We start from the raw sequence: 44,764 nt of genomic DNA on the forward strand, positions 1-44,764 counted from the left end.
TAAAAGAATCGATAGCGATATACAACGAAATGAGACCGCACCTAAGTTTAAGTATGGCAACCCCCAATCAGGTGCATAATAAAAAAGGCCAGCTACTGGAGCTGGCCTAAAAACTGTCAACCTATATTAGGACGGGACATTAGAATCGATAAGCGCTGATCAAGTCACAATCCGCCACATTCCCTCCCTCCAATCCTTATCTGCCAATGTATGATCACCCTCTGGGGAAAAATAGGGAGTAGCAGCGTGCAAGTGCGTTACCAAGACATTGCAAGCTGGATAGAGGCACAAATCCAGCAGCGCGTTTGGCAAGTCGGCGATCGGATCCCATCAGTGAGAGAAATGAGCCGGCTCCAGCATGTGAGCCCAATGACGGTGATGCGTGCTTATGAACAACTCGAAGCGGATGGCTGGGTCGAAGCGCGCCCTCGCTCTGGCTTTTTTGTTCGCCCTCATTATAACCAGGTCATGGTTGATTCGTTGGCGAGGCCACAAGCTGATTCTCAATGGCTGAATACGCATCAGGATGTCTTTGATGTGATCAGTGCGAGCCATAAAGGGGCACGTTATCCATTTGGATCTGCTTTTCCCGATCCGCAATTGTTTCCGATGCAAGCGCTTGGTCGCGCGATGGCCCGAGTGTTACGACAATCGTCACACCCGGATCACTTTACAATACTGCCACCAGGCGATATGGGGTTACGTCGTCTAATCGCTCAGCGCTACCTTCGCCAAGGCATTAGAGTCAGTATTGATGAAATTATTATAACCAATGGTGCGATAGAGGCATTAAGCCTCTCGTTAGCGGCACTGACTCAGCCAGGGGACAAGGTGATCATTGAAGCGCCTGCATTCTATGGCGTGCTACAAACACTTGAAAGGTTGCAACTTGAGCCGATCACTGTTTCTGTTGACTCAGAGACGGGTGTTGATATCAATGAGCTTGAAAGCGCTCTTGCCTCACACCATGTTACGGCTTGTTGGCTCATGAGTAATTTTCATAATCCAACCGGGGCGTCTATTCCTGATGCAGATAGACCGCGAGTGGTCAGCTTATTGGCTGCTTACCAGGTTCCTTTGATTGAAGATGATGTGTATGGCGAGCTCTTTTTCTCGTCCTCACGTCCAATGCCTTTAAAGGCGTACGACACGCAAGGTGGGGTTCTACATTGTGGATCTTTTTCTAAACAACTGGCGCCAGGGTTCCGTGTCGGGTGGATTGCAGCGGGATGTTATGCGATGCAAATTGAAAAACGTCAGTATGTCTCAAGCCTTGCGGTTGGAGCCCCGAACCAACTTGCTATTGCCGATTATCTCAAGCAAGGCGGTTACGATGCGCATTTACGCCGATTACGCAAAACGCTCTTTGTGCGCTTGAGGGCGATTCGTGCTGAATTAAAATCGATCCTACCGTCATCAACGATGATCAGTGAGCCCAAAGGCGGATATTTTCTGTGGGTGACCTTAGATAGCCAAATTGATACACGAAAGCTTTTTCAGGCGTTACAACCCTTTGGAGTGACGATAGCACCGGGAGCATTATTTGCGACCGATGACCGTTTCAATCACTGCTTTCGTCTCAATGTTTCGATTGATGGAAGAGAGAGAATAGAGACGGCCAGTCATAATGAGGCCCTTGACGGCCTAACGCAGATTGCGACTTCGCTCTCAGCTTTATCTACGCACCCAACTGTCACAGCTGAATATTGAGCGTTCTGTACTAATCCTCTAGACCTCTCAGTGGATAAACTCAATAAGCACACATATTGAGGGGGAAAGGATGAAATCAGAACTGAGTATGATGGTTGTCGCGATAATCTGCGCGGCTTTATTGATCCTTGGCCATGTCATCATCATAGAGACACTTGCCTACTATACATGGGCACAATGGACAGCTGGTGCGATCCCTTTTGTTCTATTGCTGATGGCGTGGGGCTCTGTGCGTTATTGCCGAGCGAAAGAGCGTGAGGAAGAAAGACGACAATCGCACTAATTGTTTGAGCATAAGGGAGCGTGAGGGTTAGCCAGCTTACGTGCCCGCCGACTAGAAAAAGCGCCTTTTGTCTACTTTTGTTTGTTTTGTGAACAAACGAGTAGCAAGGCGCATTTTTTTTATATTTAGGGGTTGCGGTAAAAACTGAGATCTCTATACTGCGCTTCCTGTCGACGGGGCAAGTGAGACGCAAGTCACGAAATGCCGACCACGAAATCGACACGCTCTTTAACAATTTGACCTATGCAATCTGTGTGGGCACTCGTTGAGAATAGACAAAAAGATTTATTCGATGAACTGAGTGACCAATTCATGTTGGTGCAGCCTTGAGCTGTTTTGATTTCACTTTTTTAAAAGTGGATGCCAACAGGAGCACAGTCAATTCGTTTGTCTCTTAGGAGACGAACAAAACAGTATTTATCGAGCCGTTTGTCTTTCCTTATGGGAAAGCGAACAAAAGAACTTAAATTGAAGAGTTTGATCATGGCTCAGATTGAACGCTGGCGGCAGGCCTAACACATGCAAGTCGAGCGGAAACGGCAGTATTGAAGCTTCGGTGGATTTACTGGACGTCGAGCGGCGGACGGGTGAGTAACGGCTGGGAACCTGCCCTGACGAGGGGGATAACCGTTGGAAACGACGGCTAATACCGCATAATGTCTACGGACCAAAGGTGGCCACTACATGTAAGCTATCGCGTTGGGATGGGCCCAGTTAGGATTAGCTAGTTGGTAAGGTAAAGGCTTACCAAGGCGACGATCCTTAGCTGGTTTGAGAGGATGATCAGCCACACTGGGACTGAGACACGGCCCAGACTCCTACGGGAGGCAGCAGTGGGGAATATTGCACAATGGGGGAGACCCTGATGCAGCCATGCCGCGTGTGTGAAGAAGGCCTTCGGGTTGTAAAGCACTTTCAGCAGTGAGGAAGGTAATGTACTTAATACGTGCATTGCTTGACGTTAGCTGCAGAAGAAGCACCGGCTAACTCCGTGCCAGCAGCCGCGGTAATACGGAGGGTGCAAGCGTTAATCGGAATTACTGGGCGTAAAGCGCATGCAGGCGGTTTGTTAAGTCAGATGTGAAAGCCCGGGGCTCAACCTCGGAACCGCATTTGAAACTGGCAGGCTAGAGTCTTGTAGAGGGGGGTAGAATTTCAGGTGTAGCGGTGAAATGCGTAGAGATCTGAAGGAATACCAGTGGCGAAGGCGGCCCCCTGGACAAAGACTGACGCTCAGATGCGAAAGCGTGGGTAGCAAACAGGATTAGATACCCTGGTAGTCCACGCTGTAAACGATGTCTACTTGGAGGTTGAGGTTTTAGACTTTGGCTTTCGGCGCTAACGCATTAAGTAGACCGCCTGGGGAGTACGGCCGCAAGGTTAAAACTCAAATGAATTGACGGGGGCCCGCACAAGCGGTGGAGCATGTGGTTTAATTCGATGCAACGCGAAGAACCTTACCTACTCTTGACATCCAGTGAACTTTCCAGAGATGGATTGGTGCCTTCGGGAACACTGAGACAGGTGCTGCATGGCTGTCGTCAGCTCGTGTTGTGAAATGTTGGGTTAAGTCCCGCAACGAGCGCAACCCTTATCCTTGTTTGCCAGCACGTAATGGTGGGAACTCCAGGGAGACTGCCGGTGATAAACCGGAGGAAGGTGGGGACGACGTCAAGTCATCATGGCCCTTACGAGTAGGGCTACACACGTGCTACAATGGCAGATACAGAGGGCAGCGAGACAGCGATGTTAAGCGAATCCCTTAAAGTTTGTCGTAGTCCGGATTGGAGTCTGCAACTCGACTCCATGAAGTCGGAATCGCTAGTAATCGTGGATCAGAATGCCACGGTGAATACGTTCCCGGGCCTTGTACACACCGCCCGTCACACCATGGGAGTGGGCTGCACCAGAAGTAGATAGCTTAACCTTCGGGAGGGCGTTTACCACGGTGTGGTTCATGACTGGGGTGAAGTCGTAACAAGGTAGCCCTAGGGGAACCTGGGGCTGGATCACCTCCTTACTGACGCTATTCTTGCGAGTGTTCACACAGATTGTATAGGTTGAAGTTATAAGAGGATATGTTCCCAAACATATCAGCGTGTCCCATTCGTCTAGAGGCCTAGGACACCGCCCTTTCACGGCGGTAACAGGGGTTCGACTCCCCTATGGGACGCCAATGGGTTGTTAGCTCAGTTGGTAGAGCAGTTGACTTTTAATCAATTGGTCACAGGTTCGAATCCTGTACAACCCACCATTTTCTCAGGCACGGGGCTATAGCTCAGCTGGGAGAGCGCTTGCATGGCATGCAAGAGGTCGGCGGTTCGATCCCGCCTAGCTCCACCAAGTCTGAAAGATGGGCGATTAGCTCAGTTGGGAGAGCACCTCCCTTACAAGGAGGGGGTCACTGGTTCGAGCCCGGTATCGCCCACCACGCTTTAAAGGTTTTTGTTTGAGAATCTTTAGAACGTGGTTTATTTAGCAATAAACGACATGCTCTTTAACAATCTGGAAAGCTGACAAAGTCATTCTTTAAGAATGACAGTAAAGTTCTCAATCAGTGACATGTAATGTCACTCACACAATCAAGTGTGCTTGGGCTTTGTCTTATTTGATAAGCAAAGTCTCTATTTTGAGTCCGGCAAAAACAAAACCTTAGTTGTTTAAACCGTTTGTTTTCACTTTTTAAAAGTGAAAGTAAATAAGCAAGACCTTTTGGGGTTGTATGGTTAAGTGACTAAGCGTAGACGGTGGATGCCTTGGCAGTCAGAGGCGATGAAGGACGTATTAACTTGCGAAAAGCCCAGATAAGGCAGTAAAAGCCATTTGAATCTGGGATGTCCGAATGGGGAAACCCACCTGCATAAGCAGGTATCTTAGCGTGAATACATAGCGCTAAGAGGCGAACTCGGGGAACTGAAACATCTAAGTACCCGAAGGAAAAGAAATCAATTGAGATTCCGGCAGTAGCGGCGAGCGACCCCGGAGCAGCCCTTAAGCAGACTTGGCGTTAGGTGAACAGGTTGGAAAACCTGGCAACAAAGGGTGATAGCCCCGTAACCGACGGCGCCATATCTGTGAAAACGAGTAGGACGGGACACGTGATATCTTGTCTGAACATGGGGGGACCATCCTCCAAGGCTAAATACTCCTGACTGACCGATAGTGAACCAGTACCGTGAGGGAAAGGCGAAAAGAACCCCTGTGAGGGGAGTGAAATAGAACCTGAAACCGTCTACGTACAAGCAGTGGGAGCCTCCTTCGTGGGGTGACCGCGTACCTTTTGTATAATGGGTCAGCGACTTAATGTAAGTAGCAAGGTTAACCGCATAGGGGAGCCGTAGGGAAACCGAGTCTTAACTGGGCGCACAGTTGCTTGCATTAGACCCGAAACCGAGTGATCTAGCCATGGGCAGGTTGAAGGTTGAGTAACATCAACTGGAGGACCGAACTCACTAACGTTGAAAAGTTAGGAGATGACCTGTGGCTAGGGGTGAAAGGCCAATCAAACTCGGAGATAGCTGGTTCTCCCCGAAAGCTATTTAGGTAGCGCCTCGGACGAACACTACTGGGGGTAGAGCACTGTTAAGGCTAGGGGGTCATCCCGACTTACCAACCCTTTGCAAACTCCGAATACCAGTAAGTGCTATCCGGGAGACACACGGCGGGTGCTAACGTCCGTCGTGGAGAGGGAAACAACCCAGACCGCCAGCTAAGGTCCCAAAGTTATCGCTAAGTGGGAAACGATGTGGGAAGGCTCAGACAGCCAGGATGTTGGCTTAGAAGCAGCCATCATTTAAAGAAAGCGTAATAGCTCACTGGTCGAGTCGGCCTGCGCGGAAGATGTAACGGGGCTAAGCGATACACCGAAGCTGCGGCAATGCGATTTATCGTATTGGGTAGGGGAGCGTTGTGTAAGCCGTTGAAGGTGTGCTGAGAGGCATGCTGGAGGTATCACAAGTGCGAATGCTGACATGAGTAACGATAATGGGGGTGAAAAACCTCCACGCCGGAAGACCAAGGGTTCCTGTCCAACGTTAATCGGGGCAGGGTAAGTCGGCCCCTAAGGCGAGGCCGAAAGGCGTAGTCGATGGGAAACGGGTTAATATTCCCGTACTGCTACTTACTGCGATGGGGGGACGGAGAAGGCTAGGTGGGCCTGGCGATGGTAGTCCAGGTTCAAGGGTGTAGGCTGTAATCTTAGGCAAATCCGGGATTACACACGGTCGAGACCCGATGTCGAGCCACCAAGGTGGTGAAGTCATTGATGCCATGCTTCCGGGAAAAGCCTCTAAGCTTCAGGTAAGTAGGAACCGTACTCCAAACCGACACAGGTGGTCGGGTAGAGAATACCAAGGCGCTTGAGAGAACTCGGGTGAAGGAACTAGGCAAAATGGTACCGTAACTTCGGGAGAAGGTACGCTGCCCACGGTGAAGTCCCTTGCGGATGGAGCTATGGGCAGTCGCAGATACCAGGTGGCTGCAACTGTTTATTAAAAACACAGCACTGTGCAAAATCGAAAGATGACGTATACGGTGTGACGCCTGCCCGGTGCCGGAAGGTTAATTGATGTGGTTATCGCAAGAGAAGCCATTGATCGAAGCCCCGGTAAACGGCGGCCGTAACTATAACGGTCCTAAGGTAGCGAAATTCCTTGTCGGGTAAGTTCCGACCTGCACGAATGGCGTAATGATGGCCACGCTGTCTCCACCCGAGACTCAGTGAAATTGAAATCGCAGTGAAGATGCTGTGTACCCGCGGCTAGACGGAAAGACCCCGTGAACCTTTACTACAGCTTGGCACTGAACATTGAGCCTACATGTGTAGGATAGGTGGGAGGCTTTGAAACGGCGACGCCAGTTGTCGCGGAGCCAACCTTGAAATACCACCCTTGTATGTTTGATGTTCTAACTTAGCCCCCTTATCGGGGGTGAGGACAGTGCCTGGTGGGTAGTTTGACTGGGGCGGTCTCCTCCCAAAGAGTAACGGAGGAGCACGAAGGTGGGCTAATCACGGTCGGACATCGTGAGGTTAGTGCAATGGCATAAGCCCGCTTAACTGCGAGAGTGACGGCTCGAGCAGGTACGAAAGTAGGTCATAGTGATCCGGTGGTTCTGAATGGAAGGGCCATCGCTCAACGGATAAAAGGTACTCCGGGGATAACAGGCTGATACCGCCCAAGAGTTCATATCGACGGCGGTGTTTGGCACCTCGATGTCGGCTCATCACATCCTGGGGCTGAAGTCGGTCCCAAGGGTATGGCTGTTCGCCATTTAAAGTGGTACGCGAGCTGGGTTTAGAACGTCGTGAGACAGTTCGGTCCCTATCTGCCGTGGGCGTTGGATGATTGAGGGGAGCTGCTCCTAGTACGAGAGGACCGGAGTGGACGAACCGCTGGTGTTCGGGTTGTGTCGCCAGACGCATTGCCCGGTAGCTAAGTTCGGCACAGATAAGCGCTGAAAGCATCTAAGCGCGAAGCTGGCCCCGAGATGAGTCATCCCTAGAGCTTCGAGCTCTCTAAAGGGTTGTCGTAGACTACGACGTTGATAGGCAGGGTGTGTAAGCGCTGTGAGGCGTTGAGCTAACCTGTACTAATTGCCCGTGCGGCTTAACCATACAACACCCAAGAGGTTTTGGGTTGGACTCGAAATAAAGCCAGTTGATTGTGGCGAGAACGAACAGCTTTCTAGATTACCGAATTTGCTTGGCGACCATAGCGCTTTGGACCCACCTGACTCCATGCCGAACTCAGTAGTGAAACGAAGCAGCGCCGATGGTAGTGTGGGGTCTCCCCATGTGAGAGTAGGACATCGCCAGGCTTGCTTTCTTGTTTTCAGATTTTTGGAAAAATCTGAAGGCAAAAACGGCTCATCTTATTGATAGCTTGATAGTGTTGATATCTGCGATGCTCATGTATTGGCATACACTGCGCGTCTCGACTCAACATCCTCATCGCATCAAATAAGATAACCTAGTTAAAGCAGCTAAGTGTAAGACTTTAATTAGCAGAAACACCAAGCCCTGACCTCACGGTCGGGGCTTTTTTGTGTCTGTCTTTTTGTGATTTCTGGTTAAGAAGAGTGGGGTTGGGGTTGCCATTGTAGGCAGAAATCCCAGAAGCGGGTGAGTAAACCTGACTGGTATTTATCTTTGTGGCGCACGAGCCAATAGCGCCGAGATAATAGCAAGGGGAGTTCGAGGGCAACGACTCGACCGTCTGCAATGGCGTGCTGAGCGGAGAGTTTAGATAGATATGCTAAGCCTAATCCTGCACTCACAGCATTTAAAATCGCTTCCGTGGTGTTGAGCTCGAAAGAAAGATGCCATCGCTCGAAGCGAGGTGCAAGGCGTGAGAGAAAGTGCTCACGTGTGCCGGAGCCAGATTCGCGGATCAGCCAGGTTTGATTGTCGAGATCCCCCACACTTAACGGAGCTTGACCAACAAGGGGGTGATTAGGGTGACAAACCACCGCCATCTGATCGCTTAACCACGGTGTTTGGAGTAAATCTGGGTGTAATATCTCACCTTCGATAAGACCAATATCCAGCTCGAAATGTTGAAGACGAGTGATGATTTCTTGGCTGTTTGCAATCACCAATGTTTGCTGTTGATGCGAGGTCGCATGACGAAAATCGCTGATCAGTGCCGGCAAAAGCTGGTTTCCCACCGTATCGCTTCCCCCCAACCGTAGGCAACCAATCAGTTGACTGTCGTCTTTTAATGCGACGCTAATCTCATCGCTACGAGTCAGTAGTTCATCCGCTTTAGGGATAAGGGCGACTCCTTGGTCATTAAGGTGAAGTCGGTTGCCTCGTCGGTCGAATAACGGATAGCCTAACTGACTTTCTAACTCGGCGAGCGCCATACTGACCGCCGGTTTACTCAGAAAAAGTTTCTTTGCAGCGGCGGTGATCGTACCTTCTTGCACAATGCTTAAAAATACCCGCAGTTGGGGGAGAGAAAGTGCCATCAAGACCTAGCGATTGAGGGTTTTAGCCACTATAAGTCTGCCTGTTTACAATGACAACGTTAACGCTGCCCTTTGTCCTGTGTGATCCAATATTGGATCTCCTGCTGTGCCTGTTTTAATGGCTGATAGTATGGCGATAGCTTCTCGGTATGCTGGATAACAAAGTCGAGACTGCGCACCACATTTCGCCAGCGGGGGGTTTTAGGGACGGTTTCTAGGTGTAGGTATTTATCCAAGGTTCTTGTTTGCAGGCTACCTTTGTCGGAATAGACTCGCCATAAACCGCTTTGCTCCGCTAAACCGACTTTATCTCCGTCCCACGCATCTAACGCGAGGTTCATCGCGATCACTAAGCTGTGATGTAAGCTGTCTGAGTGCATCACAGGCGTGTGCTCACTGGGTGAAGGAGATGATGTTGAAAAGCACGTCGCTTTTAAGCGTTGCTGTAAGTGCGAGAGGGCAGTGGCAAGCCGTCCGATTTCATCTTGGCGTTGCCGATGCGTCACTGGGTAGTCGAGCTCACCTGCTGCAAATTGTTCGGCGCACCAAGTTAGCTGCAAAATAGGGAGAGCAAGACGCTGGGAGAGCCAGTGCCCAACCAATAGACATAGAATAAAGAGTGCGATAACCAATGTCACACTGGTCGTGTATAGACGGTAAAGCGGTTGGTAAGCGGTTTTTTGGGGCTGACAGGTAATAAGCGCCCAAGGTGTTTTGGCGATGTTAACGGCACGATAGGCGGTCAGCTGCGGAATCAGTGCATGCTGACCGGGGGATAACACCCCTTTTTTACCGTTCAAGGCGTGATGAATCGCATCTTTTGGTGGAGATACCGAGAGTGTTGCCTGATTTGTGTGGGGCACCCAGCTGCTAAGCAAGGATTGGTGTGATCGATTAACGAGCCACAGGCCGGTGTCAGGCCGCTGACGCTGCCTTAGCGTCGCAGACAAACTCGAGGTGGTGGTGCTAATTGCCAGTATACTTTGAATTTGGCCGCTTTTTATCACGGGAGCAAGATACCAGGCTTGCATTGTTTGAGAGCCTCGAGCTGAAAATGGCGTGCGTATCCATGGCGGACGCTGCGAGTCGGGTAAAGCGAGTAAGTGGCTAACAGCATTTTTGAGCGCTGGACTGTTGTCGGTGAGCGCGTCAAATTTGGCCGCGTAAACAAGGTTCTCGCTTAAATCGAACATCGCTACATTACGGAAGGTATGCCTTGCTAACCAGGATTGGTATTGGTGATTAAATCGGCGGTAGAGGCGTTGATATTTTTTCGAATTTGCATCGGTTGTCTGATGTAAAGCCTGTTGGCGTAACTGTGTTAGTTGACGCTGTGCCTGGATATTATCGTCGCCTAATTGCTGAAAGGCGTTGGGAAAGCCATAAAAACGCCCACCACTGCTTATCGCCAAATCGGAGGCGGCGAGATCACTCACGGCACGGACTTGGTCATCAAAATATGATGTGATGGTGACATAGTAACGATCGCGCTCATTTTTTAGCTGTTGATGAGCGTGATTGATCAACAGTTGCGACTGACTCCAGGTAAAATACCCTGTCAGAAGCACCACTGGAATAATGCTAAGGCTGAAAAACCACCACATAAAGCGTCGCTGAAGACGTTTTGAGTAACCCGTGTCCATTTGCACGCTGTGAGTACCTCTCCCTAGATCACGCGGGCTTGAATCGCAAACGGCTGCCCAAAGGCAGCCGCGAGTGGATAGACGCTAACACGTCCGATGAGCCAAAACTGTGACCTGCTGTCAGGTATCAAGCCTTAAATCTGTGTTAGTGCATTGATTGATGGTGTTGTCAGCAACTAGCGTGATTTTTGCGCTTGATAAACCGCGAATCGACGGGTTTTCGCGAGGGTATCGCACTGACCGAACCCTTTTTCAATAATCGGTGGATAACGTAAGAAGCTATTAGCGACGATCACTATTTGGCCGTGGCGACGTAGGTAGCGAGGGGCGCTTTCCAGTAACGACTCGGTGGCGCGGTAATAGGTGTCTAACCCTTCATGAAAAGGCGGGTTGCTGATAATGGTGTCAAACTGCTGTCCACTCACGGCACTTAGCATGTCCGATATAAACACGGAGCCGGTGAGTCCATTGGCCTCGAGGGTCGCTTGTGTAGAGGCAACAGCTAAGTGGTTAACGTCGATAAAGGTGAGAGCGAGCTTGGTGTTGCTCGCCAGCAGTGCGGTGCCAATCACTCCTGCGCCACAACCGATATCCATCACATCGCCTTGTATGTCGGGCAGGTTCTTCAGTAACAAGGCCGTGCCATCATCAAGAGTTTTGTGGCTAAATACACCGGGGAGCGCTCGGATAGTAAGGGCCACCTCACCGACTTGCAAGGGATAATCATTAAACCATGCCGCTAACTCAAAGTGAGGCGCTGGGGAGGTGCACTCGCCGTAATACAGACTACACCGGCGAGCTGAGTCTTGCTTGGTGACTTGGCCATACGGGGCAAAACGTTTTTCGATGCTTTTGACACCGCTGCGGTTTTCACCCACCACGATCCAATCGACGTTGGCACCGAGACGATGAGTGAGCATCGCGAGAAGAAAATCGGCTTCCGCTTTCGATTTAGGCCAGTAGAAAAGCACCAAATCGACTGGGGTCTCACCGCCATATTCTGCCCCTTCATGTACCTCAACACCGGTATTTTTCATCCGTGAGGCATAGCCGTGATGAGTGGAAAATACCGACACCCGCGCGGCATGTGAAAGCAATTGCTGCGCAAAGTCATCTTCTAGCTCACCGGCTAATAGAATATGTTTGTTTTCAAACAGCGTGAGGTGACGCTGAGCAATCTCGCTGGGAGCCGTGAGGGTCATGATGGTTCTCTTTCCAATTATAAGTGCTTATAGGCCGCGTTTAGAAGGCATGGCGCGCCAAGGCAGGGATTTTCCCACAAAGTGCGCACCAGGCCAATATCAAACCGCCTAAGCGTTATCTTGTCGATCAAGAAAATGTTCGAATTCTAATTCGTACATCCGAAATAATACCAACGTAATGGAAAAGATGATCGGGCCATAAATGAGCCCCATTAAACCAAAGAGATGCAGCCCCCCGAGTAGCGAGAAAAAGATAAGCAAAGTGTTCATCCCCGAGTTCCCTTGCATGAGGAAGGGGCGAAGTAAATTATCAATGGAGCCGACGACGACGACACTCCACGCCAGGAGGCCAAGCGCCCACTGCCATTCGCCGGTGACGGCCAGGTAAAGCACTGTTGGTAACCAGATTAAAGCGGTGCCCACAACTGGAATGAAGGACGCAAAGGCCATCATGGTTCCCCAGAACAGAGCAGGTAGACCTACCGCCCACATGGCTAAGCCACCAGCGGCTCCTTGTGCTAACGCGGTAAGGAATGACCCGAGTACTGCTGACTTGGCTACTTTTTCGACTTCATCTAACAGTTGATCTTCTTGGCTACGTGACAAGGGGATCACATGACGAAGCGTTTGAATAATGTTGTCGTGATCGCGCAGTAAGAAAAATAGCACAAACAACATCAGCATAAAGGTGATAAAGAAATCAGTGACATCACCTAACACCTTGGAACTGAATTCAAGCATTTGCCCACTGAAAGAAGACATCCAGGATGCGAGCTTTTTGATTGTCTCTTGCGGATCAATCAAATCAAATGGCAGCCACTGGTTAAGAAAGTGCAATGCTGATTGTATCTGTGGATTATTGAGTAGCTGTTTGGCTCCACCATTATTAAGCCACTCGTAGCTTTGAGTGAAAAAGCTCACACCTTGCTCAATGATCGCACCCGCGACCACAGTCAGCGGGATAATGATGATAAAGGTAATCAACACACAGGACAGTACCGAGGCGGTATTGGGGCGTTGGCCAATTTTTTCTTCAATGCGTTTATGCACTGGGAAAAAGAGCAGAGACACGATAAAGGCGAGAACAATGGCGCCAATGTAGGGCTCTATAAGTAGATAACAGGCATAGGCGGCAATGATAAGGGCCGCGATTAAGGTCCAATGTTTGGGCTCGACGCGAAATGACGGAGTCACAGGGGTATCCTTTTAGCTTGTTGAGTGTTTGTCTCGTCCTACAGGCCACGTGGGTAGACAGAACGGCTAGGCAGGCAAAGGCGCCTAAATAATAGGCACCTTAACACACAGTTTGTTGCACTAGTCAGCTAAAAAAATGGCCAACAGGTCGTTGAGAAATAGTTTCCCTTTTGGCGTGATTTGCCAATGGCTCTCTGTCTCGGTGATTAAACCTTGCTGACGTGCTTGCGCGATAGGGGTAACGAGATGCGTAAGCGGCAGGCCGGTGTGGTGAACAAAGTCGGCTTTAGGGCATGGCTCCAGTAAACGAAAACGGTTCATAAAGAACTCGAAGGCCAGATCCGTATGTTTTACCCACTGACTGTCCGTGAGATATGCTTTTTCTGGATCTAGATAGCCTCGAGGATGCTTAACCTTGACGGTTCGCAATTGTCGAAAATAATCGCCATCGGGCAACGTCAACTTGCCGTGAGCCCCACAGCCAATGCCCAAATAGTCGCCGAAACGCCAGTAGTTGAGGTTATGAGCACACTGGTGACCCGGTAAGCTGTAGGCTGATGTCTCGTATTGCACGTAGCCGGCGTCAGTCAGTTTCTGGTGGCCTTGATCAAATATATCCCACAAGGTGTCTTCTTCTGGCAGGGTTGGTGGTTTGGAATAGAACTGCGTATTGGGCTCTATGGTGAGCTGATACCAAGAAATATGTGGTGGCTTCAGTGCAATGGCTTTTTCCAAGTCATCCAGTGCCTCTTGCTCTGATTGCTCAGGTAAACCATGCATTAAATCGAGGTTAAAACTGTTTAATCCAGCGTGATGAGCAAGGTGGGCCGCACGCTCTGCCTCGCCAGGGCCATGAATACGCCCTAGGCGTTCGAGCTTATCAGCAGAAAAGCTCTGCACCCCGATAGAAATCCGGTTAACGCCTGCTTGTCGGTAACCGATAAATTTATCGGCTTCCACGGTGCCAGGGTTGGCTTCCATGGTCACTTCCATGCTCTCACTGACGGGAAGGCGTGCTTTGATGCCATCCAATAGGCGAGCTATCTGTGAAGGCGACATCAAGCTTGGTGTACCGCCTCCAATAAAGATCGAGTGCAGTGTGCGCGTGATGACTGAAGGATAGGCGGCAAGATCGGTATCAAGATCGTCAAGCAGCGCATCGATATAATCCTCTTCTGGGATCGCGCCCTTTTGGGTATGCGAATTAAAATCGCAATAGGGACATTTTTGTACACACCAAGGGATGTGCACATATAAACTCAATGGGATCATGGCTTATTGCGACGCTTTTAAGGCTTGGAACAGGGCGTTGAGTGCTTGTCCGCGGTGAGAGCGTTGTTTTTTCTCGGAAGCGGGCATTTCTGCTGCGGTACACTGCTGATCGGCAGGTAAAAAGACCGGATCGTAACCAAAGCCGTTTTCCCCTTGCGGTGCGTGAGCGATTTGTCCTTCCCATACTCCGTGACAGACCAGCGGTGTTGGATCATTAGTATGACGCAAATAGACCAATACGCAATGGAAGCGAGCTTGGCGCTCATCACTGTCTGTGTCGCGCATCGCCTCTAGCAGCTTGGCGATATTATCGGCATCATTGGCTTTTTCACCGGCGTAACGCGCGGAATAAACACCTGGTGCGCCATTTAATACGTCCACTTCGAGGCCAGAATCATCCGCAATGGCTGGAAGCCCGGTAATTTTTGCAGCATGGCGTGCTTTAATAATGGCATTTTCAATAAAGGTGGTGCCTGTTTCGTCAGCGTCTTTGACGGCAAAGTCACTTTGCGGCAACACTTCGAAGCCAAACTCGCCGAGCAGGCCGGCCATTTCTTTTACTTTGCCTGCGTTGCCGGTTGCCAGCACAACTTTATTCATGACGGTTACCTATTTGTTTGTTGCCCTTGTTAAGGGGTGTCGACGTAAAATGTATAATTGTAGTCAAAGGAGGCACTGCGATTACCCTCTGCATTGAGATCAATATGGAACCGATAGGTTTCTTCATCATCCGCAGCAAAAGTCGCAATGTAATAGATAGCCTCTCCTTCACGGATTTCTGTGAACTCGAGATCACGACTGTTGCCCACTAAGTTTTTCACTTGGCCTTGAATGTCGGCACTAACGGCGGGCTTTCCGAGTTGCATTGTATCGAGCACCGCGATATTGACCAACCCGCGATAGCCGCTACGGCTAATGTCGTATTGCTTGGCAATCTCTGGGGTTAAAAATGCCGTTGATAAGGTGTTGTAGTGCACCTCGAGTTCACCAACTTCTTTAAACTGGCCGGCCCAAGCCGGGGTCATGATCAAGCTCATTAGGCCGATCATTAACGTCATCGTATGACGTAAAGCTGTGGTATTACGCATCGTCTTTCCTTGTCCTCGTCGCGAGATTTGCTCGCTATCAGTACCGACGGGGGCTCCGTACGATCCTCGTACACAGTGAGGCACCCGCGATCAACGGCATTTATTTAAGCCATTACAATAAACCAAAAAAGCGAGGCCGCTTACCGAAGTGACCCCGAAGGCTCCTGGCTTTATAGTGCATACCAAATGGGACCGACAAAATCGCCAATCAGCATATTGATAAATTGCAGTGCGATAAAGATCACCAGAATGCTCAGGTCGAGCCCACCTATAGGTGGCAGTATGCGGCGTACTGGGGCACAAACCGGCTCCGTCAGTTGATGGAAAACATATTCAACGGGGTTGTTCCCTTGGCTGACCCAGCTGAGGATCGCGCGCAGGATAAGCACCCAAAATAAGAGCTTACCGGCAGCTTTAAGCAGTGCGATAGCGGAGAAGATAAACATCCCTGAGCTCATCGCAAACGGGTTACCGGCGACTAAATCAAGCACCACAAATTTGGCCACCATGAGAAGGTAAGCAAATAACACGGTGGCGAGATCCAAGCCCCCAAGCGCAGGGATCATCCGGCGTAGTGGACCGACAACCGGTTGCGTCGCTTTCACCACGAACTGAGAGAACGGGTTATAAAAATCGGCTCGAGACCACTGTAGCCATACTCGGAGTAACACCACCATGATGTAGAGATCAAACGCGGTGTTGATCAGAAAGGTCATTGCATTCATATCGTCGCCTTAGTGATTAAAATTCTTTTTCCATTTGCTCTGCACGGCTCACAGCCGCTTGCATGGCGTGTGCCACTATATCGCTGATCTTATGTTGATCGAATACCCGCAAGGCTTCCGCAGTGGTTCCTCCTTTGGAGGTGACCTGCTCGCGCAGTTCGCCAAGAGGGGTGTCTGAATTCGCTGCCACCATCTCTGCCGCTCCCAGTGCCGCTTGCTGTACCAGCTGCCTTGCTTGCTGGTCGGTAAAGCCTTGACGGATGGCTTCTTGCTGCATCGCTTCCATAAAGCGGAAAAAATAGGCAGGGGCACTGCCTGCAGCCGCAATCACGCCATTAATACTCGCCTCGTTATCGACCCAGCAGACCTCACCCACCGCTTTCATTAACGACGAGGCATAGTCTTGATCACGTTGTGTCACGCCCTGTGATGCGTAAAGACCGCTCATGCCTTTCCCCACCAGCGAAGGTGTATTCGGCATCACGCGCACCAAGTTGAGAGATGTGCCAGCCATTTGGTTGAGGCGCTCAACATTGATACCGGCTGCTATCGATATCACCATTTTCGATGACCAGTCGACGTCTGACAAGTCGCTTAAGACCTGTGCCATTAATTGGGGTTTGACGGCTAAAACGATCACATCCGCCTGTTGGCAAGCGCGAAGGTTGTCCGTCGTGGTCTGGATCCCATATTGCGTTGCCAGCGCATCTTGTGGATGTGCACTGGGTGACGATGCTGTAATCGCAGAGGCGGGATAACCGGCGTCAACCAAACCTGCAATGATTGAGCGGGCCATGTTACCAGCGCCAATAAAGGAGAGAGAGCGATGTTCCATGAAAAGTGTTCCTGTTGTTCTCGTCATACTGTGTATTATTCACGATACGCGTTGAATTAACGATAATCGCGCGCGCCGAAGATTGCAGTGCCTATCCGTACCATGGTGCTGCCACAAGCAATTGCGGCTGTCATATCTCCACTCATTCCCATGGATAAGGTATCAATGGTTTCTATGCTTGCCTTGAGTGAATCAAATGCTTTCGCTAAAGGTGCAAACGCCGCACATTGATGTTGGTAATCGGTTTCAGGTTGAGGGATCGACATTAATCCACGCACGGTAATGTTGGGCAATGCCTGTATTTCCTCGATGAGCGCGAGAGCCTCATCCAGTGTTATACCGGATTTGGAGGCCTCACCACTGGTGTTAACTTGCACTAAAACGTTGAGCGGCGGCAAATACGCTGGACGTTGCTCGCTGAGGCGCTTAGCGATTTTAATCCGGTCGACGGAATGCACCCAATCAAAGTGACTAGCAATCAGCCGCGTCTTATTCGACTGAATTGGGCCAATAAAGTGCCATTCAATCGGTACCTCTGGATGATGCTTGGCAAAATAATCGGCTTTCTCCACCCCTTCTTGTACGTAGTTTTCCCCAAAGGCGGTTTGACCCGCTGCAACAGCATCTGCGATCGCCTCGATGGGCTTTGTCTTACTGACCGCGAGTAATTGCACCGAATGATCGAGTCGGCCGCATTTATGGGTTGCGTGGTCTATTTCTTCCCTGACCTGTTGAATATTCTTCTTAATATGACACATACCTGATTCTGCGAGGAAAATGAATGGAAATTACTGAGCTATTGGCCTTTAGTGTAAAGCATCGTGCGTCAGATCTACATCTTTCTGCTGGGGTGCCGCCTATGGTGCGGGTAGACGGCGATGTGCGCAAGCTCAGTCTCCCCGCTCTTAACCATCAGGCGGTTCAGAAATTGGTTCTAGAGGTGATGAACCCGTCCCAAAGGCAGTTGTTTGAGGCTGAATGGGAAATCGACTTCTCATTTAAGCTGGCGTCAGTAGGGCGTTTTCGAGTTAACGCTTTTCATCAGCAACATGGGTGTGCGGCTGTTTTTCGAGTTATCCCTGAAGAGGTGCCGACACTGGACATGTTAAAGGCTCCCCCCGTCTTTGCTGAATTAGCCACGCTAACACAAGGGTTGGTGTTGGTCACCGGACCGACTGGTTCAGGGAAATCAACCACACTTGCCGCGATGATTGATCATATTAACCGCTATCAACAAAAGCATATTTTGACCATAGAGGATCCGATCGAATTTATTCATTCACAGCAGCAAAGCTTGGTGAACCAGCGGGAGGTCAAACGTGATACTCGATCGTTTCAAGTCGCGTTGCGTTCGGCGTTACGAGAGGATCCTGATGTGATTTTAGTCGGTGAATTGCGAGATTTAGAAACCATCAGTTTAGCCCTGACGGCCGCAGAAACCGGACATTTGGTCTTTGCGACCTTACACACTGCGAGTGCCGCTAAAAGTGTCGATCGGATCATCGACGTCTTTCCTGGTAGCGATAAACCCTTAGTCCGTTCGATGCTCTCTGCCTCATTACAAGGTGTTATTTCTCAGCAGCTAGTGAAAGATATTCAGGGACGACGAGTGGCTGCTCACGAAATTTTGAAGGCGACCCCTGCCATTTGTAATCTTATTCGCGAAGACAAAGTGGCCCAAATGGCGTCGATGATTCAAACCGGTGCCGTGCAGGGGATGCAAACGATGGAGCAAGCCATGGCGAGATTAGTCGAGCAGGGGATCATTCCCCCGAAATCCTCTACTCAGCATATTGGCGCTCAAACCAACTTTCAATAATCACCACTGCCGATTGGGCGTCAACGGCACCCTTTCCTAATGCTTTGTAACCACCACGGGCAAAGAGGTCAGCACGTGCTTCGCGGGTTGAAAGGCGTTCATCGTGCAGCTCGACCGGATAACCGAAACGCCCATGTAAGCGGTTGGCAAACTTTTTGGCTCTTGGCGTAATGGTGTCTAAGGGTTGGCCGTTTAAGTCGAGTGGCAACCCTACGACAAGGTAATCAGGTTGCCACGTTTTGAGCACTGCGTCTATTTCGTCCCAATTGGGAATGCCATCACGGGCTTTTAAGGCGCACAAAGGACGAGCCGTGCCCATCAATGATTGACCGACCGCGACGCCAATACTTTTTACGCCGTAATCAAACCCAATAACGGTTTGTGAGTTCATGCATGTCCTACTTGTGAAGAAAGGTTGGCCGCATCAATACCTAATTGATCGAGTGCTTTTTGCCAACGTTGGCTAACCGGCGTATCAAAGATCACTTTGGGATCGGCTTCTAGTGTCAACCAACTATTTTCCGCCAATTCTTGCTCTAGTTGTCCGGGATCCCACCCAGCATAACCTAACGCTACTACAAACTGCTCAGGCTGTTGTTCGGTGCCAAGGATGGACAGAATATCTTTGGAGGTGGTGACGGATAGCTGATCGGATAGTGGAATACTGGTGCCATACTCGCAGTTGGCAGGGTGAAGCACGAAACCTTTATCTTCAGAGACAGGGCCACCGAAAAGGACCGACTGAGTGAGGCTTTCAGTGGTACTGGATAGTGGCAACTGGCGCTCGACGTCGATCTGGTCGAGCATGTTACCGACTGACAAATTGATAGGGTGATTGATCATCAGCCCCATCGCCCCTTCGTGGTTATGTTCACAGACGTAGATCACTCCGTGCTGAAAACGGCTATCAGCCATGCTAGGCATTGCGATTAAAAAGTGATTTTTTAGGTCCATATCGCCGTCTCCTGTTGGCGCGCTTACCTTGAGTATGCGCGATAAATCAGTATTTAGACAATGAAAGAGGCGCGGTACGCCTCGTTGGCTTAGGCACAGCGCTTGGCGATGGCCTCCATCAGCATGTCACCAATTGAAATGTCATACGCGGCGTCAATTTCTCGAATACAGGTTGGGCTGGTGACGTTTATCTCCGTTAGCTTATCGCCAATCACGTCTAGGCCAACAAAAATCAAGCCCTTGTCTTTTAAGGTCGGGGCAATGGCACGGGCGATGGCCCAATCCGTTTCAGATAAGGGACGCGCTTCACCACGGCCGCCAGCCGCCAGATTACCGCGCGTTTCACCTTCTGCAGGGATCCGCGCCAAGCAGTAGGGAACGGGCTCGCCGTCGACAACCAAGATACGTTTGTCGCCGTTACTGATGTCAGGGACAAACGTTTGTGCCATACAAAAGCGCTGACCGTGCTCAGTGAGTGTTTCAATGATCACGCCAAGGTTAGGGTCACCTTGCTTGACTCGAAAAATGGAAGCTCCTCCCATCCCATCGAGTGGTTTTAAAATGACATCACCATGCTCAGCCTGAAAGGCGCGGATTTCGTCGGCCCGTCGGGTCACTAAGGTGGTTGGGGTATGTTCCGGGAACCAGGCAGTATAAAGCTTTTCGTTACAGTCACGCAGGCTTTGCGGCTTGTTAACAATTAATACGCCCGCTTCCTCCGCGCGTTCTAACAGGTAGGTAGCGTAAATATACTCGGTATCAAATGGTGGATCCTTACGCATTAAAATAGCGTCAAATTCGCGTAAGGGGAATGTTTGGGTTTGCGTCACTTGGTACCAATCATTGGGATCATCTGTCAGAGTGACACGGTAAGCTCGGGCGTGAGGTTCACCTTGCAGCATCGACATGTCATCCATCAAGATGGTGTGTATTTCCCAACCGCGCTTTTGTGCCGCCAACATCATGGCAAACGTGGAGTCTTTTTTCACACTGATGGCCTCAATGGGGTCCATCACCACACCTATTTTCATTATCTTTCTCCTGTTTGCCTGTTAACCCAGATCGCCAAAACGCACTTGGAGTGCCGTGATGGCAGTGAGTGCGGCTGTTTCAGTACGCAACACGCGTGGGCCTAATAATATTTCGTCAAAGCCGTGCTCGCGTGTCATCGCTATTTCTTCCTCTGACAATCCCCCCTCCGGACCAATCAGCAGGCGTAACTTTTTGGGCGCCTCAGGGAGCGTGTTGATAGAGTAGGGCGCGCGCGGATGAAGGTTCAGTTTTAAGCCATCAAACGTCTGTTGACACCAAGTGTCTAGATGGATTACTGGATTGATGACGGGAACGATATTGCGTCCACTTTGCTCGCAGGCACCAATCGCGATCTTTTGCCATTGTTGGCGTTTTTTCTCGAGTCGTTCGGCATTGAGTTTGACACCACACCGAGCCGACAAAAGCGGTGTGATGGTATTCACCCCTAATTCAACCGATTTTTGGATGGTAAATTCCATCTTTTCACCACGCGAAATCACTTGGCCCAGCTCAAAGTCAAGTGGAGACTCGACGCTGTGTGCTTTACGCGCAGAGATGGCGGCAGATACCTGCTTCTTACTGACTTCCGTCAGCGTAGCGGGAAACTGTGCGCCACTGCCATCAAAAAGCAGAATAGGTTGGTCTACCTGCATCCGTAATACGCGGCCTAAGTGATTCGCCGCTTCATCGCTTAAGGTCACCGAGCCTTGAGAAGGCAAAGGCGTCGGATGATAAACTCGAGGAATTCGCATTGTGTTCGCTTTCCATTATCAATCAGCCCCCAGTGTAACACGGCCAATGGGGACGGGAGGGAGCATGAATATGCTTGCACCCAAAACAATAGGCTCTGGAGGTAATATGGGGATCAAGAATGGAAAAGCAAACGGTCCGTGGTGTCTATCTCAGCCTGGCACCAAGGTTTGGCGGCAGCGTTTGCAATGGTAGATCGCTTGACCCCGCTGTATTTTATTGTGACGCCGTATTGTTAATGCCACAGGCCCACAATCACAATGATAGTCAAAGGTTGTTCCTTGCACTGCCGTGATATCGAGCTGGTGGGTGGTATTCGCTGGTACGCTAAATACGTGGATCATCAAATGGCGCCACTCTGAGCCATGAGGCTTTACACGTCCATGCAGCGCGAAAGTCACTAAATGGCATACTTCATGTGGAATGACCTCCTCAAAAAATGCGTCAGGTGCTTGCTGCAACAAGACTGGGTTGAATCGCACTCGCCACTGCGTCGGATGCGCGGTGCCGGCTGAGCGGCCTCTGAGTGTAAAACCAATGTGCGGATACTCAAGCTGTGTGCCTAGCGCACGATTGGCCGTATCGATACAGCCATTAACTCGGTGAGTCACCGTTTTTATGAGTGTGTCAGAAACAGAAGACATAGTATGGCGGTCCTGGTGGCGATCAAAAAGGGAAGCCGAAGCTTCCCTTAAAAACCATGAGTCAGCGGAGGTTACCCGAGCTTGGCAAAGTCGCGCAACAGATCGGCTTTGTCGGTTTTCTCCCATGGGAAGATGTCACGACCAAAGTGACCATAGGCAGCGGTTTGCTTGTAGATAGGCTGCAACAAATCTAGCATCTCTTGCAGGCCATACGGGCGTAAATCGAAATGCTCACGGACTGCTTTGATGATCACCTCTGGGGCCACTTTTTCGGTGCCAAAGGTTTCAATCATGATGGAGGTCGGCTCCGCGACACCAATCGCATAGGACAACTGGATCTCGCAGCGATCGGCAAGGCCAGCCGCGACAATGTTTTTTGCCACGTAACGGGCCGCATAAGCCGCGGAACGGTCGACTTTCGATGGGTCTTTACCCGAGAAAGCCCCGCCACCGTGACGGGCTGCGCCGCCGTAGGTGTCAACAATGATCTTACGGCCGGTCAAACCACAGTCTCCCATCGGCCCGCCAATTACAAATCGGCCCGTTGGGTTGATGAAATACTTGGTATCCTTGGTCAGCCACTCTGACGGTAACACCGGCTTGATGATTTCTTCCATCACCGCTTCGCGCAGATCTTCAGTTGAAATACTGTCGCAGTGCTGTGTTGACAGGACCACGGCGTCAATGCCCGCTATTTTACCGTTGTCATAGGCAAAGGTGACCTGACTTTTTGCGTCAGGACGTAGCCAGTCTAAGGTGCCGTCTTTGCGCACTTGCGCCTGACGTTCGACTAAACGGTGTGAATAAGTGATAGGGGCAGGCATTAGCACATTGGTTTCGTTGGTAGCAAAGCCAAACATGATCCCTTGGTCGCCTGCGCCCTGATCTTTCGGGTCAGCACGATCAACGCCTTGGTTGATGTCAGGCGATTGTTTACCAATGGTGTTCAATACTGCGCAAGAGTTGGCATCAAAGCCCATATCCGAATGGACATACCCAATATCTTCGACGGTTTGACGAGTGAGCTCTTCAATATCCACCCATGCCGAGGTAGTAACTTCCCCGCCTACCATCACCATGCCAGTTTTTACGTAGGTTTCGCAGGCAACGCGTGCTTTGGGGTCTTGCTCAAGAATGGCATCCAAAACAGCATCAGAAATCTGATCTGCGATTTTATCAGGATGGCCTTCAGAGACGGACTCTGAGGTAAACAGGTGCTTAGCCATGTGACACTCTCATTGATTATCAAGGGGATTGACGGTACGTAATAAATTGCGCCGCCGATCATCTCAGATGTTTTAACTTCTAGACGTCTATTTTATTCGCAATTGTGATAAACGCAAGTCAGTTGATGCATATGGGTGTATTTAAGGTATAGCAAAGGCGAGGGGTTATCGCTTACCTCACGCCAATTGGATCGGACGGATTAACTGACAGCCAAGATGCTGGTGCCGCGTCTCGTAGCCAATGAACTAGCGATTCAACGCGTAGCGGAAGCCGGCCCGCACTGCAGTGTAGACGCAAAGGAATAGCGACAGAGTGCCACTCGGGCACGCACCGTGTGATTCTAGCAGGGTGATGATGTTGATAGCCAGCCGCACTCCAAATTGGCAACAATCCTACCCCTTGTCCATCAGCAATGGCATCTAATTGAATCGCAATCATATCGCAATTAAAGCGGCTAGGCATGGCCCTCAGGTGGTAGGTTTTATCGTGATTATAAAGGGTCAATCCTTGTCGCCGTAGGGCAAAGACATCCAGCCAAGGGTGTTTATCGAGTGACTTGGGATGCGTGAATGGCCCATGTTGCTCAATATAGTGGGGGGCCGCATAAATGCCATATCGCCAATGGCCTAGTTCGTGAGAGCGAGCGTTAACCGGTAGCATGATATCGCCAGCCCAAATAATAATATCGGCAGATTGAATGCGTTGCGCGCTGACTTCACTGGTTAAGGAAATGGATACTTTGGGGTGCTGGGCCAAAAACGCATTAATTAATGGACCTGCCCATCCGCGCATCATCCCCGGGTGACAAATAACATCAACGGGACCTTGTAGGTAATTGTTTAACCCCTGTATTGCTTCTTCACTTTCCTCCACCAGATCGAGCATTTGCTGGCAGTAGCGAGAAAATATCTCGCCCGCTTTGGTTAACACCAGCCGGTTTCCTTGTCGTTGAGTCAGTGATTGCCCCATGTCTGTCTCGAGCTGGGCTAGGCGGCGACTGATTGTCGATTTGGGTTGTTCTAGTGCTTTCGCCGCCGCCGTTAGGCTTTGATGATGACACAACGCAACAAATGCACGAATAGAGGAGAAGTCCTGCATAACGGTCCTTTTTCAATCCGGTGAAGAGCGATACCAGAGGTTCGCGATGGTGATCATTGCCTCGTTCTATAACTGGAACGAGATGTTCCCTTTTTGTCCCTAGGCATTCCGACCCAATTGTGAATAATTATCGTTTAGCAAACAATAATCATTATCACAAAATGGAGTTGATTATGTCCAGTTGTCTTCGTCCCGTTGTTCTTGGGATGGTATTAGCCGGTATCCCCGTCAGCGCGATTCATGCTGCTGAAGCGGCAGGTCAAAATACTGAAACCATGGTTATCACTGCCTCAGGGTTTGAACAAGCCACAGCAAAGGCGCCAGCAAGTATCAGTGTGATTAACCGTGACCAACTTGAAGATCGTTATTATCGCGATGTCACCGATGCCCTAAAACGTATTCCTGGCGTGGTGGTGACCGGAGGTGGTGATACCACGGATATCAGTATTCGTGGTATGGGCTCAAAGTACACCTTGATGCTTGTTGACGGTAAACGGACCAGTAGTCGCGAAACGCGTCCGAATAGCGATGGCCCGGGCATTGAACAAGGCTGGTTACCCCCCCTTCAAGCGATTGAACGTATCGAGGTGATTCGAGGGCCGATGTCGACACTCTATGGTTCTGATGCGATTGGTGGGGTGATTAACATCATTACTCGTCGAGACCAACAGGAGTGGCATGGCAACGTACAGTTAAGCACGTTGTTACAAGAAAAACGCACATCCGGTGACGAACAAAGCGCCAACTTTTATCTCTCTGGTGCCTTGAGCGATAAGCTGGGGATGACGGTATCAGGGCAAAACGTTCAGCGCCAAGAAGACGATATTACTTTCGGTTACGAGGATAAATCTTTACGCAGCCTATCAACCTCGTTGACGTATGATGCAAGCGATTTTCAACAGTGGACCTTGGACTTAGGCGCGAGCTCGCAAGAGCGCAGTGGCCAGATGGGTAAAACCGTCCCGACCGAAGGTTGTCGACGCGGTTGTGAAAACAGTAATAATGAATATCGGCGACAGTCGGTAGCGCTGGGGCATGAAGGGCATTGGACCTGGGGCTGGTCAGACTCGCACTTGCAATACGAGCAGAGCCGTAACAAAAGTCGCGAGATGACAATCAAAAACACGGAATTTAAGACCCGTCTCATTCGTGACTTTGAAACACATACGTTGACTGTTGGCGGCTCAGTGAACAAGGCGAAGTTGGAGGACTTTTCCTCTAACCAAGTTTCGACTCAAACTGAAATTGACAATACACAAGCCGCTTTGTTTGTTGAGGATGAATGGCGTGTCATTGATCCATTTAGCCTCACCCTTGGCTTGCGTGTCGATCACGATGAGAACTACGACTACCACGCCAGTCCACGCCTGTATGGTGTGTATCAGCTCACCGATAGCTGGATAGTGAAAGGTGGGGTGGCGACCGGTTTCCGCTCGCCACAATTGCGAGAGATTGCGCCGAATTGGGCGCAAGTCAGTCGCGGGGGAAATATCTATGGTAACGCCGATCTGGAACCCGAAACCTCTGTGAATTCAGAAGTCAGTATCAACTACCAAGGCGATACCGGAGTCAGTGGCTCGTTAACCGCATTCCATAATGATTTTAAAGATAAAATCACTCGTGTGACCTGCCCAATCTCAGTGTGCACGGATGGCGCCAACCAGTTTGGCTCCGATCCTACCTATCGAATAAACGTCGATGAAGCCGTCACCCAAGGCATTGAAGCCAATATCTTTATGCCGGTGACTGATACGGTCGATGTAAGTGCAAGCTATACCTACACCGATTCAGAGCAAAAAACCGGTGATTATAAAGGACAACCACTCACGCAAATACCGCAGCAACTTGCTTATGGTGAAGTAAACTGGCAAGCCACAGAACAACTTAGCCCTTGGGTGAGTGCCACTTACCGCGGTAAGGAGATGGATCCTGTTACTGGCCCGTCGTCACGTAGCAATACAGAGCCTGCTTACACTATGGTGGATATGGGGGCGAATTATCAATTAACCGAGTCGATCAAGCTTCAAGGCGCGATACATAATGTGTTGGATAATACGCTTGATTACGACGACTACGGTTATATAACCGATGAACGTCGATATTGGTTGGGCATGAATGTGCACTTTTAAATAAGGCTAACCGACGAGGGCGTTTACTGACAGCTGTCTGCCCGCCAAGCTTTGCTACTGGTGGGCATTTTTGTTTTGAACAACGTGAGAAGACTCACACAAGACGTGCGTCTTTTACGTGCTTGAGATACACTGTGTGTCATCGTTAAACGAGCACCGATGGACATGGCATTAAGAGTCGCAATTAATGGATTTGGCCGCATAGGACGCAGTGTATTGCGTGCCCTATATGAGAGCGGTAAGCACGATCGCATCCAAGTGGTCGCGATTAATGAACTCGCAGAACCGGAAGCGATGGCGCACCTGCTCCAGTATGACTCTAGCCATGGTCGATTCGGCTGGCCCGTTTCCTACAATCAAGAACACTTGTTTGTTGCCACCGATAGCATTCGTCTCCTACATTTACCGGAGTTACAACTCTTACCTTGGCGTGATCTTGATGTCGATATTGTCCTAGACTGTACGGGCAAATTTGGCACACGCGAAGACGGCGAAGCGCACATTGCTGCTGGGGCTAAAAAAGTTTTGTTTTCACACCCTGCGAGTCAAGATGTTGACCGAACCGTGATATATGGCGTCAATCACGAAGCATTGACATCGGATGATCGTATTGTCTCCAATGGTTCCTGTACCACCAATTGCATTGTGCCAGTGATCAAAGCGCTGGATGAGCATTTTGGTATTGAGTCCGGCACCATCACCACTATTCACTCTTCTATGAATGATCAGCAAGTGATTGATGCTTACCATTCTGATCTCCGTCGCACACGTACGGCGAGTCAGTCTATTATTCCCGTTGATACCAAACTCCATGTTGGAATTGGTAGGATTTTTCCGAAATTTTCTGACAAGTTTGAAGCGATCTCTGTCCGCGTACCGACGATAAACGTGACAGCCATGGATTTAAGTGTCACTGTACGTACTAAAGTGAAAGTTAATGACGTAAATCAAGCCCTGCAAACCGCATCTCGATGTACATTAGACGGTATACTGGATTATACCGAAGCACCCTTGGTGTCGATTGACTTTAACCATGACTCACACAGTGCCATTGTCGATGGGTCGCAAACGCGGGTAAGCAATCATCAGCTGATTAAAACGCTGGTTTGGTGCGACAACGAGTGGGGCTTTGCCAACCGAATGTTGGATACCACCCTTGCCATGGCGCAGTGAGCGTACAAGCTGGGGGAGTGTCACCCTGATTAAGTCAGTTTCAATTTGCAACCTTATAGAGAGGACCCTATGTCTGTAATTAAGATGACCGACTTAGATCTTGCCGGAAAGCGTGTCTTTATCCGTGCCGATCTAAACGTACCGGTGAAAAACGGTAAAGTCACCTCTGACGCACGTATTTTGGCGTCATTGCCTACCATCAAACACTGCCTGGAAGCCGGCGCAAAAGTGATGGTGACCTCTCATTTAGGTCGTCCTGAAGAAGGACAGCCTGAAGACCAATACTCACTGCAACCAGTTGTGAACTATCTTGACGACGCGCTGGACTGCAAAGTTAGCCTGGCTAAAGATTACTTAGACGGTCTTGAACTAAACGCCGGTGAGCTGGTGGTGCTTGAGAACGTTCGCTTTAATAAAGGCGAGAAGAAAAACGACGAAGCGCTGTCGAAAAAATATGCCGCACTGTGCGATATCTTCGTGATGGACGCCTTTGGTACTGCGCACCGCGCACAAGCGTCAACCCATGGTGTGGGCACGCATGCGCCGATCGCATGTGCCGGACCATTACTGGCCAACGAGCTCGACGCGCTTGGCAAAGCAATGGACAACCCTGCTCGCCCAATGGTTGCCATTGTGGGTGGGTCAAAAGTGTCGACCAAACTGACGGTGCTGAAATCACTGTCTACCGTTGCAGACCAACTCGTGGTCGGCGGTGGCATTGCCAACACCTTTATTGCGGCTGATGGCCACAATGTGGGCAAATCGCTTTATGAAGCCGACTTGGTGGATACGGCGAAATCTTTGATGGAAGAATGCCACATCCCTGTTGCGACTGACGTGGCGTGCGCCAAAGCGTTTGATGAAAATGCAGAAGCAGAAATCAAGCGTGTTGAAGACGTGCAAGACGATGACATGATTTTCGACCTCGGTCCTGAATCAACGCAAGCATTGGCTGATATTTTGAAAAATGCCAAAACGATTCTTTGGAATGGCCCAGTCGGTGTCTTCGAGTTTAAAAACTTTGAAGCGGGTACAGCCGGGATTTCAAAAGCGATCGCTGAATCAGACGGCTTCTCTGTAGCCGGTGGTGGCGATACGCTGGCCGCCATTGATAAGTTTGGCATTAAAGCTGATGTGTCTTACATCTCAACCGGCGGCGGTGCCTTCCTAGAGTTTGTTGAAGGCAAACCACTTCCAGCCGTAGAAATGCTGGAAGCGCGTGCGAAAGACGCATAAACCCAATCAGAAAACGGGAGTGACTCCTCCCGTTTTTGCTTTCGTTTGGCTACAATAGGCCGAGTCGTAAACGATTGCACCATATTGATAAGGGTGCCGATAGCATCTTTACTCAGTTCAGCGAAGACAACCCGAATTAATAGGACAAGAGCTATGTCTAAAGTTTTTGATTTTGTAAAACCTGGCGTTATCTCTGGCGATGACGTTCAGAAAGTATTTGAAGTTGCCAAAGAGAACAAGTTCGCGTTGCCAGCGGTTAACGTGGTAAACACTGACTCTATCAACGCAGTGATGGAAGCCGCGGCGAAAGTGAAAGCGCCGGTAGTGATCCAATTCTCTAACGGCGGTGCTGGCTTCTTCCCAGGCAAAGGCCTGAAACTAGACGGTCAAGAAGCGCAAATTAAAGGTGCGGTTGCGGGTGCAAAATATGTTCACGCAATGGCTGAAGTGTATGGTGTGCCAGTGATTATGCACACTGACCATGCAGCGAAAAAACTGCTGCCATGGATCGACGGCCTACTAGACGCTGGTGAAGCCTTCTTTAAAGAGCACGGCAAGCCACTTTTCTCTTCTCACATGATTGACCTTTCTGAAGAGTCATTAGAAGAGAATATGGAAATCTGTGCGGAATACCTCGCGCGCATGGACAAAATGGGCATGACGCTGGAAATCGAACTGGGTATCACTGGTGGTGAAGAAGACGGTGTTGATAACAGCGATGTGGATACCGCTGACCTGTACACCAAGCCAGAAGAAGTGGCATACGCGTACGAAAAACTGTCTGCTGTCAGCCCTCGCTTCACCATTGCCGCTTCATTCGGTAACGTTCACGGTGTTTATAAGCCAGGTAACGTGGTACTTAAGCCAGAAATCCTACGTGAATCACAAGCTTACTGTTCAGAGAAGTTTGGTCTGCCGACCAATGGTCTGAACTTCGTCTTCCATGGCGGCTCGGGTTCTTCAGAAGCGCAGATTCAAGAGTCTATTGGCTATGGCGTGATCAAAATGAACATCGATACCGATACCCAGTGGGCAACATGGGATGGTATTCGTCAGTATTACCAAGACAACGAAGGTTATCTGCAAAGCCAAATCGGTAACCCGAAAGGGGATGATCAGCCTAACAAAAAATTCTATGATCCACGCGTATGGTTGCGCAAAGGTCAAGAGTCGATGGTTGCGCGTCTTGAGCAAGCCTTTAGAGACCTTAACGCGGTTGACGTACTGTAAGTTTCAGTACTGGTAGCGTAAGAAGACATGAGCCCGCCATATTTGGCGGGCTTTTTTATATTTGGTCATGCCGCGTTCACTGAAGTAAGACGCTAAGATAGACAATGGATGGTAAAAGCCTGTTACTATTAGGTAATGATTTATTCCAATCATAGAGGGAAGAGGGAATGAGTGAAGAAAATACGGTGGTAGAAGGGGCTAAGTGGGCACAGGCATGGCTCACCAACAACCAAGACTTGTTGATTCAATATGGGGTCAATATTGTCTCTGCATTGTTGATCTTGGTGATCGGTAACCTCGTGGTTAGAGGCTTAGCTAACTCAGTGTCTGGTATCATGCGCAAGCGCAATATGGACAATGCCGTTGTCGAGTTCATTCATGGCTTGGTCCGTTATCTGCTGTTTGTGATCGTATTGATCGCCGCATTGAGCCGTGTAGGCGTACAAACCGCCTCTGTCATCGCGATTCTTGGTGCTGCCGGGTTAGCGGTGGGTTTAGCCTTGCAAGGCTCGTTGGCAAACTTCGCCGCGGGAGTGTTGATTGTCACTTTCCGTCCCTTTAAATCTGGCGATTATGTTGAACTGGCTGGGGTTGCAGGCTCTGTCGAGTCGATACAAATTTTTTCTACGGTTTTGACCACGCCTGATAATAAAATGGTTGTCGTCCCTAATGGCTCGGTGATCAGTAGTCCGATTACTAACTATTCTAAGCATGCGACGCGTCGTGTCGATTTAACCATTGGCGTGTCTTATAGTGCTGATCTGAAGAAAACCAAAGCGGTTTTGACGGAGATTGTTACGAATCATCCATTGATCCTTAACGATCCCGCACCTAACGTAGCGGTGATGACCTTAGCTGATTCATCGGTCAATTTTGTGGTTCGTCCTTGGGTGAAAACTGAAGACTATTGGAGTGTTTACTTTGAGCTCCTACCAACCATCAAAGAAGCGCTGGACGAAAACGGTATCGAAATTCCTTTCCCGCAAATGAGTGTACATTTCGAGCGCGGCGAGAGCCAAGCGTAATCACGCGATGCGCTTCAGCGAATACGGATGCGGCGAACGGTCGCATCCATTATTGACTAACTCGCTAGCAAGCGTGCATAAAGACCAAGCGCGAGCTTTCCGGCCACAAACAACATCATACTCGCCATTAACAGATCGAGCAGCCGCCGGATAGAAGGGGTGGATAGCCACGGGGATAGGCGTGCGGCTCCTGCCGATAAGCCATAGAACCACAGGCACGATCCCACTAGTGCGCCGACGGTAAAGGCGATGCGTTCATCAAAGGCAAATTGCCCGCCAATCGCCCCTAACACCACCACTGTATCCAAGTAAACATGGGGGTTGAGCAAGGTAACAGCGAGTGCACCTATAATCACCGCTCGGCGTCCACGGCTCATGCTCGGCACTGTCAATGCGTCTTCCTGATTTTGCTGACGTGCACTTTGTATAAACTGCCACGCATACACACTCAGAAAAGCGATCCCAGCGAGGGTGATCGTGTTTAGCAGCAAAGGATAACTTGCCAACAAGGCACCGCCACCAAAAATGCCACTTGAAATCAATATGATATCGCATAAAAAGCAAATCGAAGCGGTGGTCATATGATGCTCACGACTGATCCCTTGGTTAATCACATAGGCGTTTTGCGCACCAATTGGGATAATCATGGTAAGGCTTAAGCCTAAGCCTTGAAGTGCCACTAAAAAACTGCTCACTTTCTCTTCCTTTTATCTCGTGGGATGACTCTCACTTTAAGCAGAGATGCCTATTAAGGGAACTTAATTATATTTATGGTTAATTAGTTGAACTAATAATCTGGGAGGCGGGATGGATTATCGAGGGGTTGAAGCGTTAGATGCGGTAATTTCTTGGGGGAGTTTTGAACGCGCGGCGGCGGCACTGTTTATTACCCAGTCGGCGGTCTCCCAGCGGATCAAGCAGTTAGAACGGCAAATCGCGCAACCTGTTATGGTGCGTGAACAACCCCCGCGACCCACGCCGATCGGCCAGCGCTTACTTGGGCTCTATCGACGCGTGCAGTTGTTGGAACAAGAAACATTGCCTGAGCTCGCGCCCGATATTGATGGTTCTGTGCTGTCTGTGTCTATTGCAACAAATGCTGACAGTTTAGCAACCTGGCTACTGTCGGCGTTGGCACCGTTAACCGCACACCAAGCGCTTGATCTCAATCTGCTGGTTGAAGATGAAAGCCGTACACTTAAAAAAATGCGTAGCGGTGAGGCGATCGCTGCTATTAGCACAGACACAACCCCAATGTATGGGTGCGACTGCCGGTACCTTGGGCGGATGGACTATAGTTGTGTGGCAACGCCTGCGTTTGCCCAGCGTTACTTTTCTCAAGGCATAGACCGAGAAGCATTAATGGTCGCGCCTGCCGTCATTTTTGATGCCCACGATGATATGCATGCTGACTTTTTGGCGACCCATTTTGCTATGCCAGCAGCAGGTTGGCGTCGGCATATTGTTCGCTCATCAGAAGCTTTTGTGGCCATGGCCAGCCAAAGTATGGCGTACTGTCTTATTCCTCGGATTATGGTGGCGGACCAACTGACGAATGGACAGTTGGTGGATGTGATGCCAGGAAAAGTTGAGTCTCGCCATCTATATTGGCATTTTTGGGCGATGGAAAGCGGTGTGCTCTCAGACATCACCCATGCCTGTGAGCAGACCGCGAAAGGTATACTCGCACAGTTTTAACATAAACTTGACTGACGCGAGGGAGCCTTTCGTTGATATAAGAGTCTGACCTTATACCCTCAAACTTATTTGAGTCCAGAAAAGGAGAAATTATGCGTAAGTTGAAAGCAATGGTATGGCTTACGGGGGCCTTGGTGATGACGCCAGCGGCGATGGCCAACATCGATTTTCCTCATATAGAGATCACCGGAGTCGGTGAAGTCACCGCTGTCCCAGATATGGCTAATATTGAGGTCGGGGTGGTGACTGAGCGTAAAACCGCCAAAGCAGCCAAAGGCGCTTCAGATAAAGCGGTAGCTGCTTTTATTGAACGACTGGCAAAGCAAGGGGTGAAACGTGATCAGATAGAAAGCGCTCATATCCAGCTCTCACCGCGTTATCAACACACGAAAGACAAAGCACCTGAACTGATCGGTTATCGCGCTGAGCGTAACGTCACGGTGACGCTAAACCAGCTAGACAAGCTGAATGCTGTACTGGATGGCGCTCTTGGAGAGGGAATTAACCGTATTCGCCAAGTGCAGTTAACCAGCAGTGAACAATCCAAGCTCAAAGATAAAGCAAGAGAAGCTGCTGTGAACGATGCGAAAGTGAAAGCGAAAGCATTGGCAGAAAGCCTAAATATGCATTTGGATGGAGTATGGCAAGTTCGTTACCGCTCGAGTAACCCACGTCCGGTGATGATGAATGCCGAAATGCGCAGTGGCAGTGCCGATGTTGCCGCAAGCTATCAAGACATGACAATGCAGGTCAGTGACCAAGTCGATATTATTTTCCGCTTAGATGATTAATTGTGAATACAGTTGGTGGTATGTGATGGGTCATCAAGCAAAAAGGGCGCCTAAGTAGGCGCCCTTTTTCTTGCTTATCTTACGTGTTACGCGGTCGGATTAACGGGCTTGCCGTCAGGGTCCGTTGCGTCACTGCTTTGGGAGCCATTGCGACGCGCGAGGCGTTGCTCCCAGTAGTCAGCGTTTTTAATCCCCAACTTCACAGGATCAAAGGTATAAGTTTCGACGCCTTGGGCTTGTTGCTCTTCGTAGTCTTTTAATGCCTTCATCGCCGGTTTGGAGATAAAGAAGATGATGATGATCCCGACAATGTTTAACCACGCCATGAGGCCGACCCCAGCATCACCAAACGCCCATGCCAAGTTAGCACTGCGGACACAGCCATAGAACACCGCGGACATTAATACCAGTTTCAGCACAAACATCATACCAGGCACTTTAAACGTACGGCGCAGGTAAGCAATGTTGGTTTCTGCGATGTAGTAGTAGGCCAAAATGGTGGTAAAAGCGAAGAAGAAGAGCGCAAACGCGATAAAGGGTTTCCCCAATCCTGGCATGGCGGCTTCAATTGCCAACTGAGTAAATTCAGGGCTGTTCGCCGCGACCGATGAGGCCAGGTTCTGTACGAGGAAGGCTTCGCCGGCACCATGCACGTTGTACGCGCCTGTGATAATAATCATAAACGCGGTCGCTGAACAGACCAGCAAGGTATCGATGTAAACCGAGAAAGATTGCACTAACCCTTGTTGTGCGGGGTGATCAACATTCGCTGCTGCCGCCGCATGGGGCCCTGTACCTTGACCGGCTTCGTTAGAGTAAACACCACGTTTAACCCCCCAACCAATTGCCGCGCCAGCACCAGCCATCGGGGTGAAAGCATCGCCAACAATCATGGCAAACACGGTCGGCACTTCGCTGATGTTTAGCAAAATGATCACGAATGCGATGATGATATAGGCCAGTGCCATGAAAGGCACCACGATTTGGGTAAAGTGAGCAATACGCTTAACACCACCAAAAATGATGAAGCCGAGTACCACAGAGATAAAGGCACCGGTGATCACTTTCGATACTTCAAGTGCACCAAACATGGCGGTATCGACCATTGCGCCAGACCCAAAGGCAGTTTCAACGGCATTACCGATAGCGTTAGACTGCACGCCGGGTAGCATCACACCACAAGCAAGGAGGGTGGCGAGGGCAAAGAGGATGGCATACCATTTTTGGCCCATGGCTTTTTCGATGTAATAAGCGGGGCCACCACGGAACTCGCCGTTGTCTTCTTCTTTGTATATTTGCGCGAGTGTTGATTCGGTGTAAGCCGTTGCCGCGCCGAGGAAGGCAACGACCCACATCCAGAAAACTGCGCCTGGACCGCCAAAACCGATCGCAGCGGCGACACCCGCAATATTACCGGTACCGACGCGGCCAGAAAGGGAAACGGCCAGTGCTTGGAATGAAGAGATCCCTTTTTCTGAACTTTTGCCGGAAAAAAGGAGTCGCCACATTTCTGCGAAGTGACGAACTTGAACGAAACGCGTCAATATAGAGTAGAACAGGCCTGCACCTAAACAGGTGTAAATCAGCACTGGGCTCCATATGATGCTATTTAAGAAATCGACAAACGATTGCATAGTGAGTTCCTTCTACTGTGTTTGCATCATGTTGTTGTTATCACCACCAGCATCTTAAACTGATTCGATGCTCAATTGTTAATATTTTGTATCATCACATTGTGTGTTGTGTGAATCTGATCGTTTTGTGCTCAGTAAAATGGACGTGATAGGCGAAAAAAAGGAGGCCTTTTGAGGCCTCCTTGAGTAAATCCTTATATATCAGCCAGTCAGAGAGGCTGACCGGTGTCTAGCTCTACTTGCGTTTTTTGGGCTTATTCGCGCTAGTCGATTTTTTACCGCTTTGCTTCTTCTTTTTCTTCTTGTGCGATGCTTTTTTATGTTTTGGCTTTAAGCCATCAATGGTGCGCTCTTTGATTTCTTCGTCCATATAGCGGGTGATTCTATCCATCATCGGTTGATCATGCGCTTCGACGAGAGAAATGGCTGATCCTTTTTTGCCCGCACGCGCTGTCCGTCCAATTCGGTGTAAATAGACATCGGCAGTACGAGGAAGATCGTAGTTAATCACGTGGGTGATATTCGGCACATCAATCCCTCGAGCCGCTACATCGGTTGCTAAAAGCACACGCACTTTTCCTTCACTAAAACGCGTGATGGCGTTGTTGCGTTTAGCTTGCTGCATTTCACCTTGGATCCAGGCACATTCCAGTTGTTGTGACTGCATATATTCGCGAAGCTCAGCAAGGCGTTCGCGGGTTTTGATAAAGACAATCGCGCGTTCAGCCTGTTCGGTGACAATGGTCTTTAATAAAGCGCGTTTGTGGTTAAGATCGTCGCAGCGGTGGTACCACTGGGTGATCTTTTTACGTTCACGGCGAGGCGGGGTGACATCGATAAGCTCTGGATTTTCCAGAAGACTGTCAGTGAACCCACTCACGCCTCGACCTTCTAATGTGGCCGAGAACAGCATGGTTTGACGACGGCGTTGGCACTCATCAGATAAACGGTTAACTGCGTTGGCAAACCCCATATCTAACATGCGGTCCGCTTCGTCCAAGATCAGGCACTCGACCGCGCGGCAGTCGAAACGCTCTGCGTCAATGTATTCCATCAAACGGCCTGGTGTGGCCACCACAATATCCTGTGTTTTACCCAGTTGCTCGGCATGCTCCTGGTATGAAATTCCACCGGTGATGGTGAAGATTTTTAGGCTGGTGTTTTTCGCCAATGCACGCGCTTCATCGGCGACTTGGATGGCTAACTCACGCGTTGGGGTGAGAATTAAAACGCGCCCAGGTCCTGGCTTTTGTCGAGGGAAATCCAACAAGTGTTGTAGCATCGGCAGCACAAAGGCAGTTGTTTTGCCTGTTCCGGTGGGCGCAGATGCGAGGATATCGCGCCCATCCATACCATGGGGGATGACCTCGGACTGGATAAGCGTTGGGCGCTGATAGCCCATCTCGTCGAGTGCACTGAGCAGTTCAGGATCCAGCTCTAGTTCGGCAAAGCTTCGCACAGGGTAATTCTCCAAGGATAGTTAAGCGCGGCATTATAGACGCAAATGGTGTAAATGGGCAGAGCGTCAACGACCAACTCGGTTGTCCTACACTGCGATGTTTGGCTTACGGTAGCTTGAGGTAAAACGCTCTCGTCAGGGCTGCGAAAGCCTGGGTGTAGTTGCCGTTTTGCTCACGCACGGTGATCGTATCAGATCTTAGCGTTCCCGTCGTGGGGCTTAAGGTGAACAGTAAGCGTGATGGCCCCTTATTGGGCGTTGGATATACAACGACACGGCGGCGTAAGTATAGCCCATAGTGATGCGCTGTATTGATCAAAGCATCGGCTTCCTTGATTGGCAGGATCAGATCGGCACAGCCCGTGGGGGATAATAAACGGCGCAAGGTCGTGACTAAGTCCGGGTGAGTGAGTGTGTCGGTATGTCTGGCCTGCGCACGTTGTCTGTTTTGTGAGGGTGCGCCACTGGTGAAATAGGGAGGATTACAAATAATATGAGGCCACTGTTGAGCAGTCTGGTAAGCCTTGATATCGTCATGCCGCAAACAAATTTGATGGGCAAACCGAGATTGCAACACATTGTGGCATGCACAGCGATACGCTGACGTATCGTATTCAACCGCGGTGATGGATAGGTGAGAAAAACGTTGTGCCAACATCAGTGAGAGTAGCCCTGTCCCTGTGCCAATATCTAGGCTGGATGCTGCCTCACCTGGGTCTGCCCATGCGCCTAATAGCACCCCGTCTGTGCTGACTTTCATGCCACAGTCGCCGTGCGTGATACTAAATTGCTTAAATTGAAATTGACTCACACATCTCTCGTTTTCTTTATTTTCCTTTCTCTATCAAGTCGATAGCATTTTTTGCTTTTATGTGACGGTGATGTAGCTGGGTGTGCTCGTTAAAAAATGCCATAGATTGCAAGACAGACAGTTTATTGAGCTAATTGTTATTGCTAAAGCAGAAGATCACAAGGTTTTTTGCCAACACCTTTACTGTCGCAGGGAACTTGTTCATTATTCTGCATTCTGCCCATCGTTTGAAACAAAATATTATAAACGAGCGTTTCTAATGGGCGAAGTATTATTCATTGCAAACACCCTCTAAAGCTGTAGGTATTCATCGTGACTAAACGTTTAAAATTAGTAGATATTTTAGCGTTAGGTTTTATGACCTTTGCCTTTTTCTTAGGCGCGGGAAATATAATCTTTCCACCACAAGCTGGCATGTTAGCCGGCGAACATTACACCGCCGCCATGATCGGATTTCTGATCACCGCAGTCGGCCTTCCTTTAATTGGTATCATTGCCGTTGCCGTTGCCGGCGGAGGCTGGAAGGGGCTGACGCGTGATTTGCCCACTGGCGTGGCGACACTCATGGCCGTCTTAATTTTTATCATAATCGGTCCTGCGTTTGCTGCTCCGCGTGCGGGACTCGTTGCTTATGAGATTGGCTTTAAACCCTTTTTGTCAGAGCCTGGGCAGTTTGAGCTTGGTGCTTTCTCCGTTGTCTTTTTCGCTGTCGCGATGTTTTTCTCCCTCTCTCAAGGCAAATTGATTGATAGTATCGGTAAGTTCTTAACGCCTTTATTATTCGCGGCATTAGCCATTCTGGCGATCGCAGTGATTGTTAACCCGCAAGGTGACGTCGCTGCGGCTCAAGGCAATTACATCGAGAATGCGCTGACCACAGGCTTCTTGGAAGGGTATAACACCATGGATACCTTTGCTGCGCTAATGTTCGGCATGTTAATTGTCGATGTTATCCGCAAAAAAGGGATTGAAGATAACAAAGCAACCTGTATGTATCTGATTTACGCCGGTATTATTGCCGCGGCAGGGCTAGCATTTGTTTACGTTTCCTTGTTTTACTTAGGCTCCACGGCCAGTGCCGTGGCACAGGGGACGCAAAATGGTGGCGAGATCATGGCCGCTTACGTGGATGCCCTATTTGGCCCTGTCGGACAAATTATTTTAGCGGCGATTATCGGTTTAGCGTGTTTGACCACGGTGATTGGCTTGGTCAGTGCGTGTGCGGATTACTTTAGCTCGCTCACATCATGGACGTATCGCCGTTGGGTCGTACTGGTGGCCACTATCTGTGCGGTGGTTGCCAATGTTGGCTTGAAGCAGCTTATCGCTATTTCTGTTCCGGTCCTCTTTGCCTTATACCCCGTTGCCATTGCGCTGATTGGGTTAACCTTTATTCGTCGCTGGTTGCCAAATCCAGCGCTAGGCTATCGTCTGGTACTCGGCGTGGCATTGCTCTTTAGCTTGCTCGATGCGGCTAAAGTGATGGGGATAGACATGAGCACCTTCGATTTCTTGCCACTGTTTGATATCGGCATGGCATGGTTACTTCCTACGATGGTTGCGATGGTCTTAGCAAAATTTGTCGGTTCCCGTGACAGTGCCTTAGCGGAGGCATAAGTACGACGAAAAACGCATTTTTGAGAAGAAAAACCGCGCTGACTGAGCGCGGTTTTTTTGTAAGCGATAGCGCGTAAGGGCGTGATCAGAGCAAAGCTTGGTATTCTAAGAGGACTTGCTCGCACCATGTTTGAATGCGCTCATCACTGAGATCGTATTCGGTGTCTTCATCGAGAGCCAATCCAACAAACTGTTCGCCATCTTCAGTGATGGCTTTGGATGCGTCAAAGCGGTAGCCTGCGGTTGGCCAATAACCGATAAATTGTGCGCCACTGCCTTGTAATTGTTGGTGTAGCATCCCCATGGCGTCTAGGTACCACTCAGCGTATCCTTCCTGATCACCCAGACCGAATAATGCAATGGTTTTATCGTGCAGCTTTAGGGTATCTATATCCTGCCAAATTGCTTCCCAGTCTTCTTGTAGTTCGCCGAAATCCCAAGTGGAAATACCCAGCAGCAGCAAGTCGTAATCTGCCATTTTGGCTAGCGGTGTTTCTTTCACATTGTGTAGCTCGACCAAGTCGTCACCGATAAAATCGCGGATTTTTTCCGCCGCCATTTCGGTGTAGCAGGTGGTAGAGCCATAAAAAAGACCGATTTTCATAACGCGACTCTTTTGTTTGGAATGGGGGCAGTTTACCTGTTGAATGGTAATTTGATCCAGCAGGACAAGGCGACATTTTGTATAATGGCAGGCTGGCCCTACCTCGGCAAACCACGTGTTTTCCAATTTATAACCAAGCAGGCTGAACGTGAATAATAACATTGAACTCATCGAGCAGTTTCTGGACGCGATGTGGATGGAGCGAGGGTTGTCTGAGAATACCTTAAATTCCTATCGCACCGATTTACTCAAGCTGTGTCGCTGGCTGGATAGCCGTGCGCTGGTGGCAGTAAGCAAACAAGATTTGCAAGATTATCAGTACTGGCTACATGAACAAGGCTATCAGGCTAGCTCTCGCAGTCGGATGGTGTCGGCCCTGCGTCGGCTTTTTCAGTATTTGTATCGGCAGAAATTACGGCCTGACGATCCGAGTGCTACCTTGATCAGCCCCAAGCAGCCTAAGCGGCTTCCCAAGGATCTAACGGAGGCGCAAATCAACGATTTATTGGAAGCACCTAATACCGCTTATCCGCTTGAATTGCGTGATAAAGCGATGTTGGAACTGCTCTATGCGACGGGGTTACGTGTGACTGAGCTAATTGGGCTGACCACTGAAAATGTCAGTTTACGGCAAGGCGTGGTGCGCGTTTTGGGTAAAGGCGATAAAGAGCGCTTGGTGCCGATGGGAGAGTCGGCCGTGGATTGGCTTGAACAGTATTTATCTCATGGTCGCCCAATCTTATTAGGCCAAACCAGCACGGATGTGTTTTTCCCGAGTAAGCGTGCGCGACAGATGACGCGGCAAACGTTTTGGCATCGGATCAAATATTATGCTCAACTGGCAGGTATTGAAACTGATGATCTATCGCCGCACGTCCTTCGACATGCCTTTGCGACCCACTTACTTAATCATGGGGCCGACTTACGTGTGGTGCAGATGTTACTTGGGCACAGTGACCTGTCGACGACCCAAATCTATACCCATGTGGCAACGGAGCGTTTGAAGCAGCTCCATCAAGCGCATCACCCGCGTGGCTAAGCTAATTGATAACTGGTGGTAATTTCATGATAGAAATAAAAAGACGGACGCCTTCGGTGACGCCAGCGTTCAGTGATGCGATTCCTCCGCTATTACAGCGCTTATATACACATCGCGGGCTGCGCGATGACAGCGAACTTAACCGAAGTGCTGCGGGACTGTATCAATATCAAGCGTTAATGGGGATCGATGCCGCGGTACAGTTATTATCAAACGCTTTAGCTAACCATCAATTTATTCTTATTGTTGGTGACTTTGACGCTGATGGTGCTACCTCGTCTGCGCTGTCAGTCAAAGCGCTACGTATGATGGGGGCGACCCGTGTTGATTATTTAGTGCCTAACCGTTTTGACGATGGTTATGGCTTAAGCCCTGAGGTGGTCGATCAGGCGGCTGAGCGCGGGGCCGAGCTGATTATGACCGTCGACAATGGCGTGTCTTCATTGTCAGGGGTTGCTCATGCAAAAAACCTCGGTATGCAAGTGTTGGTCACCGATCACCATTTACCCGGTGACCAATTGCCGAATGCCGATGCGATGGTTAACCCGAACCTTGATGAGTGTGACTTTCCATCGAAAGCACTGGCGGGGGTGGGCGTGGCGTTTTATTTGATGCTGGCGCTGCGCGCGCACTTACGTGATCAGGGGTGGTTTGAGCAACAAGGCTTAGGTATCCCCAACTTGGCAGAGTTACTCGATCTCGTGGCTCTGGGTACAGTGGCCGATGTGGTAGCGCTTGATAGTAATAATCGTATATTGGTTCATCAAGGGTTACAGCGGATCCGCGCAGGCCGCTGTCGGCCGGGGATCCAAGCGTTAATCGAGGTCGCCAATCGCAATATGGCAACCTTGGTGGCCAGTGATTTTGGCTTTGCGTTAGGACCCAGGATCAATGCCGCTGGACGATTAGATGACATGGCCTTTGGGGTAGAGTTATTACTGTGCGATAACATTCATGCTGCCAGACGCATGGCGTCTGAGTTGGATGCGCTCAATCAAACCCGCAAAGACATTGAGCAAGGAATGAAGCAAGAAGCCGTGGCTTGGTGTGAGCGCTTGATTGCCGAGCAGTCTGAGCGTGAGTTGCCGGTCGGACTGGCACTTTTTCAGCGAGATTGGCACCAGGGAGTGATTGGGATCCTCGCCTCGCGCTTAAAAGATCAATTTCACCGCCCGGTGATTGCGTTTGCCGATGGTGGTGATGGACTGATAAAAGGCTCAGCACGTTCGATCCCAGGCTTACATATGCGCGATACGTTAGATCGGATTGATACGTTACATCCTGGCCTGATTAAAAAGTTTGGTGGTCACGCGATGGCGGCAGGGCTGACCATCGATGAAACTCAATTTAACACCTTTTCACAGCTGTTTGATGCGCAAGTTCGGGAACAAGTGAGTGATGACGATCTAAAAGGCATATTGCTGAGCGATGGCCCATTACAAAGCCATGAACTTGGGCTAGAAACGGCCGAGCTTATTCAATCGGGCGGTCCGTGGGGGCAAGGTTTCCCAGAGCCTCAATTTGATGGCACCTTCAATGTCTTGCAGCAAAAGTTGGTGGGAGGGAAACATCTAAAGCTGATGGTAGAGCCAGCGGGGGGTGGCACCATGATTGATGCGATTGCGTTTAATATCGATTTACGTCGCTGGCCAGATCCAAGTGCAAAAACACTTCATTTGGTCTATCGACTGGATATTAATGAATTTCGCGGTAACCGTAGCGCTCAGTTGATCGTTTCTCACCTTGAAGTCGCTTAATTATGCGGCTTTTTTCATCACGCCCTGTTTATTGGCGTGACAATTCGCTAAAATTCGGCGGTTAAATTTCCGCTAATTAATGAAGATGCTTGACCATGTTTGAGATTAATCCAATCAAAAATCGCCTCGCGGATATCGCTGAACGCACCGATGTCCTTCGGGGGTATCTTTGACTATGACGCCAAGAAAGAGCGTCTAGAAGAAGTCAATGCCGAATTAGAACAACCGGATGTGTGGAACGAACCACAACGTGCGCAAGCGTTGGGTAAAGAGCGCGCGTCATTGGAGGCGGTGGTCGATACCATCGATCAACTGACGCAAGGTGGCGAAGATGTTAATGAGCTACTGACGCTTGCCGTCGAAGAAGACGATCAAGAAACCTTTGATGAAATTGAGCCCGAATTGGCTGATCTTGAAGACAAGCTCACTAAGCTTGAGTTCCGTCGCATGTTCTCCGGCGAACATGATGCCTCCGATAGCTACATAGACCTTCAAGCAGGGTCTGGTGGCACAGAAGCACAAGATTGGACCAACATGATGCTACGCATGTATCTGCGCTGGGCCGATGCCAAAGGCTTTAAAGCCGAAGTCATTGAAGTGTCTGAAGGCGATGTGGCAGGGCTTAAATCCGCCACTGTGCGTATTTCGGGTGAGTATGCCTACGGCTGGTTGCGCACTGAAACAGGCGTGCACCGTTTGGTACGTAAATCTCCGTTTGATTCCGGTGGACGCCGTCATACCTCATTTGCCTCTGCATTTGTGTATCCGGAAATCGATGACGATATTGAGATCGACATTAATCCATCGGATCTGCGTATTGATGTCTACCGCGCCTCAGGGGCAGGGGGACAGCACGTCAATACCACAGAGTCAGCGGTACGTATTACCCACATCCCCACCAATGCGGTGGTGCAGTGTCAAAATGATCGCTCACAACACAAAAACAAAGATCAGGCGATGAAGCAGCTCCGAGCGAAACTGTTTGAACTTGAGCTACAAAAGCAAAATGCGGAAAAACAAGCCAACGAAGATGCGAAGTCGGATATCGGTTGGGGCAGTCAGATCCGCTCCTACGTATTAGATGATTCCCGTATCAAAGATTTGCGTACCGGTGTTGAAAACCGTAATACACAGGCCGTTCTTGACGGCAATTTAGATAAATTTATCGAAGCCAGCCTCAAATCTGGCCTGTAATCACGATTTAATGTTAAGGGTTTTCTATGACTGACCAGTTACCAGACGAAAATAAGCTGATTGCCGAGCGTCGCGCCAAACTGAATCACATTCGTGAAAACTGTAAGGCAAACGGCCATCCTAATGACTTCCGTCGTGAACATCTTGCCGCTGACCTACAGGCTGAGTTTGGCGAAAAAGAGAAAGCGGAACTCGAAACACTCGACCATAAAGTGACCATTGCGGGCCGTATCATGGCCAAACGTGGGCCGTTTTTGGTGGTGCAAGATGTGTCAGGACGGGTTCAGGCTTACGCCTCAAAAGAGGTCCAAAAAGCACTGAAAGCCGAGTATCAAGGCCTGGATATTGGTGACATTATTGGTGTCCATGGTGCGCTGCACAAGTCGGGCAAAGGCGATCTCTATGTCAACATGGAACGCTACCAGTTACTGACCAAGGCCTTGCGGCCACTGCCTGAAAAATTCCATGGCCTGGCGGATCAAGAGCTCCGTTATCGCCAACGTTATGTCGACTTGATTGTGAACGAAGAGTCACGTCACGCATTTCAAGTGCGTTCAAGTGTCGTGACCGCCATTCGTAACTACATGGTAGAAAAACACTTTATGGAAGTGGAAACGCCGATGATGCATGTCATCCCAGGCGGAGCGACAGCACGTCCGTTTACCACCCATCATAATGCGTTAGATATCGACATGTACTTACGTGTGGCGCCAGAGCTTTACTTAAAGCGTCTCGTGGTTGGCGGCTTTGAGCGCGTGTTCGAAGTTAACCGTAACTTCCGTAATGAAGGGCTATCACCACGCCATAACCCAGAATTCACCATGATGGAATTCTATATGGCGTATGCCGATTATAACGATCTGATGGATCTCACCGAAGACATGCTGTCACGCGTGGCACTGGAAGTGATGGGGCAGTCGGT

Annotated in this window: 37 protein-coding genes, 4 tRNA genes and 3 rRNA genes; 22 read left to right on the forward strand and 22 right to left on the reverse strand. The window is 49.8% G+C overall.

Annotation, left to right across the window (positions count from 1 at the left end):
* The first annotated feature begins 246 nt into the window (after positions 1–246).
* The 9 genes from BUQ98_RS16400 to rrf all read left to right on the forward strand — a co-directional run bounded on the left by BUQ98_RS16400 (position 247) and on the right by rrf (position 7,810).
* Entirely contained in the window at positions 247–1,710 is a 1,464-nt protein-coding gene (locus BUQ98_RS16400) for an aminotransferase-like domain-containing protein (protein ID WP_217693656.1), read from the forward strand.
* 70 nt (positions 1,711–1,780) lie between these two features.
* Entirely contained in the window at positions 1,781–1,993 is a 213-nt protein-coding gene (locus tag BUQ98_RS16405) for a hypothetical protein (RefSeq protein ID WP_083605348.1), read from the forward strand.
* 465 nt (positions 1,994–2,458) lie between these two features.
* Positions 2,459–4,013 (forward strand): 16S ribosomal RNA (locus BUQ98_RS16410).
* Positions 4,014–4,093: 80 nt separating this feature from the next.
* A tRNA-Glu gene (locus tag BUQ98_RS16415) sits at positions 4,094–4,169 on the forward strand.
* Positions 4,170–4,171: 2 nt separating this feature from the next.
* Positions 4,172–4,247: transfer RNA gene (locus BUQ98_RS16420), tRNA-Lys, on the forward strand.
* A 13-nt stretch (positions 4,248–4,260) separates the two neighbouring features.
* Positions 4,261–4,336: transfer RNA gene (locus BUQ98_RS16425), tRNA-Ala, on the forward strand.
* Positions 4,337–4,348: 12 nt separating this feature from the next.
* Positions 4,349–4,424: transfer RNA gene (locus tag BUQ98_RS16430), tRNA-Val, on the forward strand.
* A 293-nt stretch (positions 4,425–4,717) separates the two neighbouring features.
* Positions 4,718–7,607 (forward strand): 23S ribosomal RNA (locus BUQ98_RS16435).
* A gap of 87 nt (positions 7,608–7,694) precedes the next feature.
* Positions 7,695–7,810: ribosomal RNA gene (gene rrf / locus BUQ98_RS16440) — 5S ribosomal RNA — on the forward strand.
* The 16S, 23S and 5S rRNA genes sit together here with 4 tRNA genes alongside, the layout of an rRNA operon.
* 252 nt (positions 7,811–8,062) lie before the next feature.
* Here the strand turns inward: rrf and BUQ98_RS16445 are convergent.
* From BUQ98_RS16445 to BUQ98_RS16490, 10 genes are all read right to left on the reverse strand, one after another.
* Entirely contained in the window at positions 8,063–8,962 is a 900-nt protein-coding gene (locus tag BUQ98_RS16445; RefSeq protein WP_074214858.1) for a LysR substrate-binding domain-containing protein, read from the reverse strand.
* A gap of 59 nt (positions 8,963–9,021) precedes the next feature.
* Positions 9,022–10,566 carry a HAMP domain-containing protein gene (locus tag BUQ98_RS16450; protein ID WP_175566341.1) on the reverse strand — a complete coding sequence of 515 codons (1,545 nt, stop codon included), beginning with the start codon at positions 10,564–10,566 and terminating at the stop codon, positions 9,022–9,024.
* Positions 10,567–10,781: 215 nt separating this feature from the next.
* On the reverse strand, positions 10,782–11,810 hold the full coding sequence (gene rsmC / locus BUQ98_RS16455) for a 16S rRNA (guanine(1207)-N(2))-methyltransferase RsmC (protein ID WP_371515130.1): 1,029 nt from the start codon (positions 11,808–11,810) through the stop codon (positions 10,782–10,784).
* Between the two features lie 105 nt (positions 11,811–11,915).
* Positions 11,916–13,001, reverse strand: a complete 1,086-nt coding sequence (locus tag BUQ98_RS16460; protein ID WP_074214861.1) for an AI-2E family transporter — start codon at positions 12,999–13,001, stop codon at positions 11,916–11,918.
* A 120-nt stretch (positions 13,002–13,121) separates the two neighbouring features.
* Positions 13,122–14,273 (reverse strand): radical SAM family heme chaperone HemW, encoded by a 1,152-nt coding sequence (gene hemW / locus BUQ98_RS16465; protein WP_074214862.1) that lies wholly within the window; start codon positions 14,271–14,273, stop codon positions 13,122–13,124.
* Positions 14,274–14,276: 3 nt separating this feature from the next.
* Positions 14,277–14,873 carry an XTP/dITP diphosphatase gene (locus BUQ98_RS16470; protein ID WP_074214863.1) on the reverse strand — a complete coding sequence of 199 codons (597 nt, stop codon included), beginning with the start codon at positions 14,871–14,873 and terminating at the stop codon, positions 14,277–14,279.
* A gap of 29 nt (positions 14,874–14,902) precedes the next feature.
* A complete protein-coding gene (locus BUQ98_RS16475; RefSeq protein WP_254813957.1) occupies positions 14,903–15,361 on the reverse strand; it encodes a DUF4426 domain-containing protein in 459 nt (152 codons plus the stop codon).
* A gap of 170 nt (positions 15,362–15,531) precedes the next feature.
* Complete coding sequence (locus tag BUQ98_RS16480; RefSeq protein ID WP_074214864.1) at positions 15,532–16,086, reverse strand: YggT family protein; 555 nt, start codon at positions 16,084–16,086, stop codon at positions 15,532–15,534.
* 16 nt (positions 16,087–16,102) lie between these two features.
* Positions 16,103–16,921 carry a pyrroline-5-carboxylate reductase gene (gene proC / locus BUQ98_RS16485; protein ID WP_074214865.1) on the reverse strand — a complete coding sequence of 273 codons (819 nt, stop codon included), beginning with the start codon at positions 16,919–16,921 and terminating at the stop codon, positions 16,103–16,105.
* A gap of 56 nt (positions 16,922–16,977) precedes the next feature.
* Positions 16,978–17,679 (reverse strand): YggS family pyridoxal phosphate-dependent enzyme, encoded by a 702-nt coding sequence (locus BUQ98_RS16490; RefSeq protein ID WP_074214866.1) that lies wholly within the window; start codon positions 17,677–17,679, stop codon positions 16,978–16,980.
* A gap of 23 nt (positions 17,680–17,702) precedes the next feature.
* Here BUQ98_RS16490 and BUQ98_RS16495 point away from each other — a divergent pair, with 23 nt between their 5' ends.
* On the forward strand, positions 17,703–18,740 hold the full coding sequence (locus tag BUQ98_RS16495; protein WP_074214867.1) for a type IV pilus twitching motility protein PilT: 1,038 nt from the start codon (positions 17,703–17,705) through the stop codon (positions 18,738–18,740).
* Here BUQ98_RS16495 and ruvX read toward each other — a convergent pair.
* From ruvX to BUQ98_RS16530, 7 genes are all read right to left on the reverse strand, one after another.
* A complete protein-coding gene (gene ruvX, locus BUQ98_RS16500; RefSeq protein ID WP_074214868.1) occupies positions 18,703–19,131 on the reverse strand; it encodes a Holliday junction resolvase RuvX in 429 nt (142 codons plus the stop codon). The genes BUQ98_RS16495 and ruvX overlap by 38 nt on opposite strands.
* Positions 19,128–19,694: a YqgE/AlgH family protein gene (locus BUQ98_RS16505; protein WP_074214869.1), complete on the reverse strand. Its 567-nt coding sequence runs from the start codon at positions 19,692–19,694 to the stop codon at positions 19,128–19,130. Before BUQ98_RS16505 ends, ruvX begins: the two co-directional genes overlap by 4 nt.
* Positions 19,695–19,783: 89 nt before the next feature.
* Positions 19,784–20,728 carry a glutathione synthase gene (gene gshB, locus BUQ98_RS17065; protein WP_074214870.1) on the reverse strand — a complete coding sequence of 315 codons (945 nt, stop codon included), beginning with the start codon at positions 20,726–20,728 and terminating at the stop codon, positions 19,784–19,786.
* 18 nt (positions 20,729–20,746) lie between these two features.
* Positions 20,747–21,478 (reverse strand): 16S rRNA (uracil(1498)-N(3))-methyltransferase, encoded by a 732-nt coding sequence (gene rsmE / locus BUQ98_RS17070; protein WP_074214871.1) that lies wholly within the window; start codon positions 21,476–21,478, stop codon positions 20,747–20,749.
* Between the two features lie 150 nt (positions 21,479–21,628).
* Positions 21,629–22,120: a SprT family zinc-dependent metalloprotease gene (locus BUQ98_RS16520; protein ID WP_074214872.1), complete on the reverse strand. Its 492-nt coding sequence runs from the start codon at positions 22,118–22,120 to the stop codon at positions 21,629–21,631.
* A 71-nt stretch (positions 22,121–22,191) separates the two neighbouring features.
* Positions 22,192–23,346 (reverse strand): methionine adenosyltransferase, encoded by a 1,155-nt coding sequence (gene metK / locus BUQ98_RS16525; protein WP_074214873.1) that lies wholly within the window; start codon positions 23,344–23,346, stop codon positions 22,192–22,194.
* 172 nt (positions 23,347–23,518) lie between these two features.
* Entirely contained in the window at positions 23,519–24,445 is a 927-nt protein-coding gene (locus BUQ98_RS16530; RefSeq protein ID WP_074214874.1) for a LysR family transcriptional regulator, read from the reverse strand.
* Positions 24,446–24,618: 173 nt separating this feature from the next.
* Here BUQ98_RS16530 and BUQ98_RS16535 point away from each other — a divergent pair, with 173 nt between their 5' ends.
* From BUQ98_RS16535 to mscS, 5 genes are all read left to right on the forward strand, one after another.
* The gene (locus tag BUQ98_RS16535; protein WP_074214875.1) at positions 24,619–26,574 is read left to right on the forward strand and encodes a ligand-gated channel protein; all 1,956 of its coding nucleotides are present in this window, start codon (positions 24,619–24,621) and stop codon (positions 26,572–26,574) included.
* Positions 26,575–26,739: 165 nt separating this feature from the next.
* On the forward strand, positions 26,740–27,747 hold the full coding sequence (gene epd, locus BUQ98_RS16540; RefSeq protein ID WP_074214889.1) for an erythrose-4-phosphate dehydrogenase: 1,008 nt from the start codon (positions 26,740–26,742) through the stop codon (positions 27,745–27,747).
* Between the two features lie 69 nt (positions 27,748–27,816).
* Positions 27,817–28,983 carry a phosphoglycerate kinase gene (locus BUQ98_RS16545; RefSeq protein ID WP_074214876.1) on the forward strand — a complete coding sequence of 389 codons (1,167 nt, stop codon included), beginning with the start codon at positions 27,817–27,819 and terminating at the stop codon, positions 28,981–28,983.
* A 153-nt stretch (positions 28,984–29,136) separates the two neighbouring features.
* On the forward strand, positions 29,137–30,213 hold the full coding sequence (gene fbaA, locus BUQ98_RS16550) for a class II fructose-bisphosphate aldolase (RefSeq protein WP_074214877.1): 1,077 nt from the start codon (positions 29,137–29,139) through the stop codon (positions 30,211–30,213).
* Positions 30,214–30,380: 167 nt separating this feature from the next.
* Positions 30,381–31,238, forward strand: a complete 858-nt coding sequence (gene mscS / locus BUQ98_RS16555; RefSeq protein WP_074214878.1) for a small-conductance mechanosensitive channel MscS — start codon at positions 30,381–30,383, stop codon at positions 31,236–31,238.
* A gap of 56 nt (positions 31,239–31,294) precedes the next feature.
* Here mscS and BUQ98_RS16560 read toward each other — a convergent pair whose 3' ends face one another.
* Positions 31,295–31,885: a LysE/ArgO family amino acid transporter gene (locus BUQ98_RS16560; RefSeq protein WP_074214890.1), complete on the reverse strand. Its 591-nt coding sequence runs from the start codon at positions 31,883–31,885 to the stop codon at positions 31,295–31,297.
* A 160-nt stretch (positions 31,886–32,045) separates the two neighbouring features.
* Between BUQ98_RS16560 and BUQ98_RS16565 the strand changes: the two genes are divergently transcribed.
* Positions 32,046–32,936 carry a LysR family transcriptional regulator ArgP gene (locus tag BUQ98_RS16565; RefSeq protein WP_074214879.1) on the forward strand — a complete coding sequence of 297 codons (891 nt, stop codon included), beginning with the start codon at positions 32,046–32,048 and terminating at the stop codon, positions 32,934–32,936.
* Positions 32,937–33,028: 92 nt separating this feature from the next.
* Entirely contained in the window at positions 33,029–33,727 is a 699-nt protein-coding gene (locus BUQ98_RS16570) for an oxidative stress defense protein (RefSeq protein ID WP_074214880.1), read from the forward strand.
* A gap of 86 nt (positions 33,728–33,813) precedes the next feature.
* Here BUQ98_RS16570 and BUQ98_RS16575 read toward each other — a convergent pair whose 3' ends face one another.
* The 3 genes from BUQ98_RS16575 to BUQ98_RS16585 all read right to left on the reverse strand — a co-directional run bounded on the left by BUQ98_RS16575 (position 33,814) and on the right by BUQ98_RS16585 (position 37,631).
* The gene (locus BUQ98_RS16575) at positions 33,814–35,361 is read right to left on the reverse strand and encodes an alanine/glycine:cation symporter family protein (RefSeq protein ID WP_074214881.1); all 1,548 of its coding nucleotides are present in this window, start codon (positions 35,359–35,361) and stop codon (positions 33,814–33,816) included.
* A 235-nt stretch (positions 35,362–35,596) separates the two neighbouring features.
* A complete protein-coding gene (gene srmB / locus BUQ98_RS16580; RefSeq protein ID WP_074214882.1) occupies positions 35,597–36,820 on the reverse strand; it encodes an ATP-dependent RNA helicase SrmB in 1,224 nt (407 codons plus the stop codon).
* Between the two features lie 106 nt (positions 36,821–36,926).
* Complete coding sequence (locus BUQ98_RS16585; RefSeq protein ID WP_074214883.1) at positions 36,927–37,631, reverse strand: tRNA1(Val) (adenine(37)-N6)-methyltransferase; 705 nt, start codon at positions 37,629–37,631, stop codon at positions 36,927–36,929.
* 312 nt (positions 37,632–37,943) lie between these two features.
* Between BUQ98_RS16585 and brnQ the strand changes: the two genes are divergently transcribed.
* On the forward strand, positions 37,944–39,248 hold the full coding sequence (gene brnQ / locus BUQ98_RS16590) for a branched-chain amino acid transport system II carrier protein (protein ID WP_074214884.1): 1,305 nt from the start codon (positions 37,944–37,946) through the stop codon (positions 39,246–39,248).
* 85 nt (positions 39,249–39,333) lie between these two features.
* On the opposite strand, the gene fldB is transcribed toward brnQ, so the two are convergent.
* Positions 39,334–39,852 (reverse strand): flavodoxin FldB, encoded by a 519-nt coding sequence (fldB, locus tag BUQ98_RS16595; RefSeq protein WP_074214885.1) that lies wholly within the window; start codon positions 39,850–39,852, stop codon positions 39,334–39,336.
* 190 nt (positions 39,853–40,042) lie between these two features.
* On the opposite strand from fldB, the gene xerD reads away from it, so the two are divergent.
* The 4 genes from xerD to BUQ98_RS16615 all read left to right on the forward strand — a co-directional run.
* Entirely contained in the window at positions 40,043–40,891 is an 849-nt protein-coding gene (gene xerD, locus BUQ98_RS16600) for a site-specific tyrosine recombinase XerD (RefSeq protein WP_254813961.1), read from the forward strand.
* 26 nt (positions 40,892–40,917) lie between these two features.
* Positions 40,918–42,648: a single-stranded-DNA-specific exonuclease RecJ gene (recJ, locus tag BUQ98_RS16605; protein WP_074214887.1), complete on the forward strand. Its 1,731-nt coding sequence runs from the start codon at positions 40,918–40,920 to the stop codon at positions 42,646–42,648.
* 95 nt (positions 42,649–42,743) lie between these two features.
* Positions 42,744–43,842, forward strand: a protein-coding gene (gene prfB / locus BUQ98_RS16610; RefSeq protein ID WP_139294596.1) for a peptide chain release factor 2 whose coding sequence is annotated in 2 segments (ribosomal slippage) — positions 42,744–42,818 and positions 42,820–43,842 — 1,098 coding nt in all. Because the reading frame shifts where the segments join, the coding sequence is not laid out codon by codon here.
* Positions 43,843–43,868: 26 nt separating this feature from the next.
* A partial coding sequence (locus BUQ98_RS16615; RefSeq protein ID WP_254813958.1) for an amino acid--tRNA ligase-related protein occupies positions 43,869–44,764 on the forward strand: 896 nt, incomplete at its 3' end.

The sequence above is a fragment of the Salinivibrio sp. ES.052 genome (genome assembly GCF_900141775.1).
GTDB lineage: Bacteria > Pseudomonadota > Gammaproteobacteria > Enterobacterales > Vibrionaceae > Salinivibrio.

Coding starts and splice junctions, on each gene's coding strand:
- BUQ98_RS16490 (WP_074214866.1), bottom strand. CDS start 17,679: ATGTGTCATATTAAGAAGAATATTCAACAGGTCAGGGAAGAAATAGAC.
- metK (WP_074214873.1), bottom strand. CDS start 23,346: ATGGCTAAGCACCTGTTTACCTCAGAGTCCGTCTCTGAAGGCCATCCT.
- BUQ98_RS16470 (WP_074214863.1), bottom strand. CDS start 14,873: ATGAATAAAGTTGTGCTGGCAACCGGCAACGCAGGCAAAGTAAAAGAA.
- BUQ98_RS16450 (WP_175566341.1), bottom strand. CDS start 10,566: ATGTGGTGGTTTTTCAGCCTTAGCATTATTCCAGTGGTGCTTCTGACA.
- rsmE (WP_074214871.1), bottom strand. CDS start 21,478: ATGCGAATTCCTCGAGTTTATCATCCGACGCCTTTGCCTTCTCAAGGC.
- BUQ98_RS16530 (WP_074214874.1), bottom strand. CDS start 24,445: ATGCAGGACTTCTCCTCTATTCGTGCATTTGTTGCGTTGTGTCATCAT.
- BUQ98_RS16405 (WP_083605348.1), top strand. CDS start 1,781: ATGAAATCAGAACTGAGTATGATGGTTGTCGCGATAATCTGCGCGGCT.
- proC (WP_074214865.1), bottom strand. CDS start 16,921: ATGGAACATCGCTCTCTCTCCTTTATTGGCGCTGGTAACATGGCCCGC.
- BUQ98_RS16520 (WP_074214872.1), bottom strand. CDS start 22,120: ATGTCTTCTGTTTCTGACACACTCATAAAAACGGTGACTCACCGAGTT.
- BUQ98_RS16565 (WP_074214879.1), top strand. CDS start 32,046: ATGGATTATCGAGGGGTTGAAGCGTTAGATGCGGTAATTTCTTGGGGG.
- fldB (WP_074214885.1), bottom strand. CDS start 39,852: ATGAAAATCGGTCTTTTTTATGGCTCTACCACCTGCTACACCGAAATG.
- mscS (WP_074214878.1), top strand. CDS start 30,381: ATGAGTGAAGAAAATACGGTGGTAGAAGGGGCTAAGTGGGCACAGGCA.
- fbaA (WP_074214877.1), top strand. CDS start 29,137: ATGTCTAAAGTTTTTGATTTTGTAAAACCTGGCGTTATCTCTGGCGAT.
- BUQ98_RS16575 (WP_074214881.1), bottom strand. CDS start 35,361: ATGCAATCGTTTGTCGATTTCTTAAATAGCATCATATGGAGCCCAGTG.
- BUQ98_RS16535 (WP_074214875.1), top strand. CDS start 24,619: ATGTCCAGTTGTCTTCGTCCCGTTGTTCTTGGGATGGTATTAGCCGGT.
- BUQ98_RS16475 (WP_254813957.1), bottom strand. CDS start 15,361: ATGCGTAATACCACAGCTTTACGTCATACGATGACGTTAATGATCGGC.
- BUQ98_RS16545 (WP_074214876.1), top strand. CDS start 27,817: ATGTCTGTAATTAAGATGACCGACTTAGATCTTGCCGGAAAGCGTGTC.
- BUQ98_RS16560 (WP_074214890.1), bottom strand. CDS start 31,885: ATGATTATCCCAATTGGTGCGCAAAACGCCTATGTGATTAACCAAGGG.
- BUQ98_RS16495 (WP_074214867.1), top strand. CDS start 17,703: ATGGAAATTACTGAGCTATTGGCCTTTAGTGTAAAGCATCGTGCGTCA.
- BUQ98_RS16570 (WP_074214880.1), top strand. CDS start 33,029: ATGCGTAAGTTGAAAGCAATGGTATGGCTTACGGGGGCCTTGGTGATG.
- xerD (WP_254813961.1), top strand. CDS start 40,043: ATGTGGATGGAGCGAGGGTTGTCTGAGAATACCTTAAATTCCTATCGC.
- BUQ98_RS16480 (WP_074214864.1), bottom strand. CDS start 16,086: ATGAATGCAATGACCTTTCTGATCAACACCGCGTTTGATCTCTACATC.
- hemW (WP_074214862.1), bottom strand. CDS start 14,273: ATGATCCCATTGAGTTTATATGTGCACATCCCTTGGTGTGTACAAAAA.
- epd (WP_074214889.1), top strand. CDS start 26,740: ATGGCATTAAGAGTCGCAATTAATGGATTTGGCCGCATAGGACGCAGT.
- ruvX (WP_074214868.1), bottom strand. CDS start 19,131: ATGAACTCACAAACCGTTATTGGGTTTGATTACGGCGTAAAAAGTATT.
- BUQ98_RS16445 (WP_074214858.1), bottom strand. CDS start 8,962: ATGGCACTTTCTCTCCCCCAACTGCGGGTATTTTTAAGCATTGTGCAA.
- BUQ98_RS16505 (WP_074214869.1), bottom strand. CDS start 19,694: ATGGACCTAAAAAATCACTTTTTAATCGCAATGCCTAGCATGGCTGAT.
- recJ (WP_074214887.1), top strand. CDS start 40,918: ATGATAGAAATAAAAAGACGGACGCCTTCGGTGACGCCAGCGTTCAGT.